At 67.5% G+C, this 51580-nt stretch carries 43 protein-coding genes and 2 riboswitches; of the genes, 18 read left to right on the plus strand and 25 right to left on the minus strand.

Annotation, left to right across the window (positions count from 1 at the left end; genetic code table 11):
* On the plus strand, positions 1 to 525 hold a 525-nt coding region (locus tag DI041_RS17600), incomplete at its 5' end, for a hypothetical protein (RefSeq protein WP_136640144.1).
* Positions 526 to 619: 94 nt separating this feature from the next.
* Here DI041_RS17600 and DI041_RS17605 read toward each other — a convergent pair.
* Positions 620 to 1396, minus strand: coding sequence for an SDR family oxidoreductase (locus tag DI041_RS17605; protein WP_046984257.1), 777 nt, complete (start codon positions 1394 to 1396; stop codon positions 620 to 622).
* A gap of 111 nt (positions 1397 to 1507) precedes the next feature.
* Here DI041_RS17605 and DI041_RS17610 point away from each other — a divergent pair, with 111 nt between their 5' ends.
* A complete protein-coding gene (locus tag DI041_RS17610) occupies positions 1508 to 1720 on the plus strand; it encodes a hypothetical protein (RefSeq protein WP_012512229.1) in 213 nt (70 codons plus the stop codon).
* A gap of 114 nt (positions 1721 to 1834) precedes the next feature.
* On the opposite strand, the gene sppA is transcribed toward DI041_RS17610, so the two are convergent.
* The 4 genes from sppA to DI041_RS17630 all read right to left on the minus strand — a co-directional run bounded on the left by sppA (position 1835) and on the right by DI041_RS17630 (position 7048).
* Positions 1835 to 3757 (minus strand): signal peptide peptidase SppA, encoded by a 1923-nt coding sequence (gene sppA, locus DI041_RS17615; protein WP_012512230.1) that lies wholly within the window; start codon positions 3755 to 3757, stop codon positions 1835 to 1837.
* A 116-nt stretch (positions 3758 to 3873) separates the two neighbouring features.
* Positions 3874 to 5238: an MATE family efflux transporter gene (locus tag DI041_RS17620; protein WP_136638550.1), complete on the minus strand. Its 1365-nt coding sequence runs from the start codon at positions 5236 to 5238 to the stop codon at positions 3874 to 3876.
* Between the two features lie 237 nt (positions 5239 to 5475).
* Entirely contained in the window at positions 5476 to 6051 is a 576-nt protein-coding gene (locus DI041_RS17625; RefSeq protein WP_136638551.1) for a DUF3106 domain-containing protein, read from the minus strand.
* On the minus strand, positions 6044 to 7048 hold the full coding sequence (locus DI041_RS17630; RefSeq protein ID WP_136638552.1) for a hypothetical protein: 1005 nt from the start codon (positions 7046 to 7048) through the stop codon (positions 6044 to 6046). The genes DI041_RS17625 and DI041_RS17630 overlap by 8 nt, the downstream gene beginning before the upstream one ends.
* A 413-nt stretch (positions 7049 to 7461) precedes the next feature.
* Between DI041_RS17630 and DI041_RS17635 the strand changes: the two genes are divergently transcribed.
* Positions 7462 to 9639 carry a primosomal protein N' gene (locus DI041_RS17635; RefSeq protein ID WP_136638576.1) on the plus strand — a complete coding sequence of 726 codons (2178 nt, stop codon included), beginning with the start codon at positions 7462 to 7464 and terminating at the stop codon, positions 9637 to 9639.
* An 88-nt stretch (positions 9640 to 9727) separates the two neighbouring features.
* Here the strand turns inward: DI041_RS17635 and DI041_RS17640 are convergent, their stop codons facing one another.
* Complete coding sequence (locus DI041_RS17640; protein WP_046984253.1) at positions 9728 to 10348, minus strand: glutathione S-transferase family protein; 621 nt, start codon at positions 10346 to 10348, stop codon at positions 9728 to 9730.
* 79 nt (positions 10349 to 10427) lie between these two features.
* Between DI041_RS17640 and DI041_RS17645 the strand changes: the two genes are divergently transcribed.
* On the plus strand, positions 10428 to 10619 hold the full coding sequence (locus DI041_RS17645) for a hypothetical protein (RefSeq protein ID WP_046984252.1): 192 nt from the start codon (positions 10428 to 10430) through the stop codon (positions 10617 to 10619).
* Positions 10620 to 10653: 34 nt separating this feature from the next.
* Here the strand turns inward: DI041_RS17645 and DI041_RS17650 are convergent, their stop codons facing one another.
* Positions 10654 to 11433, minus strand: a complete 780-nt coding sequence (locus tag DI041_RS17650; protein ID WP_046984251.1) for an NYN domain-containing protein — start codon at positions 11431 to 11433, stop codon at positions 10654 to 10656.
* 122 nt (positions 11434 to 11555) lie between these two features.
* On the opposite strand from DI041_RS17650, the gene DI041_RS17655 reads away from it, so the two are divergent.
* Positions 11556 to 12836, plus strand: a complete 1281-nt coding sequence (locus DI041_RS17655) for an NAD(P)/FAD-dependent oxidoreductase (RefSeq protein WP_046984250.1) — start codon at positions 11556 to 11558, stop codon at positions 12834 to 12836.
* A gap of 41 nt (positions 12837 to 12877) precedes the next feature.
* On the opposite strand, the gene DI041_RS17660 is transcribed toward DI041_RS17655, so the two are convergent.
* Positions 12878 to 13309, minus strand: a complete 432-nt coding sequence (locus DI041_RS17660; protein WP_136638553.1) for a nuclear transport factor 2 family protein — start codon at positions 13307 to 13309, stop codon at positions 12878 to 12880.
* A 119-nt stretch (positions 13310 to 13428) separates the two neighbouring features.
* Positions 13429 to 13704, minus strand: coding sequence for a GIY-YIG nuclease family protein (locus tag DI041_RS17665; protein WP_136638554.1), 276 nt, complete (start codon positions 13702 to 13704; stop codon positions 13429 to 13431).
* A gap of 40 nt (positions 13705 to 13744) precedes the next feature.
* Positions 13745 to 13834: riboswitch (glycine riboswitch) on the plus strand.
* Positions 13835 to 13847: 13 nt separating this feature from the next.
* Positions 13848 to 13951: riboswitch (glycine riboswitch) on the plus strand.
* Positions 13952 to 14035: 84 nt separating this feature from the next.
* On the opposite strand from DI041_RS17665, the gene DI041_RS17670 reads away from it, so the two are divergent.
* The 4 genes from DI041_RS17670 (at position 14036) to DI041_RS17685 (ending at position 22336) form a co-directional block, all read left to right on the plus strand.
* Entirely contained in the window at positions 14036 to 14653 is a 618-nt protein-coding gene (locus DI041_RS17670) for a trimeric intracellular cation channel family protein (RefSeq protein ID WP_005411215.1), read from the plus strand.
* A 284-nt stretch (positions 14654 to 14937) separates the two neighbouring features.
* On the plus strand, positions 14938 to 16104 hold the full coding sequence (locus tag DI041_RS17675; RefSeq protein WP_136638555.1) for an MdtA/MuxA family multidrug efflux RND transporter periplasmic adaptor subunit: 1167 nt from the start codon (positions 14938 to 14940) through the stop codon (positions 16102 to 16104).
* On the plus strand, positions 16101 to 19235 hold the full coding sequence (locus DI041_RS17680; RefSeq protein WP_136638556.1) for a multidrug efflux RND transporter permease subunit: 3135 nt from the start codon (positions 16101 to 16103) through the stop codon (positions 19233 to 19235). Before DI041_RS17675 ends, DI041_RS17680 begins: the two co-directional genes overlap by 4 nt.
* Positions 19232 to 22336, plus strand: a complete 3105-nt coding sequence (locus DI041_RS17685) for an efflux RND transporter permease subunit (protein WP_136638557.1) — start codon at positions 19232 to 19234, stop codon at positions 22334 to 22336. Before DI041_RS17680 ends, DI041_RS17685 begins: the two co-directional genes overlap by 4 nt.
* Positions 22337 to 22387: 51 nt before the next feature.
* Here DI041_RS17685 and DI041_RS17690 read toward each other — a convergent pair whose 3' ends face one another.
* The 7 genes from DI041_RS17690 to DI041_RS17720 form a co-directional block, all read right to left on the minus strand.
* Complete coding sequence (locus DI041_RS17690; RefSeq protein WP_065723533.1) at positions 22388 to 23461, minus strand: 3-deoxy-7-phosphoheptulonate synthase; 1074 nt, start codon at positions 23459 to 23461, stop codon at positions 22388 to 22390.
* Between the two features lie 295 nt (positions 23462 to 23756).
* Positions 23757 to 24014: a hypothetical protein gene (locus tag DI041_RS17695; RefSeq protein WP_046984244.1), complete on the minus strand. Its 258-nt coding sequence runs from the start codon at positions 24012 to 24014 to the stop codon at positions 23757 to 23759.
* A 112-nt stretch (positions 24015 to 24126) separates the two neighbouring features.
* Positions 24127 to 24465, minus strand: a complete 339-nt coding sequence (locus DI041_RS17700) for a DUF6616 family protein (protein WP_136638558.1) — start codon at positions 24463 to 24465, stop codon at positions 24127 to 24129.
* 51 nt (positions 24466 to 24516) lie between these two features.
* Positions 24517 to 25263, minus strand: a complete 747-nt coding sequence (locus DI041_RS17705) for a DNA alkylation repair protein (protein ID WP_136638559.1) — start codon at positions 25261 to 25263, stop codon at positions 24517 to 24519.
* Positions 25260 to 25760, minus strand: coding sequence for a MarR family winged helix-turn-helix transcriptional regulator (locus DI041_RS17710; protein WP_136638577.1), 501 nt, complete (start codon positions 25758 to 25760; stop codon positions 25260 to 25262). The genes DI041_RS17705 and DI041_RS17710 overlap by 4 nt, the downstream gene beginning before the upstream one ends.
* 72 nt (positions 25761 to 25832) lie before the next feature.
* Positions 25833 to 27131, minus strand: coding sequence for a sensor histidine kinase (locus tag DI041_RS17715; RefSeq protein ID WP_136638560.1), 1299 nt, complete (start codon positions 27129 to 27131; stop codon positions 25833 to 25835).
* 32 nt (positions 27132 to 27163) lie between these two features.
* Positions 27164 to 27871 (minus strand): response regulator, encoded by a 708-nt coding sequence (locus tag DI041_RS17720; protein ID WP_046984240.1) that lies wholly within the window; start codon positions 27869 to 27871, stop codon positions 27164 to 27166.
* 74 nt (positions 27872 to 27945) lie between these two features.
* On the opposite strand from DI041_RS17720, the gene DI041_RS17725 reads away from it, so the two are divergent.
* Complete coding sequence (locus DI041_RS17725) at positions 27946 to 28905, plus strand: retropepsin-like aspartic protease (RefSeq protein ID WP_169050332.1); 960 nt, start codon at positions 27946 to 27948, stop codon at positions 28903 to 28905.
* Positions 28906 to 28932: 27 nt separating this feature from the next.
* Here DI041_RS17725 and DI041_RS17730 read toward each other — a convergent pair whose 3' ends face one another.
* Both DI041_RS17730 and DI041_RS17735 read right to left on the minus strand, forming a co-directional pair.
* Entirely contained in the window at positions 28933 to 29961 is a 1029-nt protein-coding gene (locus tag DI041_RS17730; protein ID WP_136638562.1) for an LLM class oxidoreductase, read from the minus strand.
* Positions 29962 to 29974: 13 nt separating this feature from the next.
* Entirely contained in the window at positions 29975 to 30610 is a 636-nt protein-coding gene (locus DI041_RS17735; protein WP_046984238.1) for a glutathione S-transferase family protein, read from the minus strand.
* 248 nt (positions 30611 to 30858) lie between these two features.
* On the opposite strand from DI041_RS17735, the gene DI041_RS17740 reads away from it, so the two are divergent.
* A complete protein-coding gene (locus DI041_RS17740) occupies positions 30859 to 31746 on the plus strand; it encodes a LysR substrate-binding domain-containing protein (RefSeq protein ID WP_136638563.1) in 888 nt (295 codons plus the stop codon).
* Positions 31747 to 31776: 30 nt separating this feature from the next.
* Here DI041_RS17740 and DI041_RS17745 read toward each other — a convergent pair whose 3' ends face one another.
* The 3 genes from DI041_RS17745 to DI041_RS17755 form a co-directional block, all read right to left on the minus strand.
* Positions 31777 to 32388 carry a DUF6445 family protein gene (locus DI041_RS17745; RefSeq protein ID WP_046984259.1) on the minus strand — a complete coding sequence of 204 codons (612 nt, stop codon included), beginning with the start codon at positions 32386 to 32388 and terminating at the stop codon, positions 31777 to 31779.
* Positions 32389 to 32522: 134 nt separating this feature from the next.
* Positions 32523 to 34172: a chaperonin GroEL gene (gene groL / locus DI041_RS17750; RefSeq protein WP_012512251.1), complete on the minus strand. Its 1650-nt coding sequence runs from the start codon at positions 34170 to 34172 to the stop codon at positions 32523 to 32525.
* An 83-nt stretch (positions 34173 to 34255) separates the two neighbouring features.
* On the minus strand, positions 34256 to 34543 hold the full coding sequence (locus DI041_RS17755) for a co-chaperone GroES (RefSeq protein WP_006396661.1): 288 nt from the start codon (positions 34541 to 34543) through the stop codon (positions 34256 to 34258).
* A gap of 357 nt (positions 34544 to 34900) precedes the next feature.
* Between DI041_RS17755 and DI041_RS17760 the strand changes: the two genes are divergently transcribed.
* The 5 genes from DI041_RS17760 (at position 34901) to DI041_RS17780 (ending at position 42795) form a co-directional block, all read left to right on the plus strand.
* On the plus strand, positions 34901 to 36691 hold the full coding sequence (locus DI041_RS17760) for an endonuclease (RefSeq protein WP_136638564.1): 1791 nt from the start codon (positions 34901 to 34903) through the stop codon (positions 36689 to 36691).
* A gap of 68 nt (positions 36692 to 36759) precedes the next feature.
* The gene (cutA, locus tag DI041_RS17765; protein ID WP_046984236.1) at positions 36760 to 37098 is read left to right on the plus strand and encodes a divalent-cation tolerance protein CutA; all 339 of its coding nucleotides are present in this window, start codon (positions 36760 to 36762) and stop codon (positions 37096 to 37098) included.
* A complete protein-coding gene (locus DI041_RS17770) occupies positions 37095 to 39479 on the plus strand; it encodes a protein-disulfide reductase DsbD family protein (RefSeq protein WP_136638565.1) in 2385 nt (794 codons plus the stop codon). Before cutA ends, DI041_RS17770 begins: the two co-directional genes overlap by 4 nt.
* A complete protein-coding gene (locus DI041_RS17775; RefSeq protein WP_136638566.1) occupies positions 39476 to 40039 on the plus strand; it encodes a TlpA family protein disulfide reductase in 564 nt (187 codons plus the stop codon). The genes DI041_RS17770 and DI041_RS17775 overlap by 4 nt, the downstream gene beginning before the upstream one ends.
* A gap of 233 nt (positions 40040 to 40272) precedes the next feature.
* Positions 40273 to 42795, plus strand: a complete 2523-nt coding sequence (locus DI041_RS17780) for a PepSY domain-containing protein (RefSeq protein WP_136638567.1) — start codon at positions 40273 to 40275, stop codon at positions 42793 to 42795.
* A gap of 121 nt (positions 42796 to 42916) precedes the next feature.
* Here the strand turns inward: DI041_RS17780 and DI041_RS17785 are convergent, their stop codons facing one another.
* On the minus strand, positions 42917 to 45457 hold the full coding sequence (locus DI041_RS17785; RefSeq protein ID WP_136638568.1) for a methyl-accepting chemotaxis protein: 2541 nt from the start codon (positions 45455 to 45457) through the stop codon (positions 42917 to 42919).
* A gap of 203 nt (positions 45458 to 45660) precedes the next feature.
* On the opposite strand from DI041_RS17785, the gene DI041_RS17790 reads away from it, so the two are divergent.
* Entirely contained in the window at positions 45661 to 46503 is an 843-nt protein-coding gene (locus tag DI041_RS17790) for an arylamine N-acetyltransferase family protein (RefSeq protein ID WP_046987301.1), read from the plus strand.
* Between the two features lie 64 nt (positions 46504 to 46567).
* Here the strand turns inward: DI041_RS17790 and DI041_RS17795 are convergent, their stop codons facing one another.
* On the minus strand, positions 46568 to 46939 hold the full coding sequence (locus DI041_RS17795; protein ID WP_046987302.1) for a VOC family protein: 372 nt from the start codon (positions 46937 to 46939) through the stop codon (positions 46568 to 46570).
* Between the two features lie 82 nt (positions 46940 to 47021).
* Between DI041_RS17795 and DI041_RS17800 the strand changes: the two genes are divergently transcribed.
* A complete protein-coding gene (locus DI041_RS17800) occupies positions 47022 to 47738 on the plus strand; it encodes a transporter substrate-binding domain-containing protein (RefSeq protein WP_136638569.1) in 717 nt (238 codons plus the stop codon).
* A gap of 54 nt (positions 47739 to 47792) precedes the next feature.
* Here the strand turns inward: DI041_RS17800 and DI041_RS17805 are convergent, their stop codons facing one another.
* Positions 47793 to 50405, minus strand: a complete 2613-nt coding sequence (locus DI041_RS17805; protein WP_136638570.1) for a TonB-dependent receptor — start codon at positions 50403 to 50405, stop codon at positions 47793 to 47795.
* Between the two features lie 138 nt (positions 50406 to 50543).
* Positions 50544 to 51580 (minus strand): alpha-D-ribose 1-methylphosphonate 5-triphosphate diphosphatase (locus DI041_RS17810; RefSeq protein ID WP_136640145.1); only part of this gene is annotated, 1037 nt, incomplete at its 5' end.

Below are 51580 nucleotides of genomic sequence, written 5' to 3' on the forward strand. Positions count from 1 at the left end.
AAGAGACAGCCAGCCCCCCTGCCGGCAGGACCCGCGCCCGCGCAGGCGCCCTCTGCAACGCCACGCCGTGCGGACGAAGGCCGAACGATCATGGAAGCGGGAATGGTCGAACGCGAGGGCGGCAACCAGATCCTCGACAGCGCGACGCTGCGTCGTGACGCCGAGGCCCGCGCCGAAGCAAAGGACGGCCCACCGAAGCCGCCCCTGCCCCCGATCTTCCAGTGCACCGACAGCCAGGGCGGCAGCTACCTGCACGAGTACGAGGCCGCGCCCGGTCGCTGCGAACTGATGACGGTACAGGGCCTGGGCGGCGTCACGCCGGTGAATGCGGCCGGCTGCGAAGTGGTACGTGATCGCTGCGAGGAACTGCCCGAAGTGCAGCGTTGCGGCGGCTGGCAGCAGCGCTTCCGCGATGCACGCGGCCGCGAACGTTTCGCCACGCCAGAGAACCGCGACGGCGCACGCAGCGAGCGCGAGCGGCTGCAGGGTGTGCTGGAGGCCAGCAACTGCCCGGTACCGGGGTGACGGCCACCCGGTAGTGCCGGCCGCTGGCCGGCAACCACAGGATCTTCAGATGATTGCAGTTGCCGGCCAGCGGCCGGCACTACCTGCTGAAAGCTCAGAATCCGTAGCGCAGGAAACCACCATCCACCGCGATGCACTCGCCGGTGACATAGCTGGCGGCGGGCAGGCACAGGAAGCCCACGGCCGCAGCCACTTCCTCCGGCTCCCCGATGCGGCGCATCGGCGTGCGGTTGATCACTTCCTCGTAGTAGTCCGGGTCCGACAACGGGCCGGACGTGCGCCGCGTGCGGATGTACCACGGCGCCACCGCGTTGACCCGGATGCCATCCTCGGCCCACTCGACGGCCAGGTTGCGGGTCATCTGGTGCATTGCCGCCTTGCTCATGCCGTAGACCACGCCGCTGCGCACATGGGTCAGGCCGGATACGCTGCCGACGTTGACGATGGATGACGAGGCATGGCGTGCCAGCAGCGGGTGCGCGTAGCGCGACAGTTCGAACGCCGAGAACAGGTTGGTCTCGAAGATGTTGCGCCACTCGTCCTCGGAATACTCGGTAGCCGCTTTGCTGATGTTGCCGCCGGCGTTGTTGACCAGGATGTGCAGGCCATCGCTATGGTCTTCCACCCAGTCCAGGATCTGCCGGCGGTCTTCGTCATCGGAAACATCGGCAGCCAGCGCGTGCACCTGCATCTGCGGATACATGTCCAGCAGCTCGTCGCGCGCGGTCTCCAGCATGTCTATATCGCGCCCGACGATCATCAGGTCGGCACCGAAGCCAGCCAGTTCATGCGCGATTGCAAGGCCGATGCCGGCACTGGCACCGGTGATCAGGGCAGTCTGGCCGTCCAGGCGCCACCGTTGCTGGGTCATGTGTCCTCCGGGGCCGCGCCCGCTGTGTTTCGATGCGGCAAGGATACGCGCTCACGGCAGCCCCCTGCCCGGAATGCGACACTGCACGCACGCCCACTGCGGAGAGCCGCCATGCGCATCCTGATCGTGTCCACGTCCCTGCTGGCCGCCGTACTGCTGGCGGCGTGCCAACGGCCGCCGACGCCCAACCCGGAGAAGCCACCGGCACCGCAGGCAATGACCCGTGCAATGCATGAGCCGCTGGACCGCGCCAAGAGCGCGCAGAAGGCCGTGGAGGATGCTGCAGCACGCGAGCAGAAGGCCGAGGCCGACGCGACGCAATGACCTGTGGGGTCAGAGCCCTTTGCGGAGCAAAGGGATCCGACCCCGTGAACGAAAACGCCCGGCCGGGGCCGGGCGTTTCCAGTAGATCCACGCCATGCGTGGATGGACTTCCGATCAGAACCCGCAGAAGCAGTACGCCAGCGCCTTCACCGGCGCACCGTTGCCCTTGTCGCGGGCCGCGTTCTCGACGAAGCGCAGCTGCGTATCCACTTCCGGCATCGCACGCGCCAGCATCATCCGCGCCATGCCCGAGTCGGACAGCATCCAGGCACCGGCACGGCTGCCGGCGAAGCCGCTTACGAACTGCGCAAACGGCGTCGCCGCCTTCTCGATGTAACGCACGCGGTAAGCATCGGCCTTGCCCAGCTTGGCACGGCTGGCGGCATCGGCCACCGCATCCTTCAAGCCACCGAAGGCGTCGACCAGACCGCGTTCCTTGGCCTGCGCACCGCTCCACACGCGGCCACGGGCCACTTCGTCGACCGCCTCGACCGGCTTCTTGCGGGCGTCGGCAACGCGACCGGTGAAGTCGGCGTAACCCTTGTTGATCACCGACTGGATGACCTGGCCCACCGCCGGATCCATCGGGCGGGTGACATCGAAGGCACCGGCAAAGCGGGTCGTACCGACGCCGTCGGTGTGCACACCGATCTTGTCCAGCGCGCGGCTGAAGTTCGGCACCATGCCGAAGATCCCGATCGAACCGGTGATGGTCGACGGATCGGCATAGATGCGGTCGGCATTCATGCTGATCCAGTAGCCACCGGAGGCAGCCAGGTCGCCCATCGACACCACCACCGGCTTGCCAGCGGCCTGCAGGGCCACCACTTCGCGACGGATCTGCTCGGAGGCGAACACCTCACCACCCGGCGAATTGACGCGCAGCACCACGGACTTCACGTTCTCGTCGTCGCGCGCTGCACGCAGCAGCGCCGAGGTTGACTCGCCACCGATGCGGCCGGCCGGCAGGTCGCCACCGCTGATCTCGCCGGCTGCCACCACCACCGCCACCTGCGGACGGCTGTCGACCGGGTTGCGGCGCGCATCGAGCTGGCCCAGGTAGCTGCCGAAGTCGACGTTGCGGAAACCACCGTCGGCATCGTCGTCAGCCACGCCGCGCTCGATCATCAGATCCTCGAATTCCTCGCGGGTCTTCAGCGAGGTCACCAGCTTCTGCTGCAGGGCGAACTTGGCCAGGTCGCCACCGGCGGCGGAGATGCCTTCCGGCAGCGTGTCGATGCCGGCGGCCAGCTGTGCCGGATCCAGGCGGCGGGCTTTGGCGATGTCACCCAGGTAGCGCTGCCACACGTCGTTCATCCAGAACAGGTCGGCTTCCTTGGACGCCGGCGAAGCGGCGTCGAGCACGTACGGCTCGGCAGCGGACTTGTACTCGCCCACCTTGAACAGGTGCACGTCCACGCCCAGCTTGTCCTGCAGGCCGGTGCGGAAGTACTGGCGGTAGCGGCCCAGGCCCTCGAGCACCACCGACCCCATCGGGTCCAGGTAGACCTCGTCGGCCTGCGCGGCCAGCAGGTACTGCGACTGGCCCATGCTCTCGCTGTAGGCCACCAGCTGCTTGCCGGACGCACGCAGGTCCTGCAGCGCAGCGGCCACTTCACGCAGCGAAGCGAAGCCCGACGGCTGCAGCTTGTCCAGCTCCAGCACCACGCGCTCGATCTTCTTGTCTTCCTTGGCCGACTCGATCACCCGCAGCAGGTCACGCAGCTGGATCTCTTCGGCACCGTTGTCGCCCACCGCCTTGGCCAGCGCGCGGCTGACCGGGTCAGCGCTGAACTGCTCGACCAGGCGGCCTTCCGGCGCGATCACCAGGGTGGTGCGGTCCTGCAGCGATTTGCTGGCACCGGCACCCATGCCGGCGGCGATGACGAACATCACCAGCAACAGGAACAGCAGGCCGAAGAACACCAGGTTGAGGATCAACCGGCGGGTGAAATTCATGACGTCCCACAGCCCGATGAAGAAACTGGCGACGGGGTTGCGACGCGCCGGGGGCAGCGGGGGCACGGGTTGATTCATGGAACGCTCCGGAAGGCTTCTTGCCGTAGTGCCAGCATAGCCGGTGCCGCGTGATGCGGCATCGGACACAAGTCAGGGGATCGCCCGCCACGGGGCGCCGGGGCGGGCAGGAAGGATCAGGACAGGCTGGACTGGCCGATGCGCAGGCTGCTGCGGCGCAGGCGCCAGCCCATCAGGATCGCCGCCGCGGTGAGACCGACGATCAGGCCGATCCACATGCCCTGCGGGCCCATGCCCAGGCCCAGGCCGAGCCCGGCGCCGAGCGGCATGCCCAGGCCCCAGTACGCGAACATGGCGATGAACATCGGCACGCGGGTGTCCTTCAGGCCGCGCAGCGCACCGGCCGACAACACCTGGATGCCATCCGGGAACTGGAAGGTGGCCGCGTACAGCAGCAGGGTCGAGGCCAGCCCGGCCACTGCCAGATCATTGGTGTAGACACCGACGATGGCGTCATGGCCGAACAGCAGCACCGCCGCCGACAGGGTCTGCGTGCCCATGATGATCGCGTAGCCGGCCCAGGCCGCGCGGCGCACGCCGAAGCCATCGCCACGGCCGACCGCATGGCCGACGCGCACGGTAGTGGCCTCGGCCACGCCCATGGGGATCATGAAGCACAGCTGGGCGACGTTGATCGCGATCTGGTGCGCAGCCGCTTCATTGGCACCCAGGCGACCGATCAGCAGCGCGGTGACGATGAACAGGCCACCTTCCATCAGCACGGTGATCCCGATCGGCAGCCCGGTGCGCAGCAGATCCCAGATCGCCGGCCAGCGCGGCCCTTCGAAGTGCGAGAACAGCCGCAGATGGGCGAAGCGTTTGGTGAACCACAGGTAGGTGGCGAAGGCGATCGCCTGCAGCCACATCATCACCGCCGAGGCGATGCCCAGGCCTTCGGCACCCATTTCCGGGAAGCCCAGCTTGCCGTTGGCCAGCACGTAGCCCATCGGCGCCAGCACCAGCAGGCCGCCAAAACCCAGCAGCATGGTCGGCAGCGTCCAATGCATGCCTTCACTGAGATAGCGCATGCAGAAGTACAGCGTCAGCGCCGGGCCACCCCAGCGCACCGCATGCAGGAAGGCCGTTGCGCCGGGCACGATGTCCGGGGCGATGCCGAATGCCGGCAGCAGCGGCGGCACCACGGTGAGGAAGGTGAACATGATCAGGCCCAGGCCCAGCGCCAGCCACAGCGCCTGCCGGAACAGCGGGCCGATCTCGCGCTCACGGCCGGCGCCATGCAGCTGCGACACCGAGGCGGTGAGCGAGATCAGCGTGCCGATCGGGATCAGCATCGGCAGCCACAGCAGCGCAGTGCCGATGGTCACTGCGGCCAGGGTGGATGTCGCATGGTGGCCGGCAATCACGTTGTCGACGAAGGAGATCAGACCGGTGGAGACGTGCCCGAGCACAAGCGGCAGGGCAAGCAGACCGGTAGCGCCGACTTCCTTGCTGAAGCGCGGCGTGGAGGTTGCAGTAGACATAAGGTGCTTGACGCGAACTACGGTTGCGCGCGAAGGGCACAGGCACCGGGTTGCGGCCGGCCATCTTACGCGCGCAGCGCGCGCATTCCCATGACATGGCGTGAATGCTGGGTTTCAGCAGCCCCCGGTTTACCGCGTTGCGATCGCGTTACGAACAGAAAAAAGGGGACGGAGGGGATTAAGTCGTTTCAAGCCCGACTGTGCCGAGTACGACTTAATCCCCTCCGTCCCCTTTGTTTACTGACCCGCCTGGCGCTTGAGCCAGCTGTCGCGCTCGGCGGCGGGCACGGCGAGGAAGGCGCTGCGCACCGCGTCGCGTTCCTGCGGCGGCGTGCGCTGTGCGACCAAGGTCAGCTGGGCCAGCTGCGCCGGGCTGAGCTGGCGCAGCACGGCCAGCGCGGCCTCGCGCTGTTCCGGCGGCACGAAGCCGAACAGGCCGTGCAGCTTGGGGAATTCCAGGCCCAGCTGCGGGCCCAGCCGCCAGCCTTCGCGAAACGCCTGGTCCTGCGCCTGGAACTGCTGGCGCAGGCGCTGCTGCTGATCGGCCGGCAGTGCATTGAAACGCGCCGCAGCCTGGCGGACGCGTTCACGCTCGCCTTCCGGCAACGCCCGCCACGTGGCGTAGTCGGCACGGCGCTGGCGCTGCTGCTGCGCATCCAGGTGGGCAAACGTCGAAGGTGCCGCGGCCGGCGCCGGTGGCGCCGTCGTGGTTCCGGGCGAGGGCGGTGGCAGCGGCACGTTCACGGTCTGCGGCGTGGCCGACAGCGACAACGGCAGGGCCAGCAGCAGGCTGGCGAACACGGTCTTATTCATCGGCAGCAGCGGTTTCCAGCGTGGCGCTGGCCGGCTCCGGCCGGCTCGGCTTGGATTGCGATTCGTCCACCGGCAGCGGACCGCCAGCGGCCGTCCACGCATACAGGTCGGCATCGGCCACCAGCGGATAGTCGCGGTCGGCCAGCATCGTGGCGTCGTCGGCAGCCTGGGCCGGGATCGCATCCGGCGCGGCTTCAACCTTGCTCGGCGGCAGCGCCTCCACCGTGACCGGACCGGCATCGCCCACCACCCCTTCCGGCAGCGGTGCATCGCTGCCGAGCACACGGCCCTGCCAATGGCGCCAGCCCAGCGCGGCGGCCAGCAGCACCGCCACGGTCAGCAACAGGATCAGCGGACCGCGCCAGCGCGGCTTGGCATTCGCACGGCGGCGCTTGCCGTTGGCGGCCGCGCGCTCGTCACGCTGCGGTGCACGCCAGCTGGAGGTCGGGGTTTCATTGTTGGCGGCAGGTGCGGCCGGTTGTTGCAGCTGCTGCAGGCGCTTGGCCGGCAGGTCACGGATGCGCAGCTGCACCTGCTCGGCCAGCTGCCGCCAGGCCGAGGCATCAGGCTGGCCATGGGTATCGCGCGGGCAGGCATCGGCCAGCAATTGCTGGTAGCCGGCCTCGTCCTGGTCGAGCACGCGCATGGCAATGCCTTCATCCAGACTACCGCCTACCCGCAGCAACAGCGCCAGGCGCGGCAGTGGCCCCATCTCACCCAGCGCAGCCAATGGCGGTGCCCACTGGCCGCCCAGCGGTTCGCGTAGCGCCTGGCGCTGGCCCAGCAGGGTCCAGAAGCGGGTCGGCCATTGCGCCATGGGCAGGTCGCTGGCGACGGCGGCAAAGGCGCGCATCACCGCCACCAGGGTCTGTTCGGCACGGGCGGCTTCACCGCACTGCAGTTCAGCCACCACCAGGGCACGGCGTTCGACGCCACGCAGGAACGCCGACAGCGCGCCGGCCGCGGTCGAGGGAACAGGGGCGGGCACAGCCGTCATCGGTTACTCCAAAGGTCTGCCGGCATGATAACGGCAGGCCATCGGCGCCCGGCAGGACTTGCGCCCGCAGGTACTTCGTGCTGCAGGTTGTGCACAGCACCACGGCCCTCGCACGGGAAACTGCGGCATCCAGCTGAATTCACTCTGTTTCAGCAATGTTTCACACTTAAGTCATTGATTTTGATTGTTTTTAAAGTATGGCGATTTTTTGACCAACCCAAGCGTGAGGCCGTCGCCATCGGCCTCCCGCGCGCCCGCCGACCGTTAACGCACAGTCTTATCCACAGAACATGTGGATAAGACTGAATCTCCAATGGACACCGATATTTAGGTGACATTTATGATTCAACGGGCGTCGCCCGGGCGCCTTCGCGCCTGCCATCCGCGTGCGCATGGCCCGTTACACTGGCCCGATGCTTTCACCGATTCCGACCCTGCAGGTCGCCCTGCCCGTCCCCCTGCCCCGCCTGTTCGACTACCTGTCGCCGGAGGGTGAGGCTCCCGCAGTGGCGGTTGGCTGCCGCCTGAAGGTGCCATTCGGCAACCGCGAGCTGGTCGGCGTGGTGGCCGGCCACGGCCAGACCGACGATGGCCAGGGCCTGCGCCAGGCGCTGGCGTGGTGCGACCCGCAGCCGCTGCTGCAGGGCGAGCTGTGGCAGAGCCTGCAGTGGCTGTCGCGCTATACCCATGCGCCGCTGGGCGAGGTGCTTAGCACCGCCCTGCCTGGCCCGCTGCGCCATGGTGAAGCCCTGCCCGATACCCATCACTGCGGCTGGCAGCTGACCGCCGAAGGACGCCTGCAGCGCGGGAAGCTGCGCGCTGGCAGCCGCCCCCGGCAACTGGCCGAGCTGCTGGCCGAGGCCACAGTGGACGAAGACGTGCTGGGTGAACGCATGCAGGACTGGCGCACTGCTGCGCGCAGCCTGGCCAAGCGTGAGCTGGCCGAGCGCGTCGCCCTGAGTGTGGCCCCGCAACACGCGCAACCGCTGCCCGGCCCCACCCTCAATCCGGACCAGGCCGAGGCCGTGGCCGCGATCAACGCCACCGAGGGTTTCCAGCCGTTCCTGCTGGATGGCGTGACCGGCAGCGGCAAGACCGAGGTGTACCTGCAGGCGATCATCCATTGCCTGGCACAGGGCAAGCAGGCGCTGGTGCTGGTGCCGGAAATCGGCCTGACTCCGCAGACCCTGGCACGCTTTCGCGGCCGTCTCGGCATCGCCGTGCACGCGCTGCACTCGGGGTTGAATGACAACGAGCGCGCGCGCGTCTGGGCGGCCGCCTCTCGCGGTGAAGCTCGGGTCATCGTCGGCACCCGCTCGGCGGTGTTCACGCCATTGCCGCAAGCCGGCCTGCTGATCGTCGACGAGGAACACGACGGCAGCTACAAGCAGCAGGACGGCATCCGCTATCACGCGCGCGATTTCGCTCTGGTGCGGGCCAAGGCATTGGGCATCCCGGTGCTGCTGGGCAGCGCCACGCCGTCGCTGGAAACCCTGCACAACGCCTATGCCGGGCGCTACACCCACCTGCGCCTGAAGCAGCGTGCCGGCGACGCACGGCCACCGCGCGTGCGCATCCTGGATGTACGCAAACGGCCGCTGCATGACGGTTTGTCGGCCGACGTACTGGCCGGCATCGGCGAGCATCTCAAGCGCGGCCAGCAGGTGCTGGTATTCAAGAACCGCCGCGGTTACGCGCCGGTGCTGCTGTGCCATGACTGCGGCTGGACCGCGCCCTGCAACCGCTGCGATGCTCCGATGACCGTGCATGGTGGCGGTCGTCGCCTGCAATGCCACCACTGCGGTGCGCGGCAACCGGCACCGCTGGCCTGCCCGGCCTGCGGCAGCCTGGCGCTGCAGCCGCAGGGTATCGGCACCGAACGCCTGGAAGAGCACCTCACTGCGGCCTTCGCCGAATTCCCGGTGGTGCGCATCGACCGCGGCACCACGTCGCGACGCGACGCGCTGGAACAGCAGCTGGCGAAACTGGGCGATCAGCCCGGCATCCTGGTCGGCACACAGATCCTGGCCAAGGGCCACGACCTGCCCAAGCTGACTCTGGTGGTGGTGGTGGGCATCGACGAAGGGCTGTTCTCGGCCGACTTCCGTGCCAGTGAAAAACTGGCACAGCAGCTGATCCAGGTCGCTGGCCGCGCCGGCCGCGCACGCGATCCCGGCGAAGTCTGGCTGCAGACCCACCATCCCGGGCATCCGTTGCTGGAAACGCTGGTGAGCGGCGGCTACCACCCGTTCGCGCAGGCCGAGTTGAACCAGCGCGAGGCGGCTGGATTCCCACCGTTCGCGCACCTGGCGTTGATGCGCGCCGAAGCCCAGCAGGTGGAGCACGCCAATGCCTTCCTGCTGGCCGCGCGGCAGTTGCTGGGAGAACAGAACGTGGTCGAGGCCTATGGGCCGATGCCGGCGCCGATGCCGCGCCGCGCCGGCTACCAGCGCACCCAGCTGCTGCTGTCTGCGCTGCAGCGGCCGCCGTTGCACGGTGTGCTTTCGCACTTGGTGCCGCAGTTGTACGCGCTGCCGGAAGCACGCAAGGTGCGCTGGTCGCTGGATGTGGACCCGACGGATCTGTATTGATGGCACGCGGACGGTAGCGCCGGGCCATGCCCGGCGGATTCTGCGCGCACCGCGTCCGCCGGGCATGGCCCGGCGCTACCGTTTCCGCTTACGTCAGCGGCGACATCACGCCGCGCTGGTACGCCGGGCGTTCGCGCAGGCGCGCGTACCAGTCGGCCAGGTGCGGCAGTTCCGGGCGCTGGATCGGCAGTTCGAACCACGCGTAGATCAGCGAGCCGAGTGGGATGTCACCCATCGCGAACGTCTCGCCCGACAGCCACGGCTGCCTGGCCAGCGTGGCGTCGGCCATCGCCAGGTAGTCACCGGCACGCACGATGGCGGCGTTGATCCGTGCTTCGTCGCGGTCCGCCGGGGCGGTGCGCATGATGCCCCAGATCAGGTCGGTGTACAGCGGCGCCATCCGCGAAGTGCTCCAGTCCATCCACTTCTCGGCCTGGGCGCGTTCCATCGGGTCCTCGGCGTACAGCGTGCCCAGCGCGTAACGCGCGCTCAGGTAGCGCACGATGGCGTTCGATTCCCACAGCGGCAGGCCGTGGTCCTCGATCACCGGCACCAGGCTGTTGGGATTCATCGCCTGGTATTCCGGCGTCTGCGTGCCGCCGTGGCTGCCACCGACTTCGATGGACTCATACGGCAGGCCGATCTCCTCGGCGCACCACAGCACCTTGCGGACGTTGCTGGAATTGCGACGGCCCCAGATCTTCAACATTTCGGATTTCCTTGCCAGCAGCGGTGCGCCACGGTGGCGCGGAAACGCTACGATACGCCGATCCACAGGGAGAGACGACGTGACGGGATGGGATGCTCTGAACTATGTTCTGCTGGCTGCAGGGCTGGTGATGCTGGTGCTGGGCTACCGCCGTTCCAGCCGCAACCAGCTGCTGTGCGCCGGGCTGTTGCTGCTGGCCTTCAACGGCGTCGAGGATTTCGCCGCAGGGTTCGCCGAGGGCTATTCGAATTCCGATGCGCGTGAGATCTGACCGGCGGTATTGATTCGCTGGGCAAGGCCCGGCGCTACCGGTTCTTCTTCGGCAGCGCGCGCACGTAGGAGGACTTGCCGTCCTTTTTCAGCTCGAACAGGCCAATCGCGGCCAGCAGGTCGCTGAGCTTGCCGTAACCGTAGTTGCGCGGGTCGAACGAGGCCTGGTTGCCGATCTGGCTGCCGACCGGGCCCAGGTGCGACCAGCCATCCTCGCCCTCGGCCGAGGACACCGCGCGTCGCAGCATCTTCACCAGACGCGTATCGCTGCGCATTTCCGCGCCGCTCTTGCGCGGACGCGCATCGTCGTTGGCCACCGGCTCGTTCGGTGCCTGTTCGTTCGATGACTGTTCCGCATCCTGCACGCTGGCATGAGTCTGCCCCAACGCCTCCAGATAGGTGAACTTCGAGCAGGCGTTGACGAACGGCTCCGGCGTCTTCTTTTCGCCGAAGCCATAGACCTTCACGCCATCGGTCAGCAGGCGCATCACCATCGGGGTGAAATCGGCATCGCTGGACACGATGGCGAAGCCATCCAGATTGCGCGCGTACAGCAGGTCCATGGCATCGATCACCATCGCCATGTCCGAAGCATTCTTGCCCTTGCTGTAGGCGAACTGCTGGATCGGACGGATCGCGTACTCGTGCAGCACCGCCTCCCATCCCTTCAACCGTGGGCTCTTCCAGTTGCCATAGGCACGGCGAACGTTGGCCACGCCGTAGCGGGCGACTTCGGCCAGGACCTCGTCGATTTTCGATGCCGGCGCATTGTCGGCGTCGATCAACAGGGCGATGCGCTTTTCCGGTTCGCTCATGGATTCCTCGCGGGCGGTTGCCTGAACCCGAGTATCGCCGATCCGCGCGGGCGCTGACGTGACAACCGCCTGCCGTGCGAAGATGCCAAGCGCTTCCCCCATGCCCCCACTGGAGTGAGTCGATGAGTCGCGAGCGCGTTCCCCACCTGGTTGTTGTCGGCGGCGGTTTTGCCGGTCTCTGGGCCACCCGTGCCCTGGCCCGCGAGCGCATACGCATCACCCTGGTCGACCGCCGCAACCACCATCTGTTCCAGCCGCTGCTGTACCAGGTGGCCACCGCCGGCCTGTCCGCGCCGGATATCGCCGCACCGCTGCGCCACATCCTCGGCCACCAGCGCAATGTGGAAGTCCGTCTCGGCGAAGTGGTCACCATCGACAAGCAGGCCCGACAGATCCGCATGGCCGATGGCAGCACGCTGGACTACGACACCCTGCTGCTGGCCACGGGCGCCACCCACGCTTACTTCGGCAACGACCAGTGGGCCGATGATGCCCCCGGCCTGAAGACCCTGGACGATGCCATCGCGCTGCGCCGCAAGCTGCTGCTGGCGTTCGAACGTGCCGAGGCCGAACCGGACCCGGCGAAGAAGGCGGCGTGGCTGAGCTTCGCCGTGGTCGGCGGTGGCCCCACCGGTGTTGAACTGGCCGGCACCCTGGCAGAGATCGCACGGCATACGCTGCGCAACGAGTTCCGCCATATCGATCCGGCCAGCGCCAAGGTGCGGCTGGTCGAAGCTGGCCCACGCGTGTTGTCTTCGTTCCCGGAAGTGCTTTCGCTGAAGGCGCGCCGACAACTGGAGAAACTGGGCGTGGAAGTGCTGACCGGCACCCCGGTGAGCGACATCGACAGCCAGGGCTTCAAGCTCGGCGATCAATTCGTGCCGGCACGCACGGTGGTATGGGCCGCCGGTGTGGCTGCTTCACCGCTGGCGCGTACACTGGACGTGCCGCTGGACCGCGCCGGCCGCGTGCAGGTGCAACCCGACCTGACACTGCCTGGCCATCCGGAGCTGTTCGTGGCCGGCGATCTGGCCGTGCTGAACCAGGCCAACGGCAAGCCGGTACCCGGCGTTGCGCCCGCCGCCAAGCAGATGGGCAAGTACGTGGCCGAGGTGCTCCGCGCGCGCCTGCACGACAAGCCGGCGCCAGGTCCCTTCAAGTACGCCGACTTCGGCAACCTCGCCACCATCGGCCGCATGGCTGCAATCGTGCACTTGGGCAGGCTGCAGCTCTCGGGCATCCTCGCCTGGTGGTTCTGGCTGGCCGCGCACGTGTTCTTCCTGATCGGTTTCCGCAACCGCATCGTGGTGCTGCTGAACTGGGCCGTGGCGTACTGGAGCTACCAGCGCAGCGCGCGCATCATCTTCGGTGATGACCAGGAAGACCGGCGGCCGAGGCGCTAGGGCCGCACGCATGTTCCTGTAGAGCCGAGCCCATGCTCGGCTCACGGCGCCTTCGGCTTCGGGTACCACAGCGCGTTGACGATCACCCAGCGCTGCTCGAAGCGGCCCATGTGGAAGTAGTCGACGAACCACGGGGTTTCCAGCCGCACCGATGCGGCGTTGCCGGTCACGTCCAGCACCGTGCAGCGGCGATCCCATTGATCTTTCGGGGTCTTCAACGCGCCCTGCTTCGTCAACGCAACCAGCTCTTCCTTCGACATCCGGCGCAGGCCCAGGCGTTCGTCCGGTGTATCACCGAGCACCGCACGTTTGGCCAGGTCCGGATGCAGGGAACGGGCGACGCGCTGCGGGTCGGCCTCCAGCTGGCCATCCACGTAGTCATGGCAGGTGGCTTCGATGGCTGCGAGGGTAGCCGGGTCGGCAACGGGACTCGTTGCTGCCGAGAGAGCGAACAGCAGGGAAATCGTGGACATCCGGGTCTCCGGCTCTGGGCGCGGGGCGATCATCGCATGGGCAAGCCGCATCCACGCATGGCATGGATCTACCGAAGCGGCGACTTCGCCAAGTGCAGCAGCCGAGCGTGGGCTCGGCTCTACAGAACAGCCTCGGCCGGGGCCTGCAACCAGGCCAACTTGCGTTCGCGTGGTTGCTGCTTGAGCTGCCACTCGGCCCGTGACGCGGCGGCCCGGTCCGGGTACTCGCGCACGGCCAGCACGCGCAGCGGCGGCCGGGCCCGGGTGTAACGCGCGCCCTTTCCGGCCTGGTGGGCAGCGAAACGCACGTCCACGTCGGTGCTGATGCCGGCGTAGTAGCTGCCATCGCGGCATTCGAGCAGGTACAGGAACCACGGGCGGAGGGACGGTGCCATGCCCGGATTATGCCGTGCTGCACTGCAGCGGATATACTGGCGCCCGAATGCAGGAGAGAGGCGCCGCGCTGGCGCCCGCCGAAGGCGCAGGCTCCCATGATCGCTCAGGCCGGTGGGCTGGAATCCCACCAACCATGCATTCGACTCGCCGAGCTGGAGAGAGGTCACCGGGCACGCCCGGGACGATCCGCCGAAGGGGCACGCGGCCCATGCCGCTGAACTCTCAGGCAAAAGGACAGCGGGAGCGGCACCGGTCATCGTCATCCCGTCATTGCGCAGGCAATGGCGATAGTGGCGCATGGCCGGCCCCACCGCGCCCGGAGCCTGTCCCATGCTGTTGTCCATCATCTACCTGATCGCCATTTCCGCCGAAGCCATGACCGGCGCGCTGTCCGCCGGCCGCCGCCGCATGGACCTGTTCGGTGTGGTCATGATCGCCTGCGTCACCGCCCTCGGCGGCGGATCACTGCGCGACATCCTGCTCGGCCACTATCCGCTGGGCTGGGTGAAGCATCCCGAGTACCTGGGCTTCACCGTGTGTGCGGCGCTGATCGCCACCTGGGTCGCACGCTGGATGCACCACTTCCGCCGCACCTTCCTGGTGCTCGATGGCCTGGGCCTGATCGCCTTCACCCTGATCGGCTGCTCGATCGCACGTGAGGCCGGCCATGCCATGCCGATCGTGCTGATTGCCGGCATGCTGACAGGCGCCTTCGGCGGCGTGCTGCGCGACATCCTCTGCAACGAGGTGCCGCTGATCTTCCAGAAAGAGCTGTACGCGATCATCGCGCTGCTGACCGGCGCGGCCTACCTGTTGCTGCTGCACTGGGGTGTGGCCGATGCCACCGCGATCCTGTGCTGCCTGGGCGGCGGCTTCGCGCTGCGCCTGCTGGCGATCCACTACCGCTGGGAAATGCCGAAGTTCGTCTATCACGACGAAGTGCATTGATTGCTTGACGGTAGTGCCGGCCGCTGGCCGGAAACACGGCACACGCCCGCAGATTCCAGCCGGTTGCCGGCCAGCGGCCGGCACTACCGATTGCGTTGCATGACGATGGTCATGCGGCATTGGCCAGGGTGATTGGCTACCATTGTCGCCCCGTCGCTGCCGCGACGGCATCCAGCCACGCCGCGCCCGCGGCCCCGCCAGACACTCCCTCCCCGCTGCCCGTGGTGCCGTGAACGCACCGACGGGCCCGCATGTCCCTGCGCGCGCAGGGCGCAGGATGCCCCATGTCTGTCGCCGAAAACTCCCGCTTCCGTCGTGCCCGCCCGTTGCTGATCATGCTGGGCGTTGCCCTTGCCGGCGGCCTGCTGTGGGGGTTCTGGCCACGCACGGAGGCCGGTGCCGGCGACGATGCACCCGGCAAGACGGTACCCGTGCGCATCGCCCGCGCCAGCGCCGAGCCGCTGGTACTGCGCCTGAAGGCGGTCGGTACGGTCACGCCGCTGCACAGCGTGGTGGTACGCAGCCGTGTGGATGGCGAACTGCTGCGACTGCATTTCCAGGAAGGCCAGCAGGTGAAGGCCGGCGATCTGCTGGCGCAGATCGACCCGCGCCCGTATGAAGTGAAGCTGGCGCAGGCCAAGGGCACCCAGCAACAGAACCTGGCCGAGCTGGAGAACGCCGAGCGCCAGCTGCAGCGCTACCGCGAACTGCAGAAGCAGAACTACGTGTCCGGGCAGGAACTGAGCGACCAGCAGAGCAAGGTGCGCCAGCTGCAGGGCCGCCGCCTCAGCGATCAGGCGTCTGTTGACGAGGCACTCCTGCAGCTGCAGTACACCCGCATCACCGCACCGGTCAGTGGCCGCGTCGGGCTGCGCCGGTTGGACGTGGGCAACCTGGTACGCGCCAGCGATGCCGAAGGCCTGGTGACGCTGGCACAGACCGCACCGATCAGCGTTCTGTTCACCGTGCCCGAACCCGAGCTGCCGGCGCTGCTCGATGCCGTGCAGGTGCAACCGGCGCTGGCAGTGGAAACCTGGGACCGCGAAGAAGGCCGGCAGCTTGCCAGTGGCGCGCTGTCCAGTGTCGACAACCGCATCGATACCGCCACTGGCACGCTGAAACTGCGTGCGCACTTCGACAACCACGATCTGGCGCTGTTCCCCAACCAGTTCGTCAACGTCCGCCTGCAACTGGGCGAGCAGCGCGCGCTGCTGATTCCCGATGCCGCCGTGCAGTTCGGCAGCCAGGGCAACTACGTGCATATCGTCGACAAGGACAACAAGGCACAGCGCCGCAACGTGGTGCTCGGTCCGGCCGACGATGGACGCGTGGCCGTGCGCTCCGGACTGGTGGCCGGCGACCAGGTGGTGATCGAAGGCATCGACGGGCTGGAAGACGGCACGGCGGTGGAGATCATCACCGAGGAGGCCGCGATCAAGGCCGGCGCATGAATCTCTCGCGCCCGTTCATCCTGCGCCCGGTCGCAACGACTCTCCTGATGGTGGCGTTGCTGCTGTCCGGTGTACTGGCCTACCGCCTGCTGCCGGTGGCCGCACTGCCGCAGGTCGACTATCCGATCATCCAGATCACAACGCTGTATCCGGGGGCCAGCCCGGAACTGACCACACGCACCATCACCGCGCCGCTGGAACGCCAGCTCGGGCAGATTCCCGGTCTGAAACAACTGTCGTCGACCAGTTCCGGCGGCGCCTCGGTCATTACCCTGCAGTTCGGGCTGGAGGTGTCGCTGGGCGTGGCCGAGCAGGACGTGCAGGCCGCCATCAACGCGGCAGGCAGCTTCCTTCCCGGAGACCTGCCGGTACCGCCGGTGTACCGCAAGGTCAACCCGGCCGACACACCGATCCTGACATTGGCGGTGACCTCGCAGGGACTGTCGCTGCCGCAGGTGCACGATCTGGTCGATACGCGCATTGCCCAGCGTCTGGCGCAGCTGCCCGGCGTCGGGCTGGTCAGCCTGGCCGGCGGCCAGCGCCCTGCAGTGCGCATCCAGGTCAATCCAGCGGCACTGGCCGCCAACGGCCTGGGCATGGACCACATCCGTACCGCGATTGCTGCGGCCAACGTCAACCTGCCCAAGGGCAGCTTCGATGGCCCGATCCGAGCGGTGATGCTCGACGCCAACGATCAGATGCGCAGCGTGGCCGAATACCGCGCGCTGGTACTGGCCTGGCGTGACGGCGCGCCACTACGGCTGGGCGATGTGGCCACCATCAGCGATGGCGCTGAGAACCGGCAGCTGGCCGCCTGGAGCGGCACTACGCCGGCAGTTCTGGTGAACATCCAGCGCCAGCCCGGTGCCAACGTGATCGCCGTGGTCGAGCAGGTGCGAGCATTGCTGCCGCAGCTGCAGACCACGCTGCCGGCCGGCGTGCAGATGGACGTGCTGAGTGACCGCACCGAATCGATCCGCGCGTCGGTGCGCGGCGTGCAGAAGGAACTGGTGCTGGCCATCGCGCTGGTGGTGCTGGTCACCTGGGTGTTCCTGCGCAATCTGCCGGCCACACTGATTCCCAGCGTTGCAGTGCCGCTGTCGCTGGTCGGCACCTTCTCGGTGATGCTGCTGGCCGGCTATTCGCTCAACAACCTCACGCTGATGGCACTGACCATCGCCACCGGCTTCGTGGTGGACGACGCCATCGTGATGCTGGAGAACATCGCCCGCCATCTGGAGGACGGCGAAAGCCCCCGCGAGGCGGCGCTCAAGGGTGCAGCGGAAATCGGCTTCACTCTGGTCTCCTTGACGGTCTCGCTGATCGCGGTACTGATCCCGCTGCTGTTCATGGCCGACCTGGTGGGCGCGCTGTTCCATGAGTTCGCGGTGACGCTGGCGGTAGCCATCGGCATCTCGCTGCTGGTCTCGCTGACGCTGACGCCGATGCTGTGCGCGCGCTTCCTGAAGCCGCATGCGAAGGGGTCAGAGCCCCACGGGGATCTGACCCCGGCCCAGGGGTCGGATCCAGCCAGGGCTCCGACCCCAAAACAAGATGTCTTCGACCGGGTCCTCACCCTTTACGACCGCCAGCTGCGCTGGGTGCTGCAGCGCCAGCCGCTGATGCTGCTGGCCACGGTGGCGACGCTGGCACTGACCGTAGCGCTGTACTTCGCCGTGCCCAAGGGATTCTTCCCGGTGCAGGATGCCGGCCTGGTGCAAGGCATCAGCGAGGCGCCACAGGCTATCTCGTTCCAGGCCATGCGCGAGCGCCAGCAGGCGCTGGCGGCGGCCATCGAAGCCGACGAGGCAGTGGCCAGCGTCTCGTCCTACATCGGCGTGGACGGCAACAACGCCACGCTCAACACCGGCCGCCTGCTGATCGAACTGAAACCGCATGGCGACCGCGACGGTGCCGCCGTCGTGATGGAACGGCTGCAGCAGCGCGTGGCGAAGATTCCCGGCATCACCCTGTACCTGCAACCGGTGCAGGAACTGGGCATCGAAGACCGCATCAGCCGCAACCAGTACCAGTTCACCCTGACCACGCCGGATCTGGAAGCGCTGGAAAGCTGGACACCGAAGCTTCTGCAGGCCTTGCGCCAGTCGCCGGCGCTGCGTGATGTGGCCAGCGATCTGCAGATGCAGGGGCGGCAGGCGCGCGTGGCGATCGACCGCGATGCGGCGGCGCGCCTGGGCGTCAGCGTGGAAGCGGTAGCCGATGCCCTGTACGACGCCTATGGGCAGCGCCAGATTTCAACCATCTTCACCCAGGCCAGCCAATACCGGGTGGTGCTGGAAGCCGATCCGTCGCGCCAGCCGGGACCGGAAGCCATCACCGGCCTGCGCGTGCGCAACAGCGCCGGGCAGACCGTGCCGCTGGGTTCGGTAGCGCGTGTAGAGGTGGGTCCGTCCGCGCTGCTGCGCAATCACGTGGGCCAGTTCCCGGCGGCTACGCTTTCGTTCAATCTTGCCCCGGGCGCTTCGCTGGGCGAAGCGGTGGATGCCGTGCTCGCCGCGCGCGCGCAGGTGAATCTGCCGCAGAGCATCGAACTTCGCCTGCAGGGCGCGGCGGCCGCCTTCAGCAGCTCGCTATCGTCCACGTTGTGGCTGATCCTGGCGGCCGTGGTAGTGATGTACATCGTGCTGGGCGTGCTCTACGAGAGCTTCATCCATCCCATCACCATCCTGTCCACCCTGCCCTCGGCCACCGTGGGTGCATTGGCCGCACTGTGGCTGAGCGGACGCAGCCTGGATCTGATCGCGGTGATCGGCATCGTGCTGCTGATCGGGCTGGTGAAGAAGAACGCGATCATGATGATCGACTTCGCGCTGGACGCGCAGCGCACACGCGGCATGTCACCACGCGAGGCGATCCATCAGGCCGCGCTGCTGCGCTTCCGGCCGATCCTGATGACCACGCTGGCCGCACTGTTCGGCGCGGTACCGCTGATGCTGGCCAGCGGTTCCGGCGCCGAGCTGCGGCAGCCACTGGGCTGGGTGATGGTGGGCGGACTGCTGGTCAGCCAGGTATTGACGCTGTTCACCACGCCGGTGATCTACCTGGCCTTCGACCGCCTGCAGCGTGGCCGTGCAGCGGCCCCGACGGGCGCTGACGAGGCACGCGCGTGACCCCCATCGCGCGCCTGGCGCAGGCCTGCGTGCAGCGCCCGGTAGCAACGATCCTGCTGGCGGTGGCACTGGTGCTGGCCGGCCTGCTGGCGCTGCGGCTGTTGCCGGTGGCGCCGCTGCCACAGGTGGACTACCCAGCCATTGAAGTCAGTGCCAGCCTGCCCGGCGCCTCGCCCGAATCGATGGCCGCCACCGTGGCCACGCCGTTGGAGCGTGCGCTGGGCAGCCTGCCCGGCATCTCGCGCATCGATTCGGCCAGCACCCAGGGCCAGACCCAGATCGAACTGAAGTTCGTGCTCGGCCGTGATATCGATGAGGCCGCACGTGAAGTGCAGGCCGCGATCAACCTCGCTCGCGGCCAGCTGCCCAGTGGCATGCCGGGCATGCCGCAGTACCGCAAGGTGAATCCTTCGCAGGCACCGATTCTGGCACTGGCACTGACTTCGGACACGCGCTCGCCAGGCCAGCTGTATGACCTGGCCTCCACCGTGCTGGCGCAGAAGCTGTCGCAGGTACCAGGCGTGGGCGAAGTGCAGGTGGGCGGCAGTGCCTTGCCGGCAGTGCGTGTGTCGCTGGATCCGAACGCACTGAACCACGCCGGGCTGGCGCTGGAAGACGTAGCCCAGGTCATCGCCCGCGCCAATGCGGTGCGCCCGTTGGGTGCGGTGGGGGATGCGCACCAGCAGTGGCAGCTGGAAGCGCCACTGCAGCTGCGCCAGGCCGCGCAGTATCGCGAGTTGGCTCTTAAGGTAAGCGACGACCGCACGCTGCGGCTGGGCGATGTAGCCGCCGTTGCCGATGGCGTGGAGGATCGCTATGCCAGCGGCTTCCACAACGAACGCCCGGCCGTGCTGCTGATCGTCAGCCGCCAACCCGGCGCCAACATCATCGCTACCGTCGATGCCATCCAGGCGCAGCTGCCCCAGCTGCATGCACTGCTGCCCTCCGGCGTGGACATGCGGCTGGTGATGGACCGCTCGCCGGTAATCCGCGCCACCCTGCATGAGGCAGAGGTCACCCTGGTGCTGGCGATCGTATTGGTGGTGCTGGTGGTGCTGGCCTTCCTCGGCCACTGGCGTGCTGCACTGGTGCCCAGCGTGGCGATCCCGGTGGTGCTGTTCGGTACGCTGGCGCTGATCGCGCTGATGGGCTTCTCGCTCAACACGCTCTCGCTGATGGCGTTGATTGTCGCGGCGGTGCTGGTGGTGGACGATGCCATCGTGGTGCTGGAGAACATCGCCCGCCATCGCGAACTCGGCGCGGACCGCTGGCAGGCGGCGGTGCGTGGCGCATCGGAAGTCGGTGCCACGCTGCTGTCGATGAACGTTGCACTGGCCGTGGTGTTCGTCGCCATCCTGTTCCTGGATGACTTCGTCGAACGCCTGTTCCGCGAATTCTCGCTGACTCTGGTGGCGGCAATGACGGTCTCCGTGCTGGTCGCGCTGAGCCTGGTTCCGATGCTGTGTGCACGATTGTTCGTGGATGCCGCGCAGCAACCCTCGCGTTGGCAGCGCGGCAGCAATGCACTGTTCGAGCGCGTGCGCGGCGCTTACTTGCGCACGCTGCAGGCCAGCCTGCGCCGGCTGCGCTGGCCGTTGCTGGCCTTCGTTGCAGTCATCGCGCTCAACACGTGGCTGTTCCAGCAGGTGCCCAAGGGCATCGTGCCCAAGCAGGACACCGCGCAGCTGCGCGGCTTCGCCCGTGGCGATGACGGCCTGTCCTTCCAGGCCATGCAACCGAAGATCGATGCGTACAGGAAGCTGTTGCTGTCCGACCCGGCCATCGAGGACATCATCGGCTACATCGGTGGCAGCAACGGGGTCAACAACGCCTTCATCATGATCAAGATGAAGCCTCTGGCCGAGCGAAAGGTCTCCAGCCAAGAGGTGATTGACCGCCTGCGCGCGCGGCTGCCCAAGCTGCCCGGCGGCAATCTCTATCTGTGGGTGGACCAGGACATTCGCCTGGAGGGCGCAGGCAGCAGTGGCAAGTACGAGTTCCAGCTGCTGTCGGCCGATACAGCACCGCTGCGCGAATGGGCGCCGAAGGTGGCTGCCGCGCTGCGTGGCCTGCCCGAACTGGTGGACGTGGAAGCACAGGGCGAAGCAGGCATGCGCCAGGTGATGCTGGACATCGACCGCGAAGCAGCCGCGCGCCACGGCGTGGACCTGCGCACGGTGGCCAACATGCTCAACAACTCCTTCAGCCAGCGCCAGGTCGCCACGCTGTACGACAGCCTCAACCAGTACCGCGTGGTGATGGAGCTGGACCCGAAGCACACCCAGGACCCGGGCACGCTGTCACGCCTGCAGGTGATCGATGGCAACGGCCAGCGCATTCCGCTGTCGAGCATCGCCAGCTGGCGCTATGGCATGGCACCGGACCGGGTGTACCACAGTGAGCAGTTCGCCTCGATCTGGATCGAGTTCGCGCTGGCACCGGGGGTGGGCCTGGAACAGGCCACGCAGGCAATCGATGGTGCGATGTCGAAACTGATGCTGCCACGTTCGGTACAGGGCAAGCTGTCCGGTGAGGCCGGCGGCCTGGAGCAGCTGCGTTCGCGCCAGCTGTGGCTGGTGCTCGGTGCCACGCTGGCGGTCTACCTGGTGCTGGGCATCCTCTACGAGAGTTTCATGCAGCCGCTGGTGATCCTGTCCACCTTGCCCTCGGCCGGCATCGGCGCGCTGCTGGCGCTGTGGCTGTTCGGCAACGAACTGAACCTGATCGCGCTTCTCGGTCTGTTCCTGCTGGTCGGTGTGGTGATGAAGAACACCATCCTGCTGGTGGACTTCGCGCTGGCCGGCGAGCGGCGTGGCCTGACTGCACGGGACGCGGTGATGGAAGCAGCGCGATTGCGCCTGCGGCCGATCCTGATGACCTCGCTGGCGGCGCTGCTGGGCACGCTGCCACTGATGCTGGCCAACGGCGAAGGCTGGGAACTCCGGCAACCGCTGGGAATCGCCATTGTGGGCGGGTTGCTGGTCAGCCAGTGGCTGACGCTGTACACCACCCCGGCGATGTACCTGGCGCTGTCGCTCATGCGCAGCGCCAGGCGCATCGCCGGTGCAGATGGGCCGGCCTCCAACTCCGACCGGCCCTGATCGCGGCCGCACCCCCGCAGGCGCTGACCGCCATCCACACACGTGCCGCACTCAGGCGGCTTCGGACACCTTTACCTCGCGACGGGCGCGCACGGCCGCAGCCAGTCGCTCCAGCACCGTCACGGTGGTGTCCCAATCGATGCACCCATCGGTGATGCTCTGCCCGTAGACCAGCGGCTGGCCTTCCACCAGCTCCTGGCGACCACCGACCAGATGGCTCTCGATCATCACGCCAACGATGCGCTGTTCACCGTCTTCCAGCTGAACGGCGATGTCGTCGATCACCTTCGGCTGGTTCTCCGGGTTCTTCAGGCTGTTGGCGTGGCTGGCATCGATCATCAAACGCGTCGGCAGCTTGGACTTGGCCAGCACCTGGCAGGCCTCGGCAACGCTGCCCGCGTCGTAGTTCGGCTGCTTGCCACCGCGCAGGATCACATGGCAATCCGGGTTGCCGGTGGTCGACACGATGGCCGTGCCGCCCTGCTTGGTGACCGACAGGAAGTGATGCGGATTGGATGCCGCACCCACTGCGTCAGCGGCGATCTTCACGTTGCCATCGGTGCCGTTCTTGAAGCCGACCGGGCACGACAGCCCCGAAGCCAGCTCGCGGTGTACCTGGCTCTCGGTGGTACGCGCACCGATCGCGCCCCATGCCACCAGGTCGGCGATGTACTGCGGCGAGATCACGTCGAGGAACTCGACACCGGCAGGCAGGCCGAGCTTGTTGATGTCGCGCAGCAGGCCGCGGGCGATGCGCAGGCCCTTGTCGATCTTGAAGCTGCCGTCCAGGTCCGGGTCGTTGATCAGGCCCTTCCAGCCCACCGTGGTGCGCGGCTTCTCGAAGTACACGCGCATGACGATTTCCAGTTCGCCGGCCAGTGCGTCGCGCAGCGGCTTCAGGCGCTGGGCGTACTCAATGGCAGCGTTCGGGTCGTGGATCGAGCACGGGCCCACCACCACCGCCAAGCGGTCGTCACGGCCGTGCAGGATCTGGTGCAGGGCCGCGCGCGAGGCGCTGACGGTGTCGGAAGCTTCATCGTCACAGGGCAGCATCGCCAGCAGCTGGGCAGGCGGTGTCAGCGGTTCGATGGTGCGGATACGCAGGTCGTCGGTGTGCGGGGGCATTGCGGGAGATCTCCGGAACGTTGGGGGTCCCCAGCGTGGCGGCATGAAAAAAGCCGCCAGGTTCGCTGGCGGCTTTCGGGAATGCGTCTGAAGCTTTCTTCAGGGTGAGCGCAGTCCTTCCTCCGCCAGTGGCTTCGGAAAGTAATACCAGTAAAAGCTGGTGGGGGCTGCGTTCATGGGTTGTATTGATAGCACAGCTTTTGCGCAGTGCAAAATGTTTCATCCGCAACTGGGAACGCGGTTCAGCGATGGGCCCGTCTGGGACGACTACGCGGCGGCACGCATGCGAAGTCGCTCATCTGCCATGCACTTCCACGTCCAGCAGCAGGCCTTCATGGATGTCCGCCCAGCGCTCCAGCACGCGGTCCAGCTCCTGCCTGGCTTCGTCCAGCTGCTCGGGGTTGAGCAGGGAGCGCGCGGTGTAAAGATCGGAGACCAGCTGCCGCAGGGTCGCTTCCGGAATGGCCACCGACGGCCCTTCCTGCCCCGGCACCTGCAGCGCCGGGCTGGCACCAAGAGGGCCGAACAACGTGACCTGGAGCTTGCTCTGCATGATCAACTTCCCTGCGGACGGACATGGGCAATGCACTGTTTACCGTGTCTCGGTGACAGGCGCATGTGCCATCCATGCCGTGGGCTGGGCCATGCCAGCGCTCTTCACGTCGTTACAGCGCAGCCAGATCAGCCAAGTGCTGGGCCATGCCGTCCACCGCGCCTACCGCATGGGTGGTGGTGAAGTAGTCGTGCCAGCCGGTGGCGGCGATGCCCGCCACCAGCGCGTCGGCCTCCTCGTGGCTGGCGCAGCGCCAGACCGCGTAGAACTGCTCACCACTGCCGCGCGGTACGCCCGTGGCAATGCGGCCCATCGCCAGCGGCATGATGCGGGCCGGATCGAACTGCTGCATACCGGCGCCGATGAGGTCGAAGAAGGCCGCGCGTTGTTCGGGAGGCAGCGTGGTCCAGGCGGGGGTGGCGCTGTAGAGCTCGATGAGCGTGTGCGGCATGGTGGTCTTCCCTGAGGTGGTCGATTGGCGTCCGCCGGGCATGGCCCGGCGCTACCGGGATTGCAGCGAGCGCAGTGCGCGCTTGCGGATGTAGGCATTGGCAGCGCTGTCGCGTTCGCGCTGCCAGCGCGTGCAGAGATCAAGCAGCCACTGCGGCTGCGTCCTGCCAGCATCGTTGAGCCAGTTGCCAACCGAATCCTGCACATAGCGCTCGGGATCGTCGGCGAGTGCTTCCAGCACCGGCAACGCAAGTTCCGGACGCTGCTTGAACAGCGCGATATGCGTGGCCCAGACGCCGCGCGGGCGCAGCGCCTCGCAGGCGAAGCGACGCAGGTACGGCGATGCGTCATGCGTCCACGGCTGCAGGTACTCAAGTGCCTGCATCGGCGCAGCAACGATGTCGGCACGCAATGCCAGCCACGCCCATTCGCGCACGCCGAAGTGCGGGTCATCGGCCAGCGGTCGCATCGCCTGCAGCTTCGTTGCCAGCGGTGTAGAGGCATCGCTGCCGATCAGATAGCAGGCCCAGCCGCGCACGGTGTCAGAACTGTGAGCCTGCCAGAGCGCAGGTGTGCCCTGCCCCGCCCCGCGCAGCAGCTGTGCGGCCAAACCCATGCGTCGGGTGATGCCCTTTCCCGCAGCGTCGCGCATGCGTTGCAGCGCATCCGGTCCAAGTGCGGGGGCTACCACCTGCAGCAGCGCAGCGAAGTCCACTGCAAGGCACTCGGCCAGATGGGTCGTCGCGACGCTGCCACGGTTGAGCGCACGCAGGCGCTCTGCGGCGATGGCACCGCTCATGCCGCAGTCTCACGCCCGGCGTCGGTGTGCTGCCAGACCTTGTGCAGCAGCTGCGAAAGCTGCTGCTGTTCGCCAGCTTCGAGCCCATTGAACAGGCCACCGATCCACTGCGTGTGCTGGTCGAACAATGACTCGGCCAGACGCGCGCCCTTTGCGGTCAGCACGATCTGCAGGCGGCGGCCATCCTCGGCATCGCTGCGACGCTGCAGCAGGCCTTCGCGCTGCAGGCCATCGAGCAGGCCGCTGATGGTGGCGCGGGTGACGCCTGCGCGCTCGGCAAGTTCATGCGGCGGCAGCGTGCCACCTGCACCGTGCAGCAGGAACAGCACGATGAAGCGCCCCTCGCTGAGACCCTGTGGCGCCAGACGTGTGGCGCAGTCGCGATCGATCGACGATGACAGCGACAGCAGCTGTAAGCACAGGTGCAGCTGCGCGACGTTGGCATGGCCTCGTCGCTGTGCCTCGTCCAGCAGGGCATGGTGCTTGGCTTCGAGCATCATCGATACCCACATGATTAGGCGCCTAATCATAAACCAGAAAGATGACGTCCAGTCAATCGACATGCGATGTCAGGAGGCCGATCCCAGCACCAGGCGTGCGATCAATCCCCCTCCGTCACGTTGCAGCAGCTGCAGTTCACCCGCATGCCGCCGTGCCACGTTGGCGGCGACGGCCAGACCGAGGCCGGTCCCACCGGTGGCACGACTGCGCGAGCTTTCGCTGCGCTGGAAGGGTTGCAGCAGGCGCACGCGATCGGCCTCGGCGATGCCCGGTCCGCGATCCATCACGTCCAGCTGCACGCGATTGCCTGCCATGGCAACCCGCAGGTGCACGGCACCGGCATAACGAGCGGCGTTGTCGATGAGGTTGTCGATGGCCCGCCGCAGCAGGAGCGCATCCCCCTGCCACGGCAGCACGTCCGGTCCCTCTGCAGAAATATCGACACCGCGCAGCAAGGCGCTCTGCACGCATTCCTCCAGCAACGCGGCCACGTCCAATGCTCGCAACTCCAGCGGTTGCAGCTCCCCGCGTGCGTAATCGAGCACCTGCTCGATCATCGTGTCCATGCGCTCGATGTCGGCCACCATCCGCGCTGCCTGTGGCGGCGGTGCAAACTCCGCACGCAGGCGCAGGCCGGTCAGCGGCGTGCGCAGGTCGTGCGCCACGGCCGCCAGCATGCGGGTCATGTCCTGCGCCTGGTCGCGCAGGCGCTCACGACCGCTGCTGATCGCTGCGGCCAGCACCTGCACCTCGCGTGGGCCATCGTCCGGCAGCGGTGTCCCGTCCTGCAGATCAACCCGCGCGCTGGCTTCGGCCAAGCGCCGCAGGGGCCGCCCGATGCGGAGCGACGCCCAGGCCGCCAGCGGCGCCAGCAGCAGCGTGCCGGCCAACAGTGCAAGCAGAACCTGACCGCGCCAGGCCGCCAGATCACTGTGATCGCTGCCGACCACCTGCCAGCGATCATCGGCCCGGCGCACACCCAGCTCGAACGGCGGCCACTGCATGGCGGTCAGCAGGGCCGCCTGTGACGTCAGCACTCCGGCACGCCCTGAAGCATCCAGCACCGTACCGCCCTCGATGACCTGCACATCGGGGGCCTTGCCCTGCCCGGCCCAGACCAGGCGCACGTGATCCACCGGTACACCCAGCTGCAAGGCGGCCAGCTCGGTCAGCCAGTCGCTGCTGCGGCCTTCCGGTGCCGAACTGACGACCGATAGATGCAGCCCCAGCGGCGCCGCCGCACGTTCCCCCCGCAGCACCTGCAGAGCCTGATCCAGGCGCATCGGCGGCGGCGCCGGTCGTGGCATCCAGCCCACCACCGCCACGCTGACCAGGGTGGCCAGCAGCAGGCTGGTGAGAGCCAGCATTGCGATCCAGCGCGCAGTGGACCAACGGGCACTCACAGCACCTGGACCTCGGCATTGAAGCGATAGCCTTCGCCGCGCAATGTCTGTACCAGGGCTTCAGCGCCGGGCGCGGCCTGCCCCAGCTTCCGACGCAGGCGGCTGATTGCCAGGTCGATGGCACGATCCACGCTGTCGCTCGGCTCGCCGCGGCTCAGCTGCAGCAGCTGCTCGCGCGCCAGCACCCGCCCGGGACGTTCGGCCAGCACCAGCAGCAGAGAGAACTCACCGCGGCTCAGTACCAGCTCCGCTCCATCCGGCGCGATCAGGCGGCGTTGTTCGGGCAGCAGCCGCCAGCCGGCGAAGCGCAGCTCACTCGCCACCTGGGTGCGCAGCTTGTCCTGCCGGCGCAGCAGCGCACGCACCCTTGCCAGCAGCTCACGCGGGTCGAACGGCTTGGCCAGGTAATCATCCGCGCCCATTTCCAGACCGATCACCCGGTCCGGGGCACTGCCCATCGCCGACAGCATCAGGATCGGGATGGCCCGTGCCTGCAGCCGGCGGCAGACCGACAGGCCATCCTCGCCGGGCATCATCCAGTCGAGGATGATCACATCCGGTCGTTCGGCCTGCAGCAGCATATCCAACGCCATGGCACCGGCCGCCACGCGCACCTGGTAGCCATGCAGCAGCAGGCAGTCGGCGATGGCATCTCGGATGCTGGCGTCGTCATCGACGACGATGACCCGGGCGGGAGCGTTCATGTGCTCAGTATCAGCCAGCTGTGTATCAGGACGGTATCAACGCCGATATTCCCGCGATACGCCCGTGCCCGCCAATGGTCTCTCCACCGTCACTGCGGAGACATCCCGTGCGCCTCACCCTGCTTCCCCTGCTTGCTGCCTCGCTGCCTGCGCTGGCGGCCGATGCTCCCGAACACGTACTGCCGATGTGGATGCAGGGGGGTCATCCAGCCGTGGCTGTCTCGCTGGACGGGCGCGCCGAACCACTGCGTTTCGTGGTCGACAGTGCGGCCGGTGCAACCCTGGTGGATGACCGTGTGGCCCGGCGCTATGGCCTGGAAGACACCGATGCGGCGGTTTCACATGCCCAGGGTGCCAGCGCAAAGGCAGCCGCGCTGCGGAGGATGCGCACCACGTCCTGGCGGCTGGGCAGCTGGCAGCTGCAGGCCAGCCGCACGCAGGCCGACCTGTCCTCGTTGGCGAAGGACGATGAAGCGGCCATTGATGGCCTGGTCGGCAACGACCTGACCGGGCGCTGGGACACGCGCTGGGACTTCGGCCGTGGCGAGCTTGCCTTGTGGACGCCGGGGCGTCTCGCGCTGGATGGAAACGGCTGCCAGGCCAATGCCCTGCCCGATCGCAGTGCCGGCCTTCGCCAGTTCGGCTTCATCACGCTGGCACTGGGCGAGACCGGTGTGGAGGCCATCGCCGTGGTCGATACCGGCGCGGCGCAGACCGTGCTCAATGCCGAAGCCGCCCGTGCGCTGGGCGTGCGCACCGATGGCAGCGACATCCGCGTGCGGGTACGTGAGAAGGGCACCGAGGGCCTGGGCGGCGGGAAGCAGGCCACCTGGCTGTACACCCTGCCGAGCATGACCAGCGCTGGCTGGCGGCATCCACCGATGGAAGTCCGGATCAGCGAGCTTTCGGTGTTCAAGGCCCTTGGCCTGGAGGCGCGGCCGGCGCTGATCCTCGGCGCCGATGCCATGCGGGGTGGGCAGGTGGACGTCAGCGCCGGGGCGTCACGCATCTGCCTGCGCCGGCCGGCCAGCTGAGCGCCGGCCGACGCCATTCCTACTGCGCTACCAGTCCATCACCCGCGGCGTCGGCCCCGGGTGCGACGGGAACAATGGCAGCACCTCTTCGGCCAGTTCCTGCAGCACCTCATCTGCGGGCCGCTCGGCGAACTGGATGCCCAGCGCGGCATGATTGACGCCTGCCTGCTGCCAGGCCTGCAGCAGCTCTATCAGGCCCTTGCGGCCGGTGCGCAGGGTGTAGCCCCCTTGCAGCGGCGTGCGTGGATGATCCGGGGCATCCACCAGGTCGATCCATTCGTTGGTCATGTGCGGACGGAAGCCGCCATCCGGGATCAGCGCGCGCCAGGCGCCGATCTTCGTGGCCAGCCGCTGCGGACCAGCGCTGTCATGAGTGGCCTCTGGGTAGGTCAGCCAGCCATCGGCATGCTGGCCGATCCACTCCAGCGGCTGGCGTGCGCCACCGGTGACAACCAGCGGAACGCGGCCGTTGACCGTGGGCGGCAGCAACTGCAGGCCCTGTTCGGCCCAGGCATGCGTCATCCGCCCGTCCGCGCCCGGCTGCAGCCAACGCCGCATCTCACCCATCGCGCTGGCGAAGCGCTCACCGCGCGCCGCGTGCTCCAGCCCGTAGGCGGGAAACTCCAGCGGACGATCACCGGAGGCAACGCCCATCACCAGGCGCCCACCGGACAGCTGATCGACCGACGCCGCCGCCTTCGCCAGATCGATCGGATGGCGCAGTGGCAACACCACGCTGCCGGTGGCCAGAGCTACGCGCTGCGTGCGCGCCGCCAGCCACGCAAGGTAGGTGAATGGATCGAACAATTGGCCCGCATCGCCGAACATCGGGTCGTACAGCGGCACATCACGCACCCACACCGCGGCAAAGCCGTGGCGGTCGATGTCCTCCACCAGCCGCGCCTGGCCCTGCAGCACGGCCATGTCGCCCTGATAGAAGCGCAATGGCAGGTAGATGCCCAGGGTCAGTGCATCGGGGCGGAACATGCGCTGGTAGCCTGGGTGCGTGGCAAAGGCCGGGGCCGACGCACCCGGCATCACGATGGAGTCGTTCATGAGCGTTGCCTCCTTACGGGCCAGTGGCCGGTTCGGGCAACTGCACGCCGCGCTGTACCGCAGGGCGTGCGGCAACGCGCGCGTACCACGCGCTCAGATGGCGATGCTGCGAGAAATCGATATCGATGATGTGGGCGATATGCAGCCAACCGAAGTGGGCGATGTCGGCGATCGAGTACTGATCACCGGCCAGCCACTCGCGCCCGTGCAGGCGCTGGTCGAGCACGGCGAACAGATCGTCGCTCAACCTGCGATAGCGTTCGATTGCGGCCATGTCGGGCTGTTGTGCGAAGTGCTCGAAGTGCACGCGCTGGCCGAGGATCGGGCCGACGCTGGCGGCATGGAACATCAGCCAGGTCAGTGTCTGCCAGCGTGCAGACGGCTCGGAAGGCAACAACGCGTTGCCCTGCTCGGCCAGGTACATCAGGATCGCCGCGGATTCGAAAATGACGATGCCACGCGCGCGATCCTCCAGCACCGGTATGCGGCCATGCGGATTGAGCTGCAGGAAATCGGGATGTCGGTGCTCGCCCGCGTCGATGCGGACGTGATGCAGGCGATACGGCAGGCCCAGTTCTTCCAGCGCGATGGTGGCCTTGAAGCCATTGGGCGAGCTGTCGGTGTACAGGTGCAGCGAAGGTTCGTTCATGGGGTTCCTGGACGGCAGGGAGCGACGGCACGCGCCAGCCTTCGATGCACGAGGGCCGACGATGCGGAAACAGGCGCTGCAGCAGCCGTGCAGGCAGTCTAGGAAAGGCCGCCGTGGCGGGGAAACGATGTCTTCTGCACGGGGAGTTGAGCCTGGCTCAACTTGCGCGACGGGTGCGCGACAGCCTGCGCCGCGGTCGATATGCTGTCGCCGCGCGGTGGATGCCGGCGGAGCAACGGGAGAACGGAATGGGGGCGGTTTTGCCGCTGCTGGGCCTGCGGGCCTTTGTTGAAACCGGCCGCCACGGCAGCCTGACCGCTGCCGCCGAAGCGATGGGAGTAACACCCGGCGCAATCAGCCAGCAGCTGCGGCAGCTGCAGGAACGCCTGGGCGTGAACCTGTTCGATCGCACCCGTCATGGCGTGGTGCTCAGCGCGGCGGGCGCGCGCGTGTACCCGGAACTGCTGCTGGCTTTCGAGCAGATCGCACAGAGCCTGCAGACACTCGAACGCTGGGAAACGCGGCGCACGCTGCGTATCAGCGCCGCACCCAGTTTCGCCGCGCAATGGCTGGCGCCACGCCTGGGTGAATTCAGCGCACTGCAACCGCAGGTGGACGTGCAGCTCGATGCCAGCCCGGCGCTGGCCGACCTGCGCCGCGATGGTGTGGACATCGCGATCCGCCACGGGCTGGGGCGCTACCCCGGACTGCATGCCGAGCATCTGCTGGCGCCGGTGCTGCTGCCAGTGGCCAGCCCTGCGCTGCTGGCCAGCGCGCCCACCGTGGGCACCGTGCAGGATTGCCTGCAGCTGCCGCTGCTGCAGGATGCCGATCGCAGCGACTGGCGGCTGTGGTTCCAGGCACAGGGCCTGGCGGCCGATGAGCGGCTGGAGCGCGGCCCTGCTTTCGATGACGACCTGTTGCTGATCCGTGCGGCGGTGGCCGGGCAGGGCATCGCGCTGGTACGCGACATCCATGCGGCCGAAGAACTGGCCAACGGGCGCCTGCAGGTGGTGATCGACCAGCCATGGCCGCAGGCCTTCGCCTACTACGCAGTGACGCGCGCCGATGCAGATGGCAATCCGGCGCTGCCTGCCTTCCTGGCGTGGTTGCGCGCAGCGCTGCAGGGCCAGTAGATCCACGCCATGCGTGGATGATTCCCCCGCTTACCGCGCCTGCTCGAAGAACATCAGGTACACCAGCCGGCCGTTCTCCGGCCGGTCGCCGAACGCCGGCCCGGCGGTGTGCCAGAACCAGGGCCGCAGCAGCACCAGCCGGTTGAAGCGCATCGGAATGCGCATCGTCATCTCCCACTGGCTGTCGTCGATGCTGTCGCGCTCGATGATGTCGCGATGCATGTCGCCGCCATTGGCATAGCCCAATGCGGCCAGCTCGCTGGCATCCAGGGCCATCCGTTCGGTGTTGGTGCGGCGGTGACGGAAGAACTCGGTGCCGCCCTCGCAGTGCTCCGGCGCGCTCAGGTAGAGGATGCCGGACCAGTGAGAGTGGTCTGTGTGCACTTTCGCGCGGCCGACATCCCCGGCCAGGGTCAGACGGAACTTGCCGTGCGACTGCAGTGGGTTGACCGGTCGCAATGGTTCATTGACCAGCCGCGACGCAGCTCCGGACAGGCCGTCCAGCTCCAGCCGCTCCAAGGAGTTGCGGCCGGGGAATGCGCCTTCCTGTGCCGGATAGGTCAGGCCCAGCGCCGCCTGGCGCAGGCCGTGCGCATCGGCGGGAGAAAGGAAGTCGTCAACGACGATGAACGAGGTAGGCATGGACGCCGAGCGTAGCGATGCGTTGACGCGGCGGCAACCGGGCAACGAAAAACCCCGCCTTGCGGCGGGGTCTTTCACAGCAGCAGAGAAGCGTGCCGGCCCAAGGCCGGCCGCTTCCGGTGCAGCACAGGACCTTAGAAGTCCATGCCGCCCATGCCACCCATGCCGCCCATGCCACCGGCGCCACCCATGGCCGGCTCGTCCTTCTTCGGAGCTTCGGCAACCATGGCTTCGGTGGTGATCATCAGGCCAGCGATCGAGGCTGCGTTCTGCAGCGCCGAACGGGTCACCTTGGTCGGGTCCAGGATGCCGAACTGCAGCATGTCACCGAACTCGCCGGTGGCGGCGTTGTAGCCGAAGCTGCCGGTGCCTTCCTTGACCTTGTTGACGATGACCGACGGCTCTTCACCGGCGTTGGCAACGATCTCGCGCAGCGGGGCTTCCATTGCGCGCAGGGCGATCTGGATGCCGTGGTTCTGGTCTTCGTTGGCACCCTTCAGGCCGGCCAGCGCAGAGACCGCACGGACCAGGGCAACGCCGCCGCCCGGGACCACGCCTTCTTCAACGGCCGCACGGGTAGCGTGCAGGGCGTCGTCGACGCGGTCCTTCTTTTCCTTCATTTCGATTTCGGTCGATGCACCGACCTTGATCACGGCAACGCCGCCGGCCAGCTTGGCCACGCGTTCCTGCAGCTTCTCGCGGTCATAATCCGAGGAGGTGTCCTGGATCTGGGTCTTGATCTGCGCAACGCGCGAATCGACCGCAGCCTTGTCACCCACGCCATCGATGATGGTGGTGTTTTCCTTGGAAACCTGCACCTTCTTGGCGCGGCCCAGGTCCTTGATGGTGGCCTTTTCCAGCGACAGGCCCACTTCTTCGGAGATCACGGTGCCGCCGGTCAGCACGGCCATGTCTTCCAGCATCGCCTTGCGACGGTCGCCGAAGCCCGGAGCCTTGACGGCCACGACCTTGACGATGCCACGGATGGTGTTGACCACCAGGGTCGCCAGCGCTTCGCCTTCGACTTCTTCAGCGACGATCAGCAGCGGCTTGCCGGCCTTGGCGACGCCTTCCAGCACCGGCAGCAGGTCACGCACGTTGGAGATCTTCTTGTCGTGCAGCAGGATGAACGGGTCATCCAGATCAGCGGTCTGCGACTGCTGGTTGTTGATGAAGTACGGGGACAGGTAGCCGCGGTCGAACTGCATGCCCTTGACCACGTCCAGCTCGTTGTCCAGGCCCGAGCCCTCTTCAACGGTGATCACGCCTTCCTTGCCGACTTCCTTCATCGCGTCAGCGATGATCTGGCCGATCGACTCGTCCGAGTTGGCCGAGATGGTGCCGACCTGGGCGATCGCCTTGTCGTCAGCGGTCGGCTTGGAGATGCTCTTCAGCTCGTTGACGGCGGCCACGACGGCCTTGTCGATACCGCGCTTGAGGTCCATCGGGTTCATGCCGGCGGCAACAGCCTTGGCACCTTCGCGAATCAGGGCCTGGGCCAGCACGGTGGCGGTGGTGGTGCCGTCGCCAGCGTCGTCGTTGGTGCGGGAAGCAACTTCCTTCACCATCTGCGCGCCCATGTTCTCGAACTTGTCAGCCAGTTCGATTTCCTTGGCGACGGAGACGCCGTCCTTGGTGATGGTCGGAGCGCCGAAGCTCTTTTCCAGCACGACGTTGCGGCCCTTCGGGCCCAGGGTGGCCTTGACGGCATTGGCGAGAACGTTGACGCCGCGCACCATGCGCGAACGGGCGTCTTCACCGAAACGAATATCCTTGGCAGCCATTGCAGTTACCTCTTTGGTAGCGCCGGGCGATGCCCGGCGGCTGGGAATTGGAGATCAGGGGATGAAGCAGGTCGCGCCGAAGCTCAGCCGATGACGGCGAGCACGTCGTCTTCGCGCAGGACCTTGTACTCGACGCCTTCGCTCTTGTACGAGCTGCCGGCGTACTGGCCGTAGATGACCTTGTCACCGACCTTCAGCGACGGAGCGCGCACGCTGCCGTTGTCCAGCGGCTTGCCCGGGCCCACGGCCACGACTTCACCCTTGGTGGACTTTTCCTTGGCCGAATCCGGGATCACGATGCCACCGGCGGAGATTTCGTCGGCTTCGATCGGCTTGACCACAACGCGGTCGTGCAGCGGCTTGATGCTCATGAGAGACCTCTTAAGTTATTGATTGGTCTGAAAAAGTCTGGCGATGTTAGCACTCACCCAAGGTGACTGCCAGCATTGCTCGCGAAAAAGCCCGACGAATCGGGAGCAGGACAGAGATGGAGCTGGCCCCGGGCCTTTCAAGGCCGATCCCGCAAAAAAATTCACCGCCCGGCAAAGGCGCACCCAGGTGCTGCGTGAAGGCGGGGTTCCGCGTGCAACGCGACAAGCGGATGCCCGCAACCCTCGACATTTGGTGATACGCGTCGCACTGTCAGATATCTGACGTTCATTTACGACAAAGTGTCACTGGATCGGCCTTAGGCTCGGCCGCGCATTCCCAATCACAAGGAGTAGTCGATGCGATTGCTGTCCCCGCTTGCCGCTGCCTGCCTGCTGGCACTGGCCGCCGCGCCGGCCCAGGCCGAGGTCTTCATCAACGAACTGCACTACGACGACAGCACCGCCGCCGGCGACGTCGGCGAAGCGATCGAGGTCGTGGCCACCGCCGGTGAGGATCTGTCCGGCTACCGCCTGTACCTCTACAACGGCAGCAATCCGTCGGCCGCCACGGTCTACGCCAACAATCCGGTTCCCGCCGGTACCGCTGCAGGCTGCGGCAGCGCCAGCATCGCCGTGGTCACCTACCCCACCAACGGCCTGCAGAACGGCCCGAACGATGGCATTGCCCTGGTCGACGCCAGCGGCAAGGTGGTCCAGTTCCTCAGCTACGAGGGTGCCATCACAGCGTCCGGCGGGCCCGCGGCCGGCATGACCAGCCAGAACATTCCGGTGGCCGAGACCAACAGCACGGCCCCGGGCACCTCGCTGCAGCTGACCGGCAGTGGCAGCCAGTACGCCCACTTCACCTGGGCCGAGTCGGCCAGGCAGACCTTCGGCAACTGCAACAACGGCCAGACCTTCAGTGGTGGCGGCACCCCGGGCCCGAACACGCCGCCGTCGGTGTCCACCACCACCCCGGCCCAGGGCAGCAGCACCTTCCCCGCCGCCGCCGACCTGGAAGTGGTGTTCAGCGAGACGGTGAACCTGGCCAGCGGCGCGTTCGCCCTGAGCTGCGGCACTTCCGGCAGCGTGCCGCTGACTTTCCCGTCCAGCGGCCGCAGCGTGAAGCTGTCCACCAACACTGCGCTGGTGGCCGGTGAAGCCTGCCGCTTCGACATCCGCGCCGCGCGCATCACCGACCTGCAGGGCGCACACCCGGCCGCCGACAGCCGCATCGCCTTCACCGTGGCCAGCACCGGTGGCAATCCGGACCCGGGCAACCCGGGCGTGCCGGCCGGTTACTACTCCAAGGTCAACACCAGCAGCCCCAGCCAGCTGCGCTGCTCGCTGCACGCCACCATCAAGGGCCACACCGCCTACCCGTACAGCGGCTCGGGCACCAGCACCTGGACCATCCTGGAGATCGCCGACGAGGATCCGAACAACAGCGGCAGGATCCTGGATGCGTACCGCAACCGCAGCTACGCCAAGGGGACCGATCGCGCCGGCAGCGGCAGCGGCCTGAAGTACAACCGCGAGCACACCTGGCCGAACTCGCTGGGCTTTGCCAGCACCACCGGCGACAAGGGCCTGCCGTACGCGCCCTACACCGACACCCACATGCTGTACCTGACCGACGCACAGTGGAATGCCGACCGCGGCAACAAGCCGTTCGGCAAGTGCGATGCCAACTGCGGCGAGCGTGCCACCGAGGCCAACAACGGCCAGGGCGGCGGCAGCGGTGGCTATCCGGGCAATTCGAACTGGGTACGCACCCCGGACGGCAACGGCGGCACCTTTGAAGTGTGGGGTGCACGCAAGGGCGACATGGCGCGTGCGGTGCTGTACATGGCCATCCGCTACGAGGGCGGCAAGGATGCGGCCACCGGCCAGTCCGAGCCGGACCTGGAGCTGACCGACGACCGCAGCAAGATCGTCAAGACCAGCAGTTCGCCGGCCTACATGGGCCTGTTGTCGACGTTGATCGACTGGCACCTGGCCGACCCGCCGAGCGCTGCGGAACGCGCCCGCAATGACGTGATCTACAGCTTCCAGGGCAACCGCAACCCGTTCATCGACCATCCCGAATGGGCCACCCCCGCCCTGTTCACCTCGGCCAAGCCGGCCACCTGCCAGCTGGCCAACTGACCGCGCAACGCAGCGGTCCATTGCCGCCGCCGGGCCCTGACCCGGCGGCGGCCCTATACTCGACGGTCATGTCGACCGTCGATCCCGTCCTGCTGTTGTTGACCACCTGCCCGGACCGGGCCAGTGCCGAGCGCATCGCGCACGCGCTGGTTGGCGAGCGCCTGGCCGCGTGCGTCACACGACTGGAGGGCGCGCAGTCGACCTACCGCTGGCAGGGCGAGGTCACCACCGACACCGAACTGCAGTTGCTGGTGAAGACCACCGCGAGCCGCGTCGATGACGCAATCGCCCGGGTCGTCGAACTGCATCCGTATGAACTCCCGGAGTGCATCGCGGTCGAAACCCGGGCCGGCCTGCCGGCGTATCTGGACTGGATCCGGGCACAGACCCGGGAGGACACTGATTGAAGACTTTGTTTGCGCGTGGCGCCGCCCTGTGCGCCCTGTTGTGGCTCTCGCTGCCGGCCTTCGCGCTCGATGAGAAGGACCTGCTGCCGGTGGACCAGGCGTTCGCGCTGACCGCGACCGCCCCCGAACGCGGCCAGGTGCAGCTGCAGTTCAAGATCGCACCGGGCTATTACCTGTATCGCCACCGCACCAGCGTCAAGGCCGACCCGGCCTTCAACGCAGGCGCGCTGCAGATGCCCAAGGGCGACAAGCACCACGACGATTTCTTCGGCGAGGTTGAAACCTATCGCGAGCGGCTGCAGGCCACCCTGCCCGGCGCACCGACCGATGCAGCCGGCACCATCAGCCTGGAAGTGCGTTACCAGGGCTGCGCCGACGCCGGTGTCTGCTATCCGCCGCAGAAGCGCGTGGTGCAGGTCACCCTGCCCGGCGGCGGTGCACAGGCGGCGGCCCCGGCCGCACGCCCCGGTGCGGCCAGCCCGTTCAACAACCCGCTGGCCGGTGCCGGCAACAGCGGCGGCCTGCGCCTGCCGGGTGCGGCCAGCAACAGCCAGGCGCTGCCACTGCCGTCGGAGCAGGCATTCGGCTTCGATGCCATTGCCAGCGATGGCAACACCCTGCTGCTGCGCTTCAGCCCGGCGCCGGGCTACTACCTGTATCGCGACCGCACCTCGCTGAAGCTCGAAGGCAGCGCCGGCGTGCTGGCCGACAAGCTGCGATGGCCGGCCGCTCAGTCGCATCGCGACGAGCACTTCGGCGATGTCTCGGTGTATTTCAACCAGGTGGAGGTGCCGCTGCCGCTGCGCCGCTCTGTCGCCGACGCGGTCGACAGCACCCTGGTGGTGACCTTCCAGGGCTGCCAGACCGACGGCATCTGCTACCCGCCGATGACGCGACGGGTGAAGCTGTCGATCCCGGCCGGCAGGATCAACGCCAGCGCCAACCAGGCGCCGCCGCGCAGCGAGGTGATCAGCCCGCTGCCGACCGCCACCGGTGCTCCGCGCGAGGCTGCCAATGGCGCGCCGCTGCGCCTGCTGCCGACCGTGCCCAACGCCGATGCCGGCACGCCGGCCGGCGCTGGCAGTGCCGCCGCTGACAACGCGTTCGCCGCCGACGCGCGCGGCGACAACGCCATGCGCACGCGCCCGCCAGCGGCCACGCCGAACCCGGACCGTTCGTTCCTGTGGGTCCTGCTGCTCGCCCTGGCCGGCGGCCTGGTGCTGAACCTGATGCCGTGCGTGCTGCCGATCCTGTCGCTGAAGGTACTCGGCCTGGCACAGAGCGGTGAAAGCCCGCAGCGCGCGCGCAGCCATGCGCTCTGGTACACGCTGGGCGTGCTGGTTGCGTTCGCGGTGATCGGTGCGTTGATGGTCGGCCTGCGCGCGATCGGCAACGCGGTCGGCATCGGCTTCCAGCTGCAGCACCCGGGCGTGGTGGCCGCACTGGCCTACGTCATGTTCGCAGTGGGCCTGAGCCTGTCCGGGGTGTTCACCCTCGGCGGTGGCCTCGGCAACCTCGGCCAGTCGCTGGCCAGCCGCAGCGGCCCGGCCGGGGACTTCTTCACCGGTGCGCTGGCCTGCGTGGTCGGCAGTGCCTGCGTCGGCCCGTTCATGGGCGGTGCGGTGGCCTATGCGTTCATCGCGACGCCACTGCAGGCGATGACCGTGTTCCTGTTCCTCGGCCTCGGCCTGGCCCTGCCGTTCCTGCTGATCGGCTTCGTGCCGGCGCTGGCACGCCGCCTGCCCAAGCCGGGCCCGTGGATGGAAACGCTCAAGCACGTGCTGGCTTTCCCGATGTATGCCACCGCGCTATGGCTGCTGTGGGTGCTGGGCAAGCAGCGCGGCGTGGACGGCATGTCGCTGGTGCTGGGTGGCCTGCTGCTGTTCGCTTTCGGTCTGTGGCTGTTCGAACGCAACCGCTGGACCGGCCCGCGTGCCGTTGCCCTGCTGGGCGTGCTGCTGGCCATCGCCGCACTGGTGCCGGCCTGGGGCGTCACCCAGCTGGCACCGCCAGCGCGCGCCGCACAGGCGGCCAGCGACAACGTGGTCGAATACTCGCCGCAGCTGCTGGACCGCCTGCGCGCCGACAAGCGCGTGGTGTTCGTCAACATGACCGCCGACTGGTGCGTGAGCTGCAAGGCCAACGAGCGCGCTGTGCTGTCGCGGCCGGAGTTCAAGGAACTGCTCAAGCGCACCAATGCGGTGTACATGCGCGGTGACTACACCAATGTGGACCCGCAGATCACCACGTTCCTGGAAGAGCACAAGGCCGTGGGCGTGCCGCTGTACGTGGTGTACGGCCCCGGCGCGCCGCCGACCGTGCTGCCGACCCTGCTGACCCAGGCGGTGGTCGAGGAAGCGCTGCTGCGCACCGCACGATGAAATGGCAACGGCCAGCGCTGCTGTGGACAGCGGTGCTGGCCGCCGGCCTCGGCCTGTGGGCCGGGTACCGGCTGGCACCAACGCCGGCTGCACCTGCCGCAGCGCCGGCCGCTTCCCCTGCAGCCCTCGCGACGCCTGCGCTGCAGGTGGGTGACCCACTGCCTGCACTGACGCTGCCGGATCTCGAGGGCCGACCGCTCGACCTGCGCCAGCGCTTCGCCGGTCGCCCGCTGCTGATCAATGTCTGGGCCAGCTGGTGCGCCCCCTGCGTGGAAGAGATGCCGGAGCTGGCACGCTTTGCCCATACCCAGGGCAGCGAAGGCGTGCAGGTGCTGGGCCTGGCATTGGATACGCCGGAAGACGTGCGCCGCTTCCTGCAGCAGGTACCGGTGGACTACCCGATCGTGATCGAGACCCCGGGCCCGCGCGATGCCAGCGTGCAGCTGGGCAATACGCAGGGACTGCTGCCCTACAGCGTGCTGTTCGACGCACAGGGGCGATTGCAGAAGGCGAAGCTGGGACCGTTCACCCACGGCGAGATCGACAGCTGGGTGAAGTGAGGGTCTTGGCAGGGTTGCACCCTGCACCCGCGGTAGTGCCGGCCGCTGGCCGGCAACCTCAGAAACAACAGCCAAGGCAACAGCAACAGCGGGCTTTCCGAGGGGTGCCGGGCGCCGCCCGGCCGATACCCCCTGCTTGACCACAGGCAGGGCGCCACGGAGAATTCCGCGACTAATTCTCATTTGCTGTTGCGCAGGATGCGGGCGGCAGCCTTCCAGGCCCTCCTCCTTCGATGTTCAAGAACGTCCTGTTCCAACTGCACTGGCTGCTGGGCATCACCGCTGGTGCCGTACTGGCCGTTATGGGCCTCAGCGGCGCCGTGCTGTCCTTCGAGGACGAACTGCTGCGTGCCGCCAATCCCGGATTCGCCGCGATCGCCGAGCACCATGCCGACGGCCAGCCACCGCTGGCGTTGAGCGAGCTGATGCCTTTGCTCCAGGCAGGAAGCGAGCGCCCCCTGCAGCGCCTGCGGATCGACGCCACCGGCCAGCGGCCCTCGGTGGCGCGGTTTGCCGGAGGCAAGGAACACTGGGTGTACTTCGATCCGTACAGCGGCGAGCGCTTCAGTGCCCTGCGCGGGCAGGCCTTCTTCGACTTCATCGAAGACCTGCATCGGCACCTCGCTGCCGGCGAGCGGGGCAAATGGATCACCGGCAGCTGTGCGATCGCGCTGCTGTTCTTCACCCTCTCCGGTCTCTACCTGCGCTGGCCCCGGCGCTGGTGGCACTGGCGCAGCTGGTTGGCGGTGGAGTGGAAGCGCAGCGGCCGTGGCTTCCTGTGGAGCCTGCACTCGGTGGTCGGCACCTGGGTGCTGCTGATCTACCTGATGAGTGCGTTGACCGGCCTGTGGTGGTCGTTCGACTGGTACCGCAGCGCCGCCAACACGCTGCTGGGCGTGGCGCCGGCAGCGAAGCACAAGGTCGCCGCCGACGCGGCACTGGACCTGGATCGCATCGAGGCCACGCTGTATGCGTTGCCGGGCGTGCGCACCGGGTACATCGACCTGCGCCTGCCGGAGAAGCCCGGGCAGCCACTCAATGTACGCGTGATGGCCGGTGATCCGGCGCGGCGCGGTGGCCACCACGATCGTGCACATGACCTGCTGCAGCTCGATCCGGCCAGCGGTGCGATCCTCGATGCCCGTCCGTATGCACGCCAGGGCGCCGGCGGACAGCTGGCCACCAGCGTGTTCGCGCTGCATTCGGGAAGTTACTTCGGTGCACCCGGGCGCGTGGTGGTGATGCTCAGCAGCCTGGGCATGAGCCTGTTCTTCATCACCGGCTGGATGCTGTACCTGGACCGCCGCCGCAGCCAGCGCGCCGCGCGCGGGCTTCGCCAGTCGCTGCCGGTAGCCACTGACGATGGCAGCAACCTACCCTGGCTTGTGGTGCATGCCAGCCAGAGCGGGCTGGGCGAGCAGCTGGCCTGGCGCGCGGCGGCGCTGTTGCAGGCCGCCGGACATGCGGTGCTTGTGCTGCCATTGGCCCGCGTCGACGGCTCACAGCTAGAGCAAACCGTGCAGGCCCTGTTCGTGCTCAGCACCTTTGGCGACGGCGAACCACCGGATGCGGCGCGACGCGCTTCGCGACTGCTGCTCGCGCAGCGCGTGGACCTGTCGGGCCTGCAGTTCGCCCTGCTCGCGCTGGGTGATCGCCAGTACCCGCACTACTGCGGTTTCGGCCGCCAGGTCGATGCCTGGCTGATCGGCAACGGCGCGCGCCCGCTGTTCGAGCGCATCGATGTCGATGCTGCCTCGGTACCGTCCCTGCGCCAGTGGCAGCAGCAGCTGGGCGCGTTGACCGGCATCACCACCGATGACAGCGTGCTGCCGGCTGCCACGCAGATGCATGACTGGCGCCTGCTCGGCCGCGACCGCCTCAATCCTGGCAGCATCGGTGGCGCGATCTGGCGTATCCGTCTTGCCGCGCCCGCCGAGGTGCGGTGGCAGGCCGGTGACATCCTGCATCTCGCACCCCGCCACAATGCAGGGCACGCCAGTGCAGTGCTGAAGGCGCATGGGCTGGACCCACTGCAACCGCTGCTGGTGGAAGGCAACCCGCGCACGCTGTTGGCCCTGGCCAGCGAGCGCGAGCTACCCGATGCAGACGCCGCGCTGGCGGTGCAGGATGCCTGCCTGTGGCTGCGCGGACTGCCGTTGCTGCCCGGCCGCGAGTACTCGATCGCCTCGTGCACGGATGACGGCGCAGTGGAACTGGTGGTGCGCCTGGTACATGACGCCTCCGGTCGGGCTGGACTGGGTTCGGGGTGGCTGTCACTGCATGCACCGATCGGTGCCAGCATCGTCGCCCGCGTACATCGCAATCCCGGCTTCCACCGCGTGCCGGGTGCACCGATGGTGCTGGTCGGCAACGGTACTGGCATCGCTGGCCTGCGCAGCCTGTTGCGCGAAGCCGCCCATGCTGGCGAGCACGGGCATTGGCTGCTGTTTGGCGAACGCCAGTGCGCGCACGACTTCCTGTTTGCCGAAGAAATCGAGGCCTGGCAGGCCGATGGCCATCTGTCGCGGGTGGACCTGGCGTTCTCGCGCGATGGCGACGGTGGCTACGTGCAGGATCGACTGCACGCTGCAGTCGATGCGCTGCGCGAATGGATGCAACGTGGCGCGGTGATCCATGTCTGCGGTTCGCTGCAGGGCATGGCCGAAGGCGTGGACCAGGTACTGCGCGCTGCGCTGGGCGATGACGCGGTGGAAACGCTGCTGGAGAACGGGCGCTACCGGCGCGACGTGTATTGATTCCTGCCGCCGAACGCTGTCGTGAGCCGAGCATGGGCTCGGCTCTACAGTGTTCCTGCAGCCGATGTAGAGCCGAGCCTACGCTCGGCTGATTCCCCGCCAGCCGACAAGGAACCGCAAGCTAGGCCGCCGCAGCGCGCGCCCGCGGCATCGACTGCAGGCGGAACGCCCCCACCGCCTCGGCCAAGGCATGCACCTGCGCCTGCATCTGTGCGGTCGAGGCGCCGGCCTCTTCCACCAGGCTGGCGTTGCGCTGGATACTGGCTTCCATCTGCACGATGGTCTGGTTCACCTGCGCGATGCCGGCATGCTGGTCCTGCGACGCGCTGCGAATGCCGGCCAACAGCTCGGCCAGCTGCTGCACGCTGCCGACGATCTCGCCCATCGTGGTGCCGGCCTGTTCGGCCTGCTGGTTGCCCTGCCCGACACGCGCCACCGAATCCTCGATCAACCCCTTGATCTGCTTGGCCGCCTCGGCGCTGCGCTGTGCCAGCAGGCGCACTTCGGCGGCCACCACGGCGAAGCTGCGACCCTGCTCTCCGGCGCGCGCCGCTTCCACCGCCGCGTTGAGCGCGAGGATGTTGGTCTGGAAGGCGATGCCATCGATCAACTGAGTGATGTCACCGATGCGTCGAGACGCCTCGCTGATGCCATGCATGGTTGCCACCACTTGGCCGACCGCCTCACCGCCGCGCTGGGCCACTGCCGCCGCGCCCTGGACAAGCGCATCAGCGCGGCCTGCGGCATCGGCGTTGCGGCCGACCGTATCGGTCAGTTCATGCATCGATGCTGCAGTCTCTTCCAGGTTGGCCGCCTGCTGCTCGGTGCGCTGTGACAGGTCGTGGTGACCGGCGACGATTTCGCCAACACCCGTATCCAGACTGGACGTGGCCTGCTGGATGCGGGTGACGATGCGGCCCAGCTGCGCGACGGTGGTATTGGCATCGTCACGCATGCGCGCGAACACGCCCTGCAGCTCACCTTCCATGCGCACGCTGAGATCGCCGCGTGCCAGTGCCGCCAGCAATGCCTGTAGATCGCCGAGGTTGGTTTCGAAGGTCACCAGAAGCCGGTTGATGCTGGTCGACAGCGTACGCACGAAGCCTTGCTTGCCGTCCAGCGCAATACGTCCGTGCAGGTCACCGTGTGCGGCGGCATCGACCAGGGCTGCCACCTCGGTTTCCAGCAGGGTTTCCAGGGCGCGGCTGCGCCATTCCACCGCGACACCAAGGAAATGGCCCTCGTCGATGATGGCGTTGGCGATCAACTGGTAGCGCACGCCGGCGTGGCCGATCTCGCGCTCCTCGCGCTGGCGCACGCCGGCCAGGCTGGCCAGCGCCGGGTGCAGGCGCACCGCGTCACCGCCCACCAGGTCTTCGGCCTGCAGATCCAGCAGCTGCAGCAGCGCAGGGTTGGCATACGCCACCTGGCCTTCGGCATCGACCACCATCAAGCCGGTCTGTGCGCTGTCCAAGGCCTGTCGCACGCGGGTATTGCCGCGCGCTACCGCACGCTCGGTTTCGATACGCGCGCGCAGGCGCTGCTGCATGTGGACCAGGCGCTGGGCCAGCTGGCCGATCTCGTCGTTGGCGTTGTACACACGCAGCGTGGTGTCCAGGCGGTCCTCGGCAATGTCGCTGGCGAAGCGCAGGGTGTCCTGGATCGGCTGGCGTACCGCGCGCAGCGCCAGTACCAGGCTGGTGATCAGCACACCGGCGACCAGCAGCAGGGTCACTGCGAACAGCACGCTCATGGTGCGTGCACCGGCCCGCTGGCGCGCCTGTGCCTTGCCCAGCGCGGCGACCTGGGCCTGCTGGAAGGCGCTCAGCGCCGGTGCGACGCTGGCCGCGGTGTCCAGCAGCGATTGCGCCTCCACATCCAGGCCAACGCGGGCGGCGGTATAGCCCAGCAACGCGACCTGATAGGATTCCATGCCGTTGCGAAGGGCATCCTGCGCATCGGTCGGCAGCCCCACCAGCCCGAGATCGAATGGCAGTTTCTCTTCGCTCGCACGGTCGGCATGGGTGGAGTCGCCATCGAGCAGCAGCAGTGCTTCCTGTCGGCGCATCTTCTGCAGGGACAGCGCCAACGACGGCCGCTGCAGCGCATCCACCTGCGCCTGCAGGGTGTCAGCGGCCTGCTGCAGCTGCGCGGCAAGGCCGGCATCGCCACGACCCATCTCATCGACGCGTTCGAACAGGGCGGCCACACCCTGCGAGAACGCGCCGGCGGCTTCGGTCAGCGCCCGCAGCGCCTTGCGCCGTCCGGCGTCCATCGGCATCGCGCGAAGCGCCTGAAGATCGGCCTGCAGCGCCTTCTGCGTCGCCAGCAGCTGCGCGCGGTCGGCATCATCGAAACTGCGTGCATACTGGGTCTGCAGACGACGCGCCTCGGCCACCCGCGTGGCCAGGCTCGCGGCCAGATCGCTGCCGTGCTGGTAGCTGGCCTGGCTGCGCGCTGCCTGCGTGCTGGCATGGCCGGTCCACGCGTAGACGGCGGCAATCGCGATCAGGCCCAGGCCACAGACCCACAGGGTCGCCTTGAGCTTGTTGGCCACGCTGAGCCGGTGCGGCTGCAGCCACAGCAGCAGGCCGGGGGACGCCGAGCGCAAAGCGGCAAGCCGCATGCGCAGGGACCGGAGGTGGGGGACAACGGCCGACATGACAGACTCCAGGCGGAAGGACGCACCTGTATCGGCTGGATATGGGGCAACTTTAGGTTTTTTTTGGTTCAGTCCCACCGTTTGCTGGCGGACGCGGCCTTTGTACCCGGCATAGGCGACGGGGGGATGACACCCGCGCAGTGCTTGACCTCAACCCCGGTTGGGGGAACACAGTGGACCTCCCTCCCCCGACCGGTGGCCGCATGACGACGCTCGATGTCCCCCGCTACCTGCAGCGCCTGCAGTTGGATGCACCGCCACCGCCAACGCTGGCTGGCCTGACCCTGCTGCAGCAGCGCCACAACGCGCTGCTGCCATTCGAAACCCTCAGCTGCCTGCTGCGCGATGCAGTGCCGATCGACCTGGACAGCGTGCAGCGCAAACTGCTCGATGAACGTCGTGGCGGCTACTGCTTCGAACTCAACGGCGGCCTGCTGGCGCTGCTGCAGGCGCTGGGCTTCGATGCGCAGCCGCTGAGCGCGCGCGTTCTACTGGCGGCACGGGACGGCGAGCTCACGGCGCGCACCCACCTGCTGCTGCGCGTGCACGTAGACGGTGACGAATGGCTTGTGGACGCCGGCTTCGGCAGCCTGACCCCGACCGTACCTCTGCGCCTGCAGGGTGCGCAGCCGCAGGCAACGCCGCACGAACGCTATCTGCTGCAGCGGCTGCCCGGCGACGGAGACTTCGTGCTCTCCGCCGAGTCCAGCGATGGTTGGCGGGCGATGTATCGCTTCGACCTGCAGTCACCGGCCCCGATCGACAACGTGGTGGGCAACTGGTACGTGTGCACCCATCCGGATTCGAGCTTCCCCGGCCAGCTGCGTGCGTCGCTGACCGGACCGGACTGGCGCCGCACCATTGGTAGCGGCAACTACACCGAGTACCGGCCCGGGCAGGCACCGGACAAGCGCCCTTTGCACGATGTCGGCGATGTGCGCGAGGTGCTGCAGCAGCGCTTCGGCATGCAGCTGCCGAACGACCCGCGGCTGGACCCGGCGATCAACGAATGGTTGCAGCGCTCGCGGGCCGCGACCCACTTGTAGCGGCGAGCCATGCTCGACTGGTGCATTGACGGCGCGACCAACAGCAGCCGAGCATGGCTCGACTCTACAGAATCGCGCGCGCCTGCAACGCAATGCGGTTGCCTTCGCTGTCGCGGATCTCGGCCACGCGCCAGTCACCGGCATCAGCGGGGCCGAAACACAGTTCGGCTCCAACCTGCAAGGCTCGCTCGAGGCTGGCATCAAGGTCATCGACCCCGATGTAGATGCGCGCGCCCTGTTCTGACGGCCGGTAGTCCGCCCCCTGCACCAGCGCCATGCTGGCCCCTGCCGCTTCATCGCCGAACGGCAGGTAGGCCATCCGGCAATCGTGCAGCAGGATCGGTTCGTCCACCTGCACCTGCAACCACTGCTGGTAGAAGGTGATGGCACGGGCCAGGTCACTGGCTGGGATCTCGACATGCAGGATCGGATTCATCCGCGCAGGATAACCGGACGCTGACGCTGCCTGCGCAGCAGCACTGGCATGCTGGACGCCCCCCTGTTCCGCGGAGCCCTGCATGTCCCTGGCCGATCATCGAAGCACACTGGCACCGCGAGGCTTTCTGCGCGTAGCGATCAACCTGGGCAACCCAGTGCTGGCGCAGGGTGATGCCCGTTCACCGCGTGGCCCTTCACTGGAGCTGGCCACAGCGATGGCGCAGCGGATGGGCGTGCAGGCCCGTTTCATCTGCCACGACGCTGCGGCGTCGGTGGTCGCCGCAGCGGCCGAAGATGCATGGGACCTGGCCTTCCTGGCCATCGATCCGGCGCGGGCCGACCGCATCGCCTTCAGTGCCCCATACGTGGAGATCGAAGGCACCTACCTGGTGCGCGAGGACAGCCCCTCGCAACAGGTGGCCGACCTGGACCGCGACGGACTGCGCATCGCGGTCGGCCGCGGTGCGGCCTACGACCTGTTTCTCAGCCGCGAACTGCGCCACGCCATGATCGAGCGGGCAGAGACGTCGGCGGCGGCGATCACCCTGTTCGAGCAGCGGCGCCTGGATGCCGCCGCCGGCGTGCGCCAGCCGCTGGAAGCCTGGGCACAGATCCATCCTGGCCACCGCGTGCTGGCTGACCGCTTCACCGCGATCCAGCAGGCGGTGGCAGCGCCGGCCTCCCGCCCGGCCGACGCGCTGAGGGCGTTGTTCGAGGAAGTGGAGGCGATCAAGGCCGGCCCGTTGCTGGCTGAAGCCTTCGCCCGTGCCGGGCAGGCGGTCACGCTGGTGCGATGATTGAAGAGCAGAAGCAGTCGAGCTTGGCTCGACTGTACAGAACGCCGGTACGGCTCACTGGAACAGATACTTCAGGCCGATCTGCGCACGACGGCCGTAGTACTCCACCTGCAGCGGGCGCTGCGGGCTGCCTTGGTAGTACTTCAACGGCTCGTTGGTGAGGTTGCTCAGCTCGGCGAACACCGTCCAGCGATCGAAGGTATAGGAAGCGCTGAAGTCGACCGAGGTGTTGGCGCCGTACCAGGCGTCGGTGACGCTGCTGTCGCCGTGCGCTTCGATGTAGGCACCCTTGTGATTGGTGGCCAGACGGGCAGCGAAGGCGCCGTCGTCGTAGTACACGGTGACGTTGTACAGGCGGTCGGCCTGGCCGGTTATCGGCACGTTGCCGTTACGAGCCGGAATGCGCATGCGCGAGTCCATCAGGGTCAGGTTGGCATTGATGCCCAAGTTGCTCCACAGGCCTGGCAGGAAATCGAAGCGGCGCACGAAGGCGAACTCTGCGCCCCACAGCTTGGCATCGTCACCATTCTCGGGCCGGTAGAAGGTGATGTTGGGGTTGCCGTTGAAGCTGCCGGTGCTGCTGCTCTGGAACACCGGATTACTGATGTTCTTGTAGAACACCCCGCCGGACAGCAGACCCAGCGGACCGGCATACCACTCGGCCATCAGGTCCAGGTTGTCCGAATAGGTCGGGTCCAGGTTGGCGTTGCCGGAGGTGAAGGTGCTGTCGGCTTCCATGAACGAGCCACCCGGGTTGATGTCACCAAAGTTCGGGCGGGCGAAGCTGCGGGTCAGGCCCAGCCGCAGGTTGAGATCGCTGCGCGGTGAGAAACGCACGTTGAGCTGCGGCAGCGCCGAGGTGTAGCGCTTGCGGCCCAGGTTGGGCACCAGCGCGCTGCTGCCATCAGCGTCACGCTCCAGCACCAGACCGCGCACGTCGGTGGCGGTGCGTTCCAGGCGCACGCCGCCAACCACGTCCCAGTGCTCGTCCGGCTTCCAGGTGGCCATCGCATAGGTCGCGTACTGCTTCTCGGCCACGTCGAAGTTGCGACCCAGCGCCGCGCCGTTGGCCACCAGTGCCGAATCGCCCGGCACCAGCACCAGGTGCTGCTTGTTCTGCCGGTACCATTCGGCCAATGCCTGCACCGGTACCACCTGCGAGAAATCGCGGGCGTAGTCACGTCCATTGCCGACGTCGTAGCCACTGCGGTCCGGCTGGTCCATCAACGGGAAGTCAGCCAGGGTCGGTACCGGCCCGCCGGTGGCGGAGTTCCAGGCATAGAACTCGTCGGAGAAGCGCGCGCGGCGCTGCTTGTCGCGGTACTTGGCCCCCATCTTCCAGGTCAGCGTGTCGCTCGCGTCGAAACTGAAGTCCAGCTGCGCGACCGCCTTGTCCTTCTCATTGATCGCCACCCGATACAGCTCCACCGCGCTCAGCGACATCTTCCGCGGATCCATTGCGAAGCTCGGCGGCAGATGGGTTTCGGGGGTGTCGGCGGCAACGTTGCCGCCATCGAGGGTGTTGTACGAGTTGCGGCCCACACCACGGTCCTGCAGGCCCTGGTAGCCGACCTTGCCCTGGTTGAACTGGACCACGAAGTACGCGTTGTCGGCACAGGTGGGAATGCAGCCATAGCGGAAATCGTTCTCGGCACTGGCCAGCTTCCAGTCCACCTGGACCCGGCCGAAGGTGTGCTGGCCGCCGAATTCGAACGTCTTGAATTCGGTGATCAGCTCGTTGTGGATGTTCTGCAGCTCCACGCGGTCCTTGTCGAACCGGTAGCGGTGCTTGTAGTGGGTCTCATCGTCGCTCAACTCGCCATACTGGCCACGCACGTACAGGCGATGGCCATCGGCCGGAAGGAATTCCATGCCACCGTTGACGCCGCGCGTGGTGCGCTCGCCGGTGTAGTCGCGCAGCTCCAGCCGGTAGACGCCCAGGCCGTCGGCACTGCGGCGCGGCTCGAAGTTGTCGGTCGCCCACGGGCGCTTCCAGTAGGTACCGTTGATCAGGAACCCGAAGCGTCCATCGGCGCTGCGGTCGCCGTACAGCACGTTCGCGCTGGTGCCGGTGTCGACTGCCTTGTCGTTGTAGTTGCCGGCCACGCTGGCGGCAAACGTGCGCCGTGTCGGTGCGGTGCGGGTGACGAAGTTGACCTGGCCACCGATGGCGTCGCCTTCGCGGTCGGGTGTGAGCGTCTTGCTCACTTCGATGCGCTCGATCAGCTCGGTCGGGAAGAAATCGAATGCCGTGGCACGGCTGGTGGTTTCCTCTTCGGCGGTCGGCAGACGGTCACCGTTGAGGGTGGTTGAGTTCCACTGTGCCGGCAGGCCACGCACGGCAACGAAGCGGCCTTCGCCCTGGTCGCGTTCGATCGACACACCGGGAACCCGCTGCACGGCTTCGGCAGCGTTGTGGTCGGGCAGCTTGCCGATGCCGTCGGCACTGATCACGTTCATCAGATGGCTGGCTTCGCGCTGTGCATCCAGCGCCTGTTTCTCGCCACTGACGATGCTGCCGACCACGGTGACGGTGTCCAGGTCGACGGCGGAGGTGGCGGGCACGGTATCGGTCGCGGCTGGCGTGGCGGCCTGGACGGCCAGCGGGGCATGCAGCAGGGCGAGCAGACCCAGGGTAAGCGGATGGCGCGAAGGCAGTGTGGACATGGCGATGGCGGCGGCAAGGGAAAGTGGGCCGCTCCGGCGGGAGCGGCGATGGCGGCCACTTTCGATCAGTGCGGTGAAGCGCAGGCGGCATCCACTAGGCAGGTCGGGGCAGCTGTCTAGGTGTTCGCACCGCGGCGGCTACTGGGCCAGCAGGCGACGGCCGGCCACCCAGACCTCGGCCACGTAGTCCGGCGTGGACCCACGCACCCGCAGCAGGTCGGCGCGCAGGCCTTCGCCGATGCGACCGCGATCCTGCAGGCCCAGCGCCTGCGCCGGCGCATGGCTGACCGTGGCCACCGCACGTGGCAGGCTCCAGCCCAGCTGCGCGCACAGCACGCCCAGCGCCGGCAGCAGGCTGGCGGGCACATAGTCGGAGGACAGCACATCGAGGCAGCCGGCACGTGCCAGTTCCAGCGCCGCCACGTTGCCGGAATGCGAGCCGCCCAGCACCAGGTTGGGTGCGCCGGCGACGATTGTCAGACCGGCTGCACGTGCGGCGGCAGCGGCCTCCAGCGTGGTCGGGAACTCGCAGATGCGTGCACCACAGGCCACGGCTTCATCTACATCCGCAGCCACCGTGTCGTCGTGGCTGGCCAGGCACAGGCCGCGGCTGCGCACCCACTGCAGCACCTGTTGCAGGTGTGCTTGACGATAGCGCGCCTGTTGCGCACGGCGTGCCTGCAGCAGCTCATCCAGGTAACCGGTCTTCGTGTCGGTCGGCAAACCGTAGTAGGCCGCATAGCGCTGCAGATTCCGGAACTGGCGCTGCCCCGGCGTGTGATCGGTCAGCGACAGAAGGCGCACCGCCGGATCATCCAGCAGTGGCTCCAGCAATGGCAGCAACCCGGAATACGGCAGCTCGGCACGCAGGTGCAGGTAGTGGTCGCTGCGCAGGCCGCCGGCGCGGCGCGCCTCAACCAGCGCCGCATGGGCGGCCTGCAGGCTGCGCACGCGCACGCTGTCGGCTTCCACGTCGCCCACCGCCAAGGCATCGCAGGCCGTGGTGATGCCAGCAGCCAGCAACTGCGCATCGTGCGCCTGCACGGCCGCCGCGGCGGGAAACGCCACGCCCGGGCGCGGCACCAGGTGTTTCTCCAGATTGTCGGTATGCAGCTCGACAAACCCCGGCATCAGCCAGTCGCCGCCACAGTCTTCTGCGCCCGGCAGCCCCACCC

It is taken from the genome of Stenotrophomonas maltophilia (assembly GCF_004920835.1).
Taxonomy (GTDB): domain Bacteria; phylum Pseudomonadota; class Gammaproteobacteria; order Xanthomonadales; family Xanthomonadaceae; genus Stenotrophomonas; species Stenotrophomonas maltophilia_AQ.

Bases quoted from the DNA above. Each gene is read 5' to 3' on its own strand.
- DI041_RS17690 (WP_065723533.1), bottom strand. From the start codon at position 23,461: ATGCCCCCGCACACCGACGACCTGCGTATCCGCACCATCGAACCGCTG.
- DI041_RS17610 (WP_012512229.1), top strand. From the start codon at position 1,508: ATGCGCATCCTGATCGTGTCCACGTCCCTGCTGGCCGCCGTACTGCTG.
- DI041_RS17620 (WP_136638550.1), bottom strand. From the start codon at position 5,238: ATGTCTACTGCAACCTCCACGCCGCGCTTCAGCAAGGAAGTCGGCGCT.
- DI041_RS17695 (WP_046984244.1), bottom strand. From the start codon at position 24,014: ATGCAGAGCAAGCTCCAGGTCACGTTGTTCGGCCCTCTTGGTGCCAGC.
- DI041_RS17675 (WP_136638555.1), top strand. From the start codon at position 14,938: ATGTCTGTCGCCGAAAACTCCCGCTTCCGTCGTGCCCGCCCGTTGCTG.
- DI041_RS17790 (WP_046987301.1), top strand. From the start codon at position 45,661: ATGACGACGCTCGATGTCCCCCGCTACCTGCAGCGCCTGCAGTTGGAT.
- DI041_RS17700 (WP_136638558.1), bottom strand. From the start codon at position 24,465: ATGCCGCACACGCTCATCGAGCTCTACAGCGCCACCCCCGCCTGGACC.
- DI041_RS17635 (WP_136638576.1), top strand. From the start codon at position 7,462: ATGCTTTCACCGATTCCGACCCTGCAGGTCGCCCTGCCCGTCCCCCTG.
- DI041_RS17725 (WP_169050332.1), top strand. From the start codon at position 27,946: ATGGTCTCTCCACCGTCACTGCGGAGACATCCCGTGCGCCTCACCCTG.
- DI041_RS17640 (WP_046984253.1), bottom strand. From the start codon at position 10,348: ATGTTGAAGATCTGGGGCCGTCGCAATTCCAGCAACGTCCGCAAGGTG.
- DI041_RS17735 (WP_046984238.1), bottom strand. From the start codon at position 30,610: ATGAACGAACCTTCGCTGCACCTGTACACCGACAGCTCGCCCAATGGC.
- cutA (WP_046984236.1), top strand. From the start codon at position 36,760: ATGTCGACCGTCGATCCCGTCCTGCTGTTGTTGACCACCTGCCCGGAC.
- DI041_RS17625 (WP_136638551.1), bottom strand. From the start codon at position 6,051: ATGAATAAGACCGTGTTCGCCAGCCTGCTGCTGGCCCTGCCGTTGTCG.
- DI041_RS17655 (WP_046984250.1), top strand. From the start codon at position 11,556: ATGAGTCGCGAGCGCGTTCCCCACCTGGTTGTTGTCGGCGGCGGTTTT.
- DI041_RS17795 (WP_046987302.1), bottom strand. From the start codon at position 46,939: ATGAATCCGATCCTGCATGTCGAGATCCCAGCCAGTGACCTGGCCCGT.
- DI041_RS17800 (WP_136638569.1), top strand. From the start codon at position 47,022: ATGTCCCTGGCCGATCATCGAAGCACACTGGCACCGCGAGGCTTTCTG.
- DI041_RS17730 (WP_136638562.1), bottom strand. From the start codon at position 29,961: ATGAACGACTCCATCGTGATGCCGGGTGCGTCGGCCCCGGCCTTTGCC.
- DI041_RS17650 (WP_046984251.1), bottom strand. From the start codon at position 11,433: ATGAGCGAACCGGAAAAGCGCATCGCCCTGTTGATCGACGCCGACAAT.
- DI041_RS17785 (WP_136638568.1), bottom strand. From the start codon at position 45,457: ATGTCGGCCGTTGTCCCCCACCTCCGGTCCCTGCGCATGCGGCTTGCC.
- DI041_RS17740 (WP_136638563.1), top strand. From the start codon at position 30,859: ATGGGGGCGGTTTTGCCGCTGCTGGGCCTGCGGGCCTTTGTTGAAACC.
- DI041_RS17755 (WP_006396661.1), bottom strand. From the start codon at position 34,543: ATGAGCATCAAGCCGCTGCACGACCGCGTTGTGGTCAAGCCGATCGAA.
- DI041_RS17805 (WP_136638570.1), bottom strand. From the start codon at position 50,405: ATGTCCACACTGCCTTCGCGCCATCCGCTTACCCTGGGTCTGCTCGCC.
- DI041_RS17705 (WP_136638559.1), bottom strand. From the start codon at position 25,263: ATGAGCGGTGCCATCGCCGCAGAGCGCCTGCGTGCGCTCAACCGTGGC.
- DI041_RS17715 (WP_136638560.1), bottom strand. From the start codon at position 27,131: ATGCTGGCTCTCACCAGCCTGCTGCTGGCCACCCTGGTCAGCGTGGCG.
- DI041_RS17710 (WP_136638577.1), bottom strand. From the start codon at position 25,760: ATGCTCGAAGCCAAGCACCATGCCCTGCTGGACGAGGCACAGCGACGA.
- DI041_RS17760 (WP_136638564.1), top strand. From the start codon at position 34,901: ATGCGATTGCTGTCCCCGCTTGCCGCTGCCTGCCTGCTGGCACTGGCC.
- DI041_RS17775 (WP_136638566.1), top strand. From the start codon at position 39,476: ATGAAATGGCAACGGCCAGCGCTGCTGTGGACAGCGGTGCTGGCCGCC.
- groL (WP_012512251.1), bottom strand. From the start codon at position 34,172: ATGGCTGCCAAGGATATTCGTTTCGGTGAAGACGCCCGTTCGCGCATG.
- DI041_RS17630 (WP_136638552.1), bottom strand. From the start codon at position 7,048: ATGACGGCTGTGCCCGCCCCTGTTCCCTCGACCGCGGCCGGCGCGCTG.
- DI041_RS17780 (WP_136638567.1), top strand. From the start codon at position 40,273: ATGTTCAAGAACGTCCTGTTCCAACTGCACTGGCTGCTGGGCATCACC.
- DI041_RS17605 (WP_046984257.1), bottom strand. From the start codon at position 1,396: ATGACCCAGCAACGGTGGCGCCTGGACGGCCAGACTGCCCTGATCACC.
- DI041_RS17665 (WP_136638554.1), bottom strand. From the start codon at position 13,704: ATGGCACCGTCCCTCCGCCCGTGGTTCCTGTACCTGCTCGAATGCCGC.
- DI041_RS17680 (WP_136638556.1), top strand. From the start codon at position 16,101: ATGAATCTCTCGCGCCCGTTCATCCTGCGCCCGGTCGCAACGACTCTC.
- DI041_RS17720 (WP_046984240.1), bottom strand. From the start codon at position 27,871: ATGAACGCTCCCGCCCGGGTCATCGTCGTCGATGACGACGCCAGCATC.
- DI041_RS17745 (WP_046984259.1), bottom strand. From the start codon at position 32,388: ATGCCTACCTCGTTCATCGTCGTTGACGACTTCCTTTCTCCCGCCGAT.
- sppA (WP_012512230.1), bottom strand. From the start codon at position 3,757: ATGAATCAACCCGTGCCCCCGCTGCCCCCGGCGCGTCGCAACCCCGTC.
- DI041_RS17660 (WP_136638553.1), bottom strand. From the start codon at position 13,309: ATGTCCACGATTTCCCTGCTGTTCGCTCTCTCGGCAGCAACGAGTCCC.
- DI041_RS17670 (WP_005411215.1), top strand. From the start codon at position 14,036: ATGCTGTTGTCCATCATCTACCTGATCGCCATTTCCGCCGAAGCCATG.